Origin of the sequence: Massilia sp. CCM 8734 (assembly GCF_011682155.1) — a bacterium.
Classification (GTDB): Bacteria; Pseudomonadota; Gammaproteobacteria; order Burkholderiales; family Burkholderiaceae_D; genus Telluria_A; species Telluria_A rubra.
This window is the reverse complement of the sequence record NZ_WHJI01000049.1, coordinates 1-50,904: the sequence shown is the minus strand read 5'-3', so window position 1 is coordinate 50,904 and position 50,904 is coordinate 1. Positions and strand designations below refer to the sequence as shown.

Sequence of the window (50,904 nt, the reverse complement as noted above, 5' to 3'; positions counted from 1 at the left end):
TCGCAGTTTGGTCGCTACGAAGTAAAGGGGTAACACAGCCATGCATGCACCGTTTTTGGGATTGAAAGTTAACACCATCCTAATTCGTTTACAAGCAAAATTTGAGGGGAAGGGTCAGGGTCTGACCCCTCGGTTGCCGGGATCGCCCTGGGCGGCGTGATCGGCATCGGCGCGCTGATCCGGCGCCGCCGCAAGCCGCGCGCCAGCGCTGACTGCTAGCAGCCGGTCGTTCAGTCAAGGGTCTGGCGATAGCGCAGCATGGCGACGCTGCCGGCGACACCCATCGCCAGCGCGATCGGCCATGCGTGCGGCAGCACCTCGGCCAGCCCGTTCCCCTTCAACATGATCCCGCGGGTGATACGCAAGAAGTGCGTCAGCGGCAGCACTTCGCCGATCGCCTGCGCCCATCCCGGCATGCCCCGGAACGGGAACATGAACCCGGTCAGCAGCATCGACGGCAGGAAGAAAAAGAAGGTCAGCTGCATCGCCTGCATCTGGTTGCGCGCGATGGTCGAAAACGTGAAGCCGATCGCCAGGTTGGCGGCGATGAACAGCACCAGCGCGCCGGACAACAGCGCCAGGCTGCCCACCATCGGCACGTCGAACACCAGCATTGATGCCAACAAAATCACGCCCACCTGGATGTAACCGATCAGGATATACGGCACGATTTTGCCGATCATGACTTCGAGCGGCGACACCGGCGTGGCCAGCAGGTTTTCCATGGTGCCGCGTTCGCGCTCGCGCGTCATGGCCAGCGCCGTCATCATCACCATCGTCATGGTCAGGATCACGCCCATCAGCCCGGGCACGATGTTGTAGCGGGTCAGCCCTTCCGGATTGTAGCGGCGCTGGCTGCGGATGTCGTACGGCGCCTCGATCGGCCGCAAGCGCGCCAGCGGCCCGCGCAGCTCTGCGCCGATGGCGCGCGCGGCGATCGCGTTGACCGACGCCAGCGCGTTGCCGGTGGCGGCCGGATCGGTGGCGTCGGCCGCCAGCAGGATCGCCGGCCGTTCGCCGCGCACCAGCTTGCGCGAAAAGTCGCCCGGCACCACCAGCACGAACTGCACCTCGCCGCGCGCCAGCAAGGCGTCGCCCTCCACCGCGCCCGACACATGGCGCACCGTGCGGAAGTACTGCGACGTCTCCAGCGCCGCCACCAGGCGCCGCGAAAACACGCTGCGGTCAAGGTCGGCCACCGCCAGCGGCAGGTGGCGCACGTCGCCGTTGATGGCAAAGCCGAACAGGATCAGCTGCATGATCGGAATGCCGACCATCATGCCGAAAGTGAGCCGGTCGCGCCCCACCTGGCGCAGTTCCTTGAGCAGCACCGCCAGCATGCGCCGCCAGTTCATGGCGCCGCTCCGCCGAAGTTATCCTGCGCGTCCTGCATCAGCGCGATGAAGACGTCTTCCAGGCTGGTGTCGATCGGGGTGGCGGCAAGCCGCGCCAGGCCTGGCCGCGCCAACGCTTGCGCAAACGCGTCGGCCGAGTCGGCGCTGACATGCAAGGTCATGCCGAACGGTGCGACCGTGCGGATGCCGGGCGCGCCGCGCAGGCTGTGGGCGGCGCTGTTCAAGTCCGGGCCGGTGAGCGACCAGGTGCGCAGGCCGGCGCCGGCAATCACTTCGGCCACGCTGCCGCGCGCGAGCAGCTTGCCGTAGGCGATGTAGGCCAGCTGGTGGCAGCGCTCCGCTTCGTCCATGTAGTGGGTCGACACCAGCACCGTCATGCCGGCGGCGGCCAGGTCGTGGATCTGGTCCCAGAATTCGCGCCGCGCGGACGGGTCGACCCCGGCCGTCGGTTCGTCGAGCAGCAGCAGTTGCGGGTCGTGGATCAGGCAGGCCGCCAGCGCCAGCCGCTGCTTCCATCCGCCCGAGAGCGACCCGGCCAGTTGCGTGCGGCGGCTGGCCAGGCCAAGCCGTTCGAGCGTGCTGGCGATGCGGCCGCGCCGGTTGGCGACCTGGTAGACGCGAGCCACGAAGTCGAGGTTTTCTTCGATGCTCAAGTCCTCGTACAGGCCGAATTTTTGGGTCATGTAGCCGACCTGCTTCTTGATCTGGCGCGCCTCGGTGCGGATGTCGTAGCCAAGGCACTGGCCCTGCCCTTCGTCGGGCGTGAGCAGGCCGCACAGCATGCGGATGGTGGTCGTCTTGCCGCTGCCGTTCGGGCCCAGGAAGCCGTAGATGCGGCCACGCTCGACGCGGATGTCGACATGGTCGACCACCATGCGCCCGCCGTAGGACTTGGTCAGGCCCTGGACGTCGATGACGATGGCGGGCGCGCCCGCCGAAGTCGTCAAGGGGATGCTCACGGCGGCGGCTCCGTGCGCACCGTCAGCGGCTGGCCGGGATGGAGTTCGGCCTGTCCCGGTTCGGGCGACGCTTCCACCATGAACACCAGCGCGGCGCGGTTTTCCTTGCTGTAGATGAGGGGCGAGGTGTACTCGGCTTCGGGCGAAATGAAAGTAATGCGCCCTTTGAGCGGCCCGGCGCAGCCGTCGCAGGCGATCACGGCGCCCTGCCCCACGCGGATCTTGCCCAGTTCCGTTTCGGGAACGAAGAAGCGCGCCTTGATGTTCGCCGGTGGCAGCAAGGTGACGATGGCCGCGCCGGCCGGCACCCATTCGCCGGCGCGGTAGGCGACCTCGCTGACCATGCCGCCCACCGGCGCGGCCTGGGCTTTCTGGTCGACTTTCCACTGGGCCTGCGCCAGCTGCGCGCGCGCCGCCTCGACTTCCTTTTCGGCGGCCGCCACCTGGTCGCTGCGGGCGCTGGCGCCGGCCCCGCGCAGGCGCGCGCGCGCCTGTTCCACGCGGGCGCGGTCGGCCGCCAGCGCCGCCGCCGACTGATCGAGCCGGGCGCGCGCGATGAATTTGTCGGCCACCAGCTTGCGCTCGCGCTCCAGGTTCGCCTGCGACAGCGCCAGCGCCGCTTCGGCTTCGCGCAGCGCCCCCGCCAGCGCCGCCACTTCGTCGCTGCGCGCGCCCTTGCGCAAGTCGGCCAGCAGGGCCTCGGCGCGCCCGACCCGGCTTTGCGCTTCCTGGCGCGCCGCCGTTTCGCTGGCTTGTTCCAGCACGTAGGCCGGCGCGCCAGCCCGGACCCGGTCGCCGCGGCGCAGGTGCACCTGGGTCAATGTGCCGGCCAGGGGGGCCGACAGGCGCACGTACTCGCCTTCGGCGTAGCCGGGAAAGGCGTCGTCGGGCGCATGGCCGCAGGCCACGCACAGGATCAACGGCACGGCCGCGGCGAACAGGAATGGTTTCATGGCGGCGCAAACCCCTTCGGAGCGACGAGGATGGCGCGCATGGCCAGGTCGATGCGCAGGGCGATGGCTTGATCGGACAACAGCGCCTGCTGCGCCAGCGCCGCCAGCTCGGGCGCGGCGGCGGGCAGGCGTTCGAGCGCGCCGCCGGCGAACAGGGGACCGGCGATCGCGCCGAGCACGAACGGCAGCAGTTGCATGACCGGGGCGTCGATGATGTCGCCCTCGGCCTGGCCCTGGCGCAGCAGTTGCGCCAGCACGGCGATGTGGCGCGGCAGGTTCTCGCGCAGGAACGCGGCCGGCAGCGCTTCGCCGCGCATCGCTTCGGACAGCAGCGTCAGGAGCAGGTGGCGGTGGCGGCTGGCGAAGCCGGCCAGCACGCGCAGCGCGCCATCGAGGCTGCGCGCGCCGCCTTGGGACGCTTGCGCCCGCAGCGTGAGGGCGGCGAACATTTCCTCGTACATGTGCTGCAGCAGCACGCGCAGGAAATTATCCTTGTTCTTGAAGTGGTAATGAAACATGCCGAGGTTGACGCCGGCGTGTTCGACCAGTTTGCGCACCGACAGGCCGGCGCAGCCGGTCTGGGGCAGCAAGAGCATGCCGGAGGCGATCAGCTGGGCATCGATTTTTTGAGATGGGCGGTTCATGCGAATTATTATACACTTGTGTAGTAATGGGTGGGCACGATTGGACGGCGCAAGAACCTCGCCTCGATACCAGGTCAAAATGGGAGTTGAATTGGAAACGCCTGCGTGCTTGCAAGTACTGTCAGAGTCAAGCCGCGATCATCGCAGCGTGAACGCGATTACCGTGGGCAACGCTGAATGTCACCAGCCAGCAGCATGTTTGGGCCAATTAACCGGAAAGCCCAACTCCTGCATCATCCCCATGTCATACCGCGCTTGCAAGTCGATCAAGCGCTGCCGGAAGGTCGTGTTGAAGCCGATAGCATCAAGTAATACATGCGCTACAGTGAGTGCTGCATAGGCTGATTTATTGTCGTTAAATTTGATACCGCGCGCTTTATGGTTAGCGGGCGCAACACCGAGTTTGCGATGGAGAATTCGGTCATGATGTGCCGCCGTGTTGCGCAGCACCGTAAGCGTATGCATCCAGCTTTCAAACACCTCAACTTGGTTGATGCCAAATTTTGCCGCTATCGCCCTCTTGTCGCTCGGGTCACGTAAAATCTTGTACGTTCGCGACCGCATGCCAAGGCTGACGCACTCACTCATGGCCCAACTCGGCGGCAGGTAAGGGTCATCGTAGGATTCGTAGTACGCCTGTATGAATCGCCTGTCGCCAGCCCGCTCTACCTCGGTTTCGATCTTGGACAACATCCGGCCCATCCCGAATGTGCGTAAGGGCTTGAACAGCTTGCTATCCAGATACCAGTGAGGTGAATATTCCAGGCTAAGGAAATTGCACATGACGGTGCGAATTGCCACCTCAAGGCGTTCAACTGCCTCCAGGATCAACGCGCGAATTTCCCGGTCGAACTCATAACGATCCCTGATCATGTCGAACGTCGTGTCTGGCTTGAATTGCTTTGTGGCCGGATCGATCAGATGAAACCAATACCCTTTCAGCCTGTAATGGCCGATAAAAGTAAGGTATTGAAGTGCACGCTTTTCGTCGGTGACGTGCAAATTTTGCGCAAGCAGCTTGGCCACCAGTGCGGATGGGGGTTGCGAGGACTTAGAGAATATTGCCAAGGCGCTTCCCCAAATAGAAAAGCCGCCTTTTGCACGCCTTTTTTCAAAGGACTCTCCCCGTTGAGGAGGACGTGTGGCGACTGTGTTGGGACCATCTTATCCAACATTCAAGGCACAGTCAAAGTTGCGAAAGGAAACGAACAGACCCGCATTCTGTCGACGCCATCGACGCATGCCGGCTCAATGCCATCCGGCATTGTCCAAGCGCCTGCACCGCAGCAGCACAAGCAACAGAACAACGCTGACCGGCAGCGCCAGCACAACACTCAGCAGCAGCGTCTTTGCCTTGCTTGCATGGCCCTTTAGGTCCGCCATCATGGCCAAGGGCAGCGGCGCCAGGCTGGCCAGCGCCGGCAGGATCAGCAGGTGCAACGCCACCACGGCGATGCGCCGGATCACGGAGGACCGGTCATTGCGACGCTTCGCTGGCCAGGCGCCGGTTCAGGCGCTGACCGGCGTTGGCGGCGTAGGCGCGGCACGCCTCGGGGTCGATGAACGGATTGCTGCCGGCGGTGCGCGCCGCGTGCTTTTCCATCAGGTTGGAAAAGCCCGGATGCACCGCAATGAGCACGTCGCACTTGAGCGCCGCCACCTTGTCGATGCTGGCCCGGAACGAGCGCACGCGTTCCGGCATCGTGGCGCTGCCCGAAAAGCGGAACCCATCGTGCGAAATGGGATTGAGGCTGTCGGCATAGACCACGTCGAGGCAACGCTTTGGCTCGCACGATTGCCACGTCCACGTGGTGCCGCCGGTGGTGTGGCCGGGTGTCATGTGGGCCTTGATGGCCAGCGGGCCGACGCGCAGGATGACGCCGTCGGCCACCTCGCTCACCTGCGCCACCTTGGGAAAGCGGTCCGGGCCGTTGGCCTTGTACAGGGGATCGTCCGGCCCGACCAGGCCGGCGCGCAACGCCTGCGCCCCGGCTGCGCTGGCGGCCACGCTGGCGCCACTGGCGCGCTGCAACATGGCAATGCCGCCCGCATGGTCGTCGTGCGCATGGGAATTGACGATCAGTTTCACATCCTCGATGCGAAAACCAAGCGCCGCGATATTGCGGATGATCAGCGGGGCCGACTGCGGCAATGCGCCGTCGAGCAAGATATGGCCCTGCTCGCTGGTGAGCAACACCGCCGACAAGCCGCGCGGGCCGACATAGTAGGTATTGCCGACAATCTGGAACGGCTGCTGCGGCTGGTTCCATTCCTCGCACATGCCGCACTTGACGTCCTCCTCGGCCGTGGCCGAGGCCGTGCCCATTGCCGCCGCCACCATCGCCAGGACGAGTGCCGGCTTGCCTGATGTTGCCATGCTTACCTCCAATGAAGAATACGGCCGACGCCCCGCTGCCAATTTTGCAATGTTACACCTTAGACAGCACGGCCCGGCCGCCAAGGCGCATGACATTTGTACTAGCTGGCCCACGTAAATCAGGCGTTCCCTCCCATGCCGGACAGGACATCCGGCCGATTCGCAGCCGAGTCCGCCTAAATATACTCGTCTCACCGATCACGCAAACGCCACTTGGCCTCGCGGATTCCCGACAACATCACCGGCCCATCACCATGAACGACACAGCCCTCTTCTTCGAACTGCTCGGCATGCTGGTCACCGATCCGCGTACCGGGGTGCTGCTGGCCCTGCTGGCGGCGGCGGCCGTATGCGACTACCGCACTTTCCGCATTCCCAACCTGATCACGTTCGGCGGCATCGTCTTCGCGCTGGTCTACAACACCGTCGTGCCGCCGGTCTGGCACGCCGGCTGGGCTTGGGCTCCGGCCGGCATGCTGCTCGGCTTTTGCGCCATGCTGCCGATGTACGCGATGGGCGTGATGGGCGCCGGCGACGTCAAGCTGATGGCGATGGTCGGCGCTTTCCTCGGCTTTCACGCGACCTTGCAGGCGCTGCTGTTCTGCGTGCTCAGCGCCGGTATCGCCGCCCTCGCCTTCGGCCTGCGCAAACGAGTCATGGGACGGCTGCTGGCCAACGCCGGCGCCGCCATGCGCGCCATGTTCTGGTCCGCCATTGCCGCCGGCAAGCCGCAACTGGCGCCCGGCGCCATGCCCTCGGTCGGCAGGCTCGCCTACGGCATCAGCATCGCCATCGGCACCACCTGCTACCTGGTCGCCCAGCAGTTCAACCTGGTCTGACTCCCGGCCAACGACATCGCGAAAGACATCACCATGAAAAACCTCAAGGCACTTGGGCTGATCGCGTTCGCCCTCCTCATCGGCCTGGTGGCGGCCGTCTACGCCGCCGGCTGGGTATCGCGCCAGGGTGGCGTGACCGTCAACAAGGTAGTGGTGGCGGCGGTCGACATCGACCCGGGCAGCAAGATCAACGCCGAAATGCTGTCCCAGCTCGACTGGCCGGCCGGCGCCACGCCGCCCGCCGCGTTCAAGAGCGCCGCCGAGCTGCAGGACCGCATCGCCCGGGTCAGCATCCTGCGCGGCGAACCGCTGCTCGACGGCAAGCTGGCGCCGTTGGGCACCAAGGGTGGCTTGTCGGCTGTCATCGCCGAAGGCAAGCGCGCCATGACGGTGCGCGTCAACGATGTGGTGGGCGTGGCCGGCTTTGCCCTGCCCGGCAACTATGTCGACGTGATGGTCAATGCGCAGCAGGAAAAATCCGGCGCCGAAGAAGGCAAGCAGATCAGCAAGACGGTGCTGGAGCGGGTGCTGGTGCTGGCTGTCGCCCAGGAAGCCGGGCGCGACGACACCAAGCCGAAGGTGGTCAGCGCCGTCACCCTGGAGCTGACCCTGGACGACGCCGAGAAGCTGGACCTGGCGCGCAGCGTCGGCACCCTGTCGCTGGTGCTGCGCAACCAGGTCGACCAGAAGACGGTGGCCACCGCCGGCATCACCAAGGAAGAGCTGTTCGGCGCCCGGAAGGCTGCCGCGATCCTGCCGGCGCCGGCGGCGGCCCCGGTGCCGCGCCAGGCGCGCCCGGCGCAAGCGGTTGCCGCCCAGCCAGCCAGGCGCGCCCATTGCGTGGAAGTGATCCAGCACGGCGTGCTGGCAATGAACTGCTTTTGAACAGCCACGGAGACTTGACTCATGAACAAGCACATTCGCATGGCGGCCCTGTGCGTCGCGACGGCCGGCATGGTTGCCGCCCCCAACAGCGCCACGGCGGCAGCCGGCGCCAGCGGCACCAGGAATTGCAAGTCGGTGATCGTGGCGCCAGCGGCCCAGGTGATGCTCGGCAAATCGTCGGTGATTCCCCTGGCGGCGCCGGTGATCCGCATCGTCGCCAGCGGCCAGCGCGACAGCAAGCAGCCCGCGTCGGCAGCGGCGCCGGCCGGCGCCGACACGGCGGAGGCGGACGGCGTGGCCGAGATCGACGTTATTCTGCTCAGCCCGACAGACCTGTTCCTGCTCGGTAAAAAGGCCGGCGCCACCAGCCTGATCCTGCAGGATGCGGGCGGTATCTGCACCCTGCGCGACATCGTGGTGGCGATCGACCCGGCCACCTTGCAAGCCAAGCTCGCCGAGCTGATGCCCGAGGAAACCGGGATCGTCGTCAAGAGCGCCGAAAACGCCATCGTGCTGACCGGCAGCGTGCGCGACGCCGGCCAGCTCGACGAGGCGCTGCGCGTGGCCGGCGCCTACGGCGGCGGCAAGCGCGTGCTGAACCTGCTGCGCGTGAGCTCGCCCCAGCAAGTGATGCTGGAAGTGAAAATCGCCGAAGTGAGCAAGACCCTGCTCGACAAGTTCGGGATCGACTTCGCCCGCATGGTGGCCTCGGCCGACGGCCTGAGCTCGCGTGTGATCTCGGGCATCCTGGGCGGCGCGCCGGCGCTGGCCGGCCAGTTCAGTCACGGCGGCTCCGGCGCCGCGCTCGGGATCGTGGCCGATGCGACGCTCCGGGGCGCCAATGCGGGCGCCGGCGCCAGGCTGGCGGCGGGCGCGCGCGGCGCCACCTTGTTTGGCATCGATGCGCAGAAAAAGGATGGCCTGGTGCGGGTGCTGGCCGAGCCGAACATCATGGCCATCAGCGGGCAGTCGGCCAGCTTTCTGTCGGGCGGCAAGATCTTCATCCCGGTGGCCCAGGCGCGCGAGGCCGGCGGCGCCAACGTCACGCTGGAAGAGAAGGAATTCGGGGTCGGCCTGAAGTTCTCGCCGACGGTGCTGGGCGGCGCCCGCATCAACCTCAAGCTGGTGTCGGAAGTGTCGGAGCTGGCGCAGACCGGTTCGCCCTTCACCACCAGCGGCGGCGTGACCTCGGTGCTGCCGTCGATTACCACGCGCCGGGTCGACACCACCGTGCAACTGAACGATGGCCAGAGCTTCGCCATCGCTGGCTTGATCCGCAACAACGTGACCGAAACCCTGTCGCGCTTTCCGGGCCTGGGCGACATTCCGGTGCTCGGCGCACTGTTTCGCTCGACCGAATTCCAGAAGGACCAGACCGAGCTCATTTTCATCATCACGCCGCGCCTGGTCAAGCCGGCCGCCGCGCTGGCCACGCCGACCGACAACCATGTACCGGCCGACCGTGCCGACCTGATTTTCATGGGCAAGACCGAGGGCAAGTCCGCCCCCGCCAACCACAAATAAGGAGAGCGCCATGAATAAACCGATCTTCTGCGCCGTGCTGGCCGCGCTGGCCGCGCTGGCCGGCTGCGCCACCGCCCCCAGCTACGACGCCCGCTTCGGCGACGCCGTGCGCCAGGCGCGCAGCGCCATGACCATCGACCCGCAGGCCGGCGCGGCGCCAGGTGCGGCGGGGGGCATCGACGGCCAGGCCGCGCGCGAAGCCATGGCGCGCTACCAGGACAGCTTCAAGACGCCGCCGCCCGTGATCACCGTTATCAACGCCGGCGGCCCCGCCGCCCGGTGAAGCATCCGGCAGCGGCCACGGGGCCGCTGCCGGCGCAGTACCCCGCCCGCAGGGGCGGGCATGTTTGCCCATCCATCTCACTCGAAAGGTACGCGAAATGAACACTTTTTTGAAAACGACAAGCCAGTCGCTCCAATCCTTCGTCCGCGACGACGAAGGCGCCCAGGTCGTCGAGTACGCGCTGATCATCGCGGTCGTCTCGATCATCCTGGTGGTGGCGCTGCGTAACCTGACCGGCACCGACTTCAACGGCTTCATCACCCGCGTCGGCACCTGCCTGTCCGGTGGCACCTGCGCCTGATTGCCCCACTGCTCCCATCTCAACCCTGAAAGGTCCACATCATGAACGCCATGCTCAACACCGCCAGCCGCGCCGTCGGCTCCTTCCTGCGCGACGACGAAGGCGCCCAGGTGGTCGAATACGCGCTGATCATCGCCGTCGTGTCGATCATCCTGGTGGTCGCGCTACGCAACCTGACCGGCACCAACTTCGACGGCTTCATCACCCGCGTCGCCAACTGCCTGACCGGCACCTCCTGCGCCTAAGCCCAGCCGACGGGCCGCGGCCTGCCCGCGGCCCGTCATTTTTCGGATAAAAACCATGATCCCGCACACTCGATACGCCGTTCACCAGCGCCAGCTTGGCGCGGTGATCCTGACGGTCTGCTTCCTGCTGTTTTTCCTGCTGGGGTTTGTCGCCATCGCCTTCGACCTGGGGCGCCTGTTCATCGTCAAGACCGAGCTGCAGACCGCCATGGACAGCTGCGCACTGGCGGCCGCCCAGGAGCTCGACGGCCAGAGCGGATCGCTGGCGCGCGCGCGCCGCGCCGGGACCACTGCGGCCAACCTGAACCGGGTCAACCTGCAGTCGGCCAACTGGGATGGCCAGGGCCGGTTGCTTGACGCCGGCATCAGCTTCCGCGACGCGGCCTACCTGCCCACCACCACGCCCGCCGGCGCGCGCTACGCGCAGTGCGAGCACCGCCAGAATGGCGTCAGAATGTGGCTCCTGCACGCGCTGGGGGCCTTTAACGGCAACACTGCCGCCAATCCGGCCACGCGCGCGGTGCTGGCCAGCGCGGTCGCCACGCGCGCCAGCTCGCAGAGCACCTGCCCGATCCCGGTGGCGGTCAAGGCCAGGGTCGGCGGCACGGCCTCGAACAACTATGGTTTCCTGGTCGGCGAATGGGTCACCGTGTTCGACAAGGGCGGCGCGGCGGCGGCGGCCGGCGAAATGGGCTGGTATAACCTCGACGGCAGCAACAGCGCCAGCGAAACGGCCGCCGAACTGGCCGAAGGAGGCTACTGCGGCACGCGCCTGGGCGACACGCTCGGTACGCCGGGTGCGCAGACCAGCGTGGACCGGCCGTGGAACTACCGCTTCGGGGTCTACAAGAACAGCGACTCGCCCAGCTTGAACCACCCCGACCAGAGCGGCTATTCGTACACCAGCGCCAACTGGAAGAATGCGGTGCCGCAGAACGCGTTTTCCGGCGCCCCGGCTGCCGGCTCGCACGCCAGCGCGCAAAATTACGTCACCAAGCGCGCCGCCTGGGCCTCGCTGGCCGACACCGGCGCCAATATCAAGACCGGATCGCTGATCGCCTTTGGCGACAACAATCGCCTGAACAGCTTCCAGAAGCTGGCCACGCCGGGCGCCGCCGGCGAGCATCGCCAGTACGGCACCAACCGGCGCCTGGTGATCGTCCCGGTGATCAACGGCGCGTCCCAGGTGACCGATTTCGTCTGCATGTTCATGCTCCATCCGCTGAGTGGCCCCAACGACCCGGCCAGGCTGGAGTACCGCGGCTTGGCGGGAATAGCCACCTCGCCCTGCGCACCGGGCGGCACGCCAGGCGGCGCGGCCGGGCCGCTGGTGCCGGTACTGGTCAGGTGAACGCCATGAGACACCGTCAACAGGGCGTGGCCCTGGTCGAATTCGCGTTCGTGCTGCCGCTGCTTTTGATCATCTCGCTGCTGTGCGCCGAACTCGGACGCGCCGTGTACCGCTACAACACCACCGCCAAGACCGTGCGCGACGCGGTGCGCTACCTGTCCGTGCAAACGCCCGGCACCCATGTGACCGAGGCGCGCAACCTGATCTTGTACGGGAACGTGGCCGGCACCGGCGCCCTGCTCGACCCGGCGCTCACCGCCGCCAACGTGCCCACGCCAACCTGGCAAACGGCCGGCAGCGATCCTTTGATGAACACCGTCACGATTCGCGTGTCGGGCTACCAGTTCCGGCCGATGGTGGCGAACATGTTCGGCGCCAGGTTCTCGGTCATCGCCTTCAACGACATCAGCGCCACCATGCGCAGCCCATTATGAAACCGACCCGCACCAACGCCACCCGGCACGGCGCGACCGCCATCGAACTGGCCTTCGTGCTGGTGGTCTTCTTCATGTTCCTGCTCGGCGCGACCGACATGGCGCGCATGCTGTTTACCTGGAACGCGGCCACCGAAGCCACGCGCGCCGGCGCGCGCTACGCGGTGGTGTGCGCCGACCCGACCAATGACGGCCAGGTGCTGCAGAAGATGCGCATGATGGTGCCCGAGATCGGCGCGGTGGCGCTGGCGTGGGAGCCGGCCGGCTGCGACGCGGCCAGCTGCGCCGGGGTGACGGTCACCATCACCGCGCTGCACTACCACTGGCTCTCGCCCTTGCCCGGGGCGCTGGTGCCGGTGCGCGCGCTGCCCACGTTCAGCACCTACCTGCCGCGCGAAATGATGCGGCGCGACCCCAATAACGCGCTGATTTGCCAATAAACGCAACCTGAGGAACCCGCCATGAAAGTCGCCCTCGTATCACCCGACAAGACCCGCCTCACCGAAATCGGCCCACTGCTGCAGGCCGGCGCGCATGTGGTCAGCGCCACCGTCGGCGGCGCCGCCGACCTGGCGGCGCTGGCCGAACGCGAACAGCCGGACCTGATGCTGGTCGACGGCTGCGCGGACGGCGCCGGCCTGGCCGCCATCGCCGCCGTCACCGCCCGCCATCCGGGCCTCGCCGTGGTGCTGCTGTGCGCCGCCTGCGCGCCCGATTTTTTGATCAACGCCATGCGCGCCGGCGTGCGCGAGGTGCTGCCCGCCCCGCTCGCGCCGGCCGAACTGGAGGCGGCGCTCGGGCGCTCTAGCGCCAAGCTGCGCGGCGCTAGAGCCCACAGCGAAGGCAAGGTGCTCGCCTTCATCGCCTGCAAGGGCGGCAGCGGCGCGACTTTTCTTGCCACCAGCATGAGCTTGCAGCTGGCGCGCACCGGTTCCGTGCTGCTGGTCGACCTGAACCTGCAGTTCGGCGACGCCCTCGCTTTCGTGCACGACGGCCGCGCGCCCTCGACCCTGGCCGACGTGGCGCGCGCGATTGCGCGCCTGGACTCTTCCTTCCTGGCAGCCAGCACGGTCAAGGTGGCGCCCAACTTCAGCCTCCTGGCCGCGCCCGAGGACCATGCGCAGGCGGCCGAGATCAGCGCCGCCCATGTGGACGCGGTGCTGGCGCTGGCGGTACGCCATTACGACTACGTGGTGCTCGATATCGGGCGCCCGGTCACCACCCTGAGCATCAAGGCGTTCGACCGCGCGTACCGCATCTATCCGGTGCTGCAAGCCGGCTTGAGCTCGATCCGCAACGCCAAGAAGATGCTGGCTATTTTCAAGTCGCTCGATTACGGCCCCGACAAGATCGAACTGATCGTCAACCGCTTCGAGCGCAAGGGCGAGATCGGCGTGGCGGAAGTGGAGCGGGCGCTGGGCAAGTTCGCGATCCACACGGTGCCCAACTCGTACAAGCAGGTCACGGCCGCCATCGACCATGGCGAGCCTTTGATGCCCGGCGCGCGCGCCAATCCGGTGCTGCGCGATGTGGCCGGCCTGGCCGAGGCGCTCAGCGCGCCGGCCCAGGCCGCCCTCGGCCCGCGCGGGCGTTCGCCCTCGGGCCTGTGGGCGCGCCTGTTCGGGCGTTTGCCTGGCCGCTCGTCGCGCCATCATTCCGGAGAATCCCATGTCCTTCCGTGACCAACTCAACGCCATCGACAGCCAGGCCGACCTGCGCGTGGCCGCGCCCGGCGCGAGCGACGACTACCACGCGATCAAGGGGCGCATTCACCTGAAACTGCTCGACAAATTCGACCTGGCCGCGCTCGAAGCGCTGCCGGGGCCGATGCTGCGCGCCGAAATCGCGGTGATGGCCGAGCGCCTGCTCGACGAGGAGCAAGCCGCCATCAACGAGTCCGAACGGCGCTCGCTGATCCGCGACATCCAGCACGAGATGCTCGGCTTCGGCCCGCTCGAACTGCTGATGGCCGATCCGACCGTCTCCGACATCCTGGTCAACAGCTACAACCGCATCTTTGTCGAACGCCGTGGCCGGCTGGAACTGAGCACGGTGCGCTTCACCGACGAAAAGCACCTGCTGCGCATCATCGACAAGATCGTTTCGCTGGTGGGGCGCCGCATCGACGAGTCGAGCCCGATGGTCGACGCGCGCCTGCCGGACGGCTCGCGCGTGAACGCCGTGATCGCGCCGGTGGCGCTCGACGGCCCGATGATGTCGATCCGCCGCTTCGCCCACATCCCGCTCAGGATGGAAAACCTGATCCACGACCTGCACAGCCTCACGCCCGACATGGCGACCGTGCTCGAAGGCCTGTGCAAGTCCAAGGTCAACATGATCATCGCCGGCGGCACCGGGGCCGGCAAGACCACCCTGCTGAACATCTTGTCCGGCTTCATTCCGCCGGCCGAACGCATCGTCACCATCGAAGACGCGGCCGAACTGCAGCTGCAGCAGCCGCACGTGGTGCGCATGGAAACGCGCCCGGCCAACATCGAAGGCAAGGGCGAAATCACCCAGCGCGCGCTGGTGCGCAATGCGCTGCGCATGCGCCCGGACCGGATCATCATCGGCGAGGTGCGCGGGGCCGAGGCGGTCGACATGCTGCAAGCGATGAACACGGGCCACGACGGCTCGCTCACCACGATCCACGCCAACAACCCGCGCGACGCGCTCTCGCGCCTGGAAAACATGATCGGCATGGCCAACCTGAATCTGCCGCACAAGGCGGCGCGCCAGCAGATCGCCTCGGCCATCACGGTGGTGATCCAGGGCCTGCGCCTGATCGACGGACGGCGCAAGATCACCAGCATCCAGGAGATCACCGGGATGGAAGGCGACATCATCACCATGCAGGAGATCTTCGCCTTCCGCCAGACCGGGGTGGGCGCCGATGGCGCGGTCGAAGGCTACTTCCAGGCCAGCGGCGTGCGTCCCAAGTTCAGCGAGCGCCTGCGCGCCTTCGGCGTGACCCTGCCCGACGCCATGTTCGACAGCACCCACCGTTACCAATAGGAGGCCGGCATGCCAACTCACCTCAACGGCATCGATGCCAACGTTCCGATTTCGCCGCTGCTGTCGGTGATGGTTTTCATCGCGGTGGTGCTGCTGTTCGAAGGCCTGTACCTGATCTGGAAGACCTACAAGGGACCGCAGGCCAAAAAGATCGAACGGCGCCTCAACGCCCTGTCGGCGGCCGGCGACGGCTCGGCCCAGTCGCACCTGCTGCGCGAGCGCATGATGAGCGAGCTGGCGCCGTTCCAGCGCTTTTTGCTGCGCCTGCCGCGCGCGCACCAGCTCGATCGCTACCTGCTGCAGGCGAACCTGGACTGGACGGTCGCCAAGCTGCTGCTCGCTTGCGTGGCGCTGGGGGCGGCTGGCTTCCTGCTGGTAACGGCGCTGCTGCACCAGCCCTTCCTGGCCGGGGCCATCACGGCCGCCATGCTGGCCTGGCTGCCGCTGGCGTACGTGCAGCGGCGCCGCCGCCGGCGCCTGGCAAAACTCGAACAGCAGTTGCCCGACGCGCTGGACCTGCTGGCGCGGGCGCTGCGCGCCGGCCACGCCTTCGGGGCCGGCCTGCAGATGATCGGCGAGGAGATGGCCGACCCGATCGCCGGCGAATTCCGGCTGGTGCACGACGAGATCAACTTCGGCGTTTCGCTCGAACAGGCGCTGGGCAACCTGAGCGTGCGCGCGCCGGTCACCGACCTGCGCTACTTCGTGGTGGCGGTGCTGATCCAGCGCGATTCGGGCGGCAACCTGACCGAGGTGCTGGCCAACCTGAGTCGCCTGATCCGCCAGCGCCTCAAGCTGTTCTGGCATGTGCGCGTGCTCTCGGCCGAGGGGCGCATGTCGGCCTGGCTGCTGTCGCTGCTGCCGTTCGCCATTGGTGCTCTCATGAGCGTATTCAATCCGGCGTTCATGGCGCCCTTGTGGCACGACCCGCTCGGCCAGAGCCTGGTGCGCGGCATGCTGTTTTCGATGGCGCTCGGCATCCTGCTGCTGCGTCACATCATCCGTATCCGCATCTAATCCTTATCTGTAGAGGAGATCATCATGTTCATGCTCGCTGCCCTGGTCTGCCTGGCCGTTAGCGCCGCCATCGCCGGCCTGTTCCTGCTGCTGGCGCCGAGCCGCCTGCTGCGGCGCCTCGACGCCATCGGCAACCCGGCCGCCGCGACCGACTGGAGCGCCACGGTGGCGCAGGCGGTCGGCCCGTTCGCGCGCGTGCTGGCGCCCGCCGGCGACTGGGAAAGCTCGCCCCTGCGCCTGCGCTTCATCAACGCCGGCATCCGCCGTGCCGATGCGCGCCTGATCTACTTCGGCCTCAAGACCGTGCTGCCGCTGGTGTTCGCGGGCGCCACCTGGCTGCTGTTGCGCGCCTTGACCAGCATGGACGAGATGACGGTGCTGATGAACCTGGGGATCGCGGCGCTTGCCGGGTGCTATTCTCCGAACGTGGCGCTGTGGCTGCGCCTGCGCGAACGCAAGCGCGAAATTTTCGAGCGCTTTCCCGACGCGGCCGACCTGATGCTGGTGTGCGTGGAAGCGGGCCTGGGGCTGGACGCGGCCTTGATCCGGGTGGCCGACGAAATGGGCATGAGCAGCCGCGCGCTGGCCGAGGAACTGCACCTGACCAACCTGGAGATGCGGGCCGGCGCCAGCCGCGCCCAGTCGCTGCGCAACCTGGCGCTGCGCACCGGCATCGAGGAAGTCGGCACCTTCGCCACCATGCTGGCGCAGTCGGATAAATTCGGCACCAGCATCGGCGAATCGCTGCGGGTGTTTTCGGAAGACCTGCGCCACAAGCGCCAGGTACGCGCCGAGGAACACGCGGCCAAGGTACCGACCAAGATGCTCATTCCACTGGCGCTGTTCATTTTCCCGGCGATTATCATGGTGGTGCTGGGACCGGCGATGATCATCATCGTGCGCACCATCATGCCGGTGCTTAGTAGCCAGTGACGCGCTCCTGGCGCTGGCCGGTTTTCTTCGGTTCGACCAGGCCATGGCGGATCGCGTACACATACATGCCGAGCCGGTTGGGAACATCGAGCTTGCGGTAGATCGAGCTGAGATGGTTGCGCAAGGTGTGCTCGGAGATGAACAGGCGCTGCGCCACCTCGTGGTTGGCGCTGCCGCTGTGCTCGACGGCGGCGCTGACGATGGCGCGTTCGCGCGCGGTCAGGGCGGCGTGTTTTTCGGCCGGCGGATCGGGGCGCAAGGCGCGGCGCCAGCCCAGCATCTGGCCGAATACGCGGTCCATGGTGCCGGCGTCGAACCACAGTTCGCCGCGGTGGATCTTGGCGATGGCCTTGATGACTTGTTCGGCCGTGACTTCCTTGTGCAGGATGCCGCGCGCCCCGCGCCGCACCGCCAGGTCGAGCAGCTCGGGGTCGTGCGCGGCGGTCAGCACCAGCGCGCGCGAGACGCCGTTGGCCAGCAGTTCGGGCAGCAATTCGACGGTGGACACGCCGGCCAGGTCGAGGTCGAGCAGGATCACGTCGGGCGCCAGCCGGGCGGCGCCGGCCAGCGCCTCGTCGCAGGTGCGCGCCGTGCCCACCACCGCCATGCGCGGGCGCTCGGCCTCGACCAGGGTTTGCAGGCCCCACAACATGGTCTGGTGGTCTTCGACCAGCATGACGTTGATGGTGTCGTGCGCTTCGCTTTTCATAATGGGATCTCCACGGTGACAATGGTCTCGTTGGCGCCGCCCTCGCGTACCTCGGCGGCGCCGCCGAGGGCGGCGGCGCGCTCGCTGAGGGAACGCGGCTGGAACGCCGGCGGCGTCGTGCCGTCGTGCGGGTTGATGATGTCGATCCGCAGCGTGGCGCCGGCGCAGCGCAGCGCCACGGTGGCGCTGCCGGCGCTGGTATGGCGGCACACATTGCTGATGCCTTCGCGGACGATGTGCAGCACTTCCGCGCCGAGCCGGTCGCCCAGCGCCAGACCGGGCGCGGCGTCGATGCGGATCGCGACGCCGTAGGCGCTGCTCGCCTGCGCCGCCTGGCGCCGCAGCGCGGCCAGGAACATGAACTGATCGGCGCCTGGCGCGGCGCAGACGCGCCGGGCTTCGTCGCGCAGTTGGCCGATGACGTCGGCCGCCATCGTCACCAGCCGGTCCAGATCGGTCGCGAGCGGGTTGCCGGGGGCGGCCTTGCGGCACAGCGCGACCAGGCCAAGCTGCAAGCCGATGTAGGACTGGATCGCGCTGTCGTGCAGGTCGAGCGCGATCTTCTTGCGCTCAAGCGCGGCCGCGTCGGAGGCGATGCGGTCGAGCAGGTCGATGCGCTCGATGGCGCGCAATCCCTGCTCGGCGATGCGCGCCAGGAACAGGGCATCGCCGCGGCCCAGGTGGCGCGTGCCGGCGGCGACAATGATGCGGCCCTTGCCGCGTCCGAAGTTCACTGGGGCGCTGATGAAGGAGGCGGCGCCCAGCAGCTCGGCCAGTTCGCGCAGGCTGCCGGAAGCGTGCCCGGTCCACGTGGCGGGCTCGTCGGCGTAGCCGAGCGCGCAGCCACCAAATGCGCGCCAGCAGCGCCAGGCGCGCACATACAGCAAGACGTGGGTGCGCGGTTCGGGCAGCATGGCGCGCGCCAGGGCGGCGTCGATCGGGATGGCCGGGACCACTGTGGGGCCGTTTGCCCGCACCGTGCGCAGGAAGTGGGCGCCACGCAAGTGGGCGCCACGCGAGTGGGCGCCACGCGAGTGGGCGCCACGCAAGTGGGCGCCACGCTCTTGCTCCTGCTCCGGGTCGGCGAGCAGCATCAGGCAGCTGTCGGCCATGAAGAAGGCGCGTATCGTCTCCAGTGCGACCGTCATGCTGCGTTCGACGCCGAAGCGCGGGTTGGCCACCTGGTTCAATTCGCGCAGCAAGGCCTGGCGGCGCGCCGCCAGGATATGCAATTCGCCCAGTTGCGCGATCACGCGCCCGAACGCGAGCAGCACCGCCGCGCGCAGCAGCACGCGCGCCGGCGCCACCTCGGGCAAGGTCAGCATGGCCGCCAGGTAGTACAGCAGGACCGTGGCGATGGTCACGCGCACGCCTTCGGCCAGGCCGTAGCGCAGCGAGGCGACCACGATGGCGAAAAACAGGAAGACCAGCGGGAAGATGTCGGCCTGGCCGACTGCGGCCACCACCGCCGCCGACACGGCCACGTCGAGCCGGTGGCGCAGCTTGCCCCGGGTCCAGCGCGGCTGGCAGCGTGGGCACAGGTAGACCGCCGCGCACAAGAGCGCGTAGGCCGACAGGACCATCAGCGCGGTGAGGTTGGCCGGGCCGGGGCCGGCGTGGTCGAGGATCGCGACCAGGACGGCGGAGACAGTGAGCACCAGCCGGATGCGCGCCACCAGTTGGCTGTAGGCCACGTCGGACTGCGCCGCCGCGCAGGCCGCATCCTTGTTCAGGGGGGAGTCCGCAATCACCATCGTCGTTCCGTTCGCCGCTAAGCCAGATCGCCTGCCGCCGGCTGCCAGGGGCGCCGGGCCGATGTTGCTGCTGTTGCAAATAGATTATTGATTGTAGGTTGTTACTTTTGCGCGCCCATGATGCGCGTCACAGCATCGGGCTATGGGCGACAGGACGCGACGCCGTGGGCCGGGATGGGGGCGAAGGATGCGCGGCGATGCCGGCCAGAATGAACTTGCGGAGTTAGCCTGCCGGCTCGCGCCACAGTCCGGCGGAAATCAGGCGCCGCATCAACGCGACGTGTTTGCCATGGCGGTCCACGAAGGCACGCAGCAAGCGATGGTAGTCGTCCGTGTTGCCGCGTAAAGCATACGCATCGGCAAGATCGGCCATCGTCCGTTTGACAGCGTCGTACGAGGACGCTGTTGCCCGTAGCGCATTCTGTTCCATGTCGCTCCAGCATTGTTCAGCTTTTTCGGCCAGGCTGTGCAGATAGGCTTCGCGCTGCTTGCGGGCGGCCTCGTCGCGGCGCAATTACTCGTCCGCTTCCTGTTTCATGCGAACTACTTCGGCCTGCTTTGCCAGAACCCGCAGATCGGCGACGCTGCGTTGTCCGGCGTCGCCCGGCTCGCTGGAACCACTCTCCTTGTGCCATATACGAAAGGCCGACTTGACCCAGCGCTCCGCCTGCTGCGACTCGCCGTGCAACAGCATGTTGAAGACAAGGCCCATCTCCTTCTTCGGCAAGCCTGCGATCCATGTTTCAACGCTGTCGTCGTCGAGTCCCGCATCCTGTTCGGCGCTCCCCGCCGCCGCCGCGATCAGGTCCGGATCGATTTCCAGGAACGCGGCCAATGCTTGCTGCGCGGCAGTTAGTCGGGACAAGCCTGCGGGAACAGCCGGCTCCATGTCGTCGTTATCGACATCGTCCATGCCGACGCCGGCGAGCCAACCGAGGTACAGCGCGCGCAGGTCGCCACGCAATAATTCGTCGCGCACGGGCAGGAGGCGATCCATCCAGCCTGGGCCGTCCTCCATGCAGAAGCGCTCGTCGTCGCCGCCCGCCTCCAGCGACCAGTCAATGACCAGGCCGGACCCGCTCTCGTCGCAGCTCAGCAAGGTTTGCGTCTGGAACGGGGCCACGTCGGAGCGACGCAAGGTCCCGGGCGGGAGGCGCAGTACGAAACGGCAAGCATGCCAATTCGCGGAGTACACAAAGGCGTCGAAATAGCGCCGCACCCATGCTTGCGGATCGCCTTTCAGATCGCCCCAGTGGTATTCATTCACAAAACCGGTTGGCGAAATAGTCGCGCGCGAGGATGTCGCCCGCAGTTCGGCCATCTCGTCCTGGCTCAAAGGCCGCTCGACCGCACGGAATTCGTAATATTGGTACTCGCTCACTTGGCCACTTCCTCTCTGGTCGTCAGGATTGATCGGGGACGCACAGCCATCTCGACAGCAATAGCAAAAAACCCCGCCATCGCGATCGATGAACGGGGTTCTTGTGATCGGATGGCGCAGGTGTCTGCGCCTTGTCCGGTTAGACTTACACGTTGAACAGGAAGTTCAGCACATCGCCATCCTTGACCACATATTCCTTGCCCTCGGCGCGCATCTTGCCCGCTTCCTTGGAACCCGCTTCACCCTTGTACGCGACGAAATCATCGTAGGCAATGGTTTGCGCGCGAATAAAGCCGCGTTCGAAGTCGGTGTGGATCACGCCGGCCGCTTGCGGCGCGGTATCGCCCACGTGGATGGTCCAGGCGCGCACTTCCTTCACGCCGGCGGTGAAGTAGGTCTGCAGGCCGAGCAGCTTGTAGGCGGCGCGGATCAGGCGATCCAGGCCCGGCTCTTGCATGCCCATGTCGGCCAGGAAAGCACCCTTGTCGGCATCGTCGAGGTCGGCGATTTCGGATTCGATGGCGGCGCAGATGGCCACGATCGGCGCATTCTGACCCTTGGCGTAGGCGGTCAACTGGTCGAGCAGCGGGTTGTTGGTAAAGCCCGTGTCGGACACGTTGGCCACGTACATGGCCGGCTTGGCGGTGATCAGGCACAGCGGCTTGATCAGCAACATTTCTTCGGCATCCAGGCCCATGGCGCGCACCGGCTTGGCGTCGTTCAGGAACGGCATCATGCGTTCCATCAGCGCGACCAGCTTGGCGGCATCCTTGTCGCCGGAACGGGCTTTCTTGTTCTCGCGGTGGATGGCTTTTTCGACGGTGCCCATGTCGGCCAGCGCCAGCTCGGTCTGGATGACTTCGATGTCGTCCAGCGGGCTGATCTTGCCGGCCACGTGGATCACATTGTCATCTTCGAAGCAGCGCACCACGTTGACGATGGCGTCGGTTTCGCGGATGTGCGACAGGAACTGGTTGCCCAGGCCCTCGCCCTTCGACGCGCCGGCGACCAGGCCGGCGATGTCGACGAATTCGACGATGGCGTTGACCATGCGTTCCGGCTTGACGATGTCAGCCAGCGCAGCCATGCGCGGGTCCGGAACTTCGACCACGCCGACGTTCGGCTCGATGGTGCAGAACGGATAGTTTTCAGCCGGAATGCCGGCCTTGGTCAGGGCGTTGAAGAGGGTGGACTTGCCGACGTTGGGCAGGCCGACGATGCCGCATTGGAGACTCATGAAAAACCTTTAATGATCAATAAGTTAGGCGGGTGCAGATCGTGGCGTAACACGCCAGGCAAGACTTTACGTCAACCACCATCACTACGATAAATGACAACAAAACGCCCATCAATGCAGCTCTATCGCTGATTTATGTGAGTTTTGTCAAAGAATATCGCTATTGTAACCCTCAGCGCCACCCTTCTCCAAAAGCTGCGTTACCCTGCCTTGTGCGCGTACGCCGGTATTGGCCGACTTCGGGTTAGTGGCAGGATGGCTTTCATGTGATGAACGTGTGAAAGCGCGAAGTACCTGCCGGTGGAATAGTCGGCCGAATTTGTCCGGCGTTGCTTGGAGATCCGCACAAGCAAGGAATAAAATCACCTCTACGTGATATCATCCGGAGATGATAATTGACGCATCCTGCAAATTGGCAAGTCTCTTTCCACAGCGAATTCGATCCGGAGTTCGACGCTCTTTCAGAGGACGTTCAGGATGCATTGCTCGCTGTCGCCGTGGCAATAAGGGAGCTTGGACCACGCGCTGACCGTCCCCACGTCGGCACATTGAAGAATCCGAAGCACCCGGATATGAAGGAGCTACGTTTCGAGACGAACAGCGGCGCGGAAATTTGGCGAGCGGCGTTTGCTTTCGATCCTTGCCGGGAGGCGATTATCCTGGTTGCCGCCGACAAGCAAGGCATCGACGAGAAAAAATTCTATCGGGACTTGCTGAGGAAGGCCAACGCGCGTTTTGATGGGCACTTGAAGAACCTGAAGGCGACGACGGCGCCCCCGCCCGCCAAAGCCGACAGGGTCAAGGCGAAGAAATAGGAGTTTGACATGGGACGAAATCTCGACGACATCATCAACAGCCTGCCTGTTGAACGACAAACTGCAATCGCAGAGGCGTCCGGGAAAAAAATCGAGGACATGCTGGCGCATGCCGCAACCCTCACCGATTTCCGCAAGGCTGTCGGCAAGACGCAGGCCGAGGTGGCAAAGGACTTGGGCATCAATCAGAACGCCGTGTCGCAACTCGAAAAACGGTCCGATACCTATGTCTCGACCTTGCGCCGATTCCTGAAATCGTTGGGGTTGACACTTGAGCTATCGGTACTCGACAAGAACGGAATGCGAATTGAATTGCCCAACTTCTTCCAGTTGGATGCCGATGTGGGCGCGAACGAGGCGGCTGTGCGCTCGTCGGCTGCAAGAGTTACCTCCAGAAAGACTGCGGCGAAAAACGCCTCTGCCAGAACGGATGCTGCCAAGGAAAGCCCTGCCCGCACAGCCGCGGGCACTGTTCAAGCACCCGTCGCGGAAAAGAAACGCGCGCCGGGGCGCGCAAAAGTGCGGGCCCCTGTCTGAAGGGCCGATGCACGCAGGGACGTAGTTCGTCATAACGCGCGCCGGAGCGCATCAGGCATCCCATCTCGCGCTGTATTTTATCGTTGCTCACGCGGCGCGTCGAACCATGCCGCCTTTCAAAATGCCCGGATACGCGACAGGTCCGGCTGCTCGACAAACGCGGCAAACTCGTCGCGCAGGCGCTGGCCCTGTCCGATCGCCTGTTGCCAGTTGCGGATGCGGGCGTCGTGGTCGAGCCCGTAAAAAGTAAAATCCTTGCGATCCAGCAGCTTGCCACGCGGCAGGGTACTGAGGAAATGCGGGGTCGGCGCGACCAGCAGCACGTTGTCGAGCCAGTCGCGCCGGGGGCCGCGCGCCATGCGCCGCCAGGGCATCGCCTTGTCCAGCCAGCCCGGCACGATATGCTCGCTGAAGTGCGGGTACAGCACGATCTCGCCCGGCGCCTGCTTGGAATACGGCAGCGCCAGGTGATAGTCGACCAGGCCGCCATCCCAGTAGGCGCCCGGCGGCGCGCCGGCGATACCGCGCACCGGCTGCATCAGCATCGGCAGCGTGCCCGAGGCCAGCAGGGCGTCGGCCAGGTTGGCGCTGTCGAGGGTGGCGAAATGGGTGGTAAAGCTGTCGAAGCCGGGCGTGATCCAGGCCGGCGCGCCGCGCGCGTCGCTCACGAGCACCCGTTCGGCCATGCGTGACAGGCTGGCGCGCGACACCAGGTTGAGCAGCGCGGCGGCGGCGAAACCGCTCGCTTCGGCGCGCCGGTGCGCCGGCGCGGCCAGCGCACCGCGCCCTCGCGCGGCGATGATATGCAGGCGGTGGTGAGGGTGAGCGATCACTTGCGCTTCCTGGCCGCCCACCAGCTCGTGCAGCAGTGTGCGGCAGACCGTGTCGATTTCCTGCGGCGAGGGCTTGGCGGTGTAGCGCTGGCCGCAATACAGCTCACCCAGCCTGGCGAACGCGGCGACCGGGTCGGCCTGGCAAGCGGCCGCCATGCGCCAGGCGCCGATCGAGGCGCCGATCAGGGCGCGCTCGCGCGGCGCTTGCGCGAACCAGTGGCCGAACAGCCATTGGTCGAGCGACTGGAAAATCAAGCCTTTGGGGCCGCCGGCGGCGGCGGGAACGACGGCGATGTCGCGCGCGCGCAGGCCGTGCTGGCGGATGTGGGCCAGCGCGTGCGGACCGGCGTGGAAGGAAAGTGCGTGCATGGCGCGATTATGGCGACAAGTGCGCCGTCGAGGCAAGTCGCCATGCCGACAGTAGCGCAGCCGGCGTCAGGAAATACTCGCGGCCGTCGTCATGCGATCCGAACACAGCGCACTTCCAGCAGCGCCCATGCCGGTCGACGGCCACGTACAATGGACGGCTCCCGCCGCAAGCGGACCGACCAATCTCAATGGAAGCAATCACATGACCTGGTACGCAAGCGAAGTTTTTGCACGATGCAATGACGCCTTGTTATCCGCAGTACGCAACGATCCGCTGCTGGCCGCACATGCCTATTTGATCGATGCCCCGGTCGAATACACGCTTCATGACGAACCCGGCGTGTTCGCGCCGCCGGAGGGCGGGCTGTTAGTCATCCGGCCGGTGTGCGATCCCGACACGGATTGCGCCGAATGGCATTCATCCGAGGTGTTGTCCTGGCACGCGCTGGCGGGCCAGGCGCACACGCCCGTCCTCGCCCCCGAGTCGCTCGGAGGACATGTGGACAGCGACTTACGCGACGAACTGCCTCCGGACGATTTCTTCCGCTACCTGAAGGAACTGAGCATCGCGCACAAGGCCGACCTGGTCTATTTTTATTGCTACATGTGGGGCGGCGACACGGAAATCGAGTACGCATCGTTCTTCGGCCGGCGGGAGGAGGTGTCGTTCGTGGTCAAATCGGGGGTGCTCTCCCAAGTGGCGCGCAACGATCCGAACAACGCGCTCAGGGTGGTGGAACTCGATTTGCTGTCGGACGCACTGTCGTACCTGGGGGCGCCGCTCGCTTCGCCGTTCTGCATCTTGCACACGCGCAGCTTTCCCTGGGAATCGTTCAGGCTCCGGGTCCCGGCCCTGTAACGCCGGCGACCCGAGCACGATTGCGGCAAGTCAAATGCGGCCACATCGGCCTGCGTAACATGATCGGCTGATGTCTCATCCGGAGCCCTTCATGCCCACTTGCCTTGCCGCAGTATTGAGCACCCTCCTCCTTCTTGCCAATAACGGCGCAGCCGCCGCCACCGCCGATACCGGCACCGATCCGGCAATCGTCATCGATAAATACCTCCAGCATTACGTGGTCGAGACCGACGGCGGCTACCGCCTCACGGTCGACAATATCAAGACCATCGTCCTGCCGCGCGCGCTGCAGGCGCACAGCCAGTATGTGATCAGCTACAACACCAGCCTCGACGACATCAGCGAGCTCGAGGCTTTCACCATCAAGCCGGATGGCCGGCGCATTGCGGCGCCGCCGCCGCAGATCAAGGACCAGCAAGACCCGGCCGCGAGCGAGGCGCCCATGTTCCAAAACGCGCGCCTGAAAATCATCGCCTTTTCCGATGTCGCGGTGGGCGACCAGGTGGCCGTGCGTTACGTTCTAACGCGCAAGAACGCCTTGTTTCCCGGCCACTTCGAGGACTTGTCCTCATCGCAGTTTTACGCGAGCAAGCAGTTTCACCTGATCTACGACATGCCGGAATCGATGACTTTATACGCCGATGCGGTCGGCTTCGCGCCGGTGCCGGCCGCCAGCGCCGCCAGCGCCGCCGGGCGCAAGGTCTACCAGTGGAAATATATCAGCGGCCCGAACCGGCGTATCGAGTCGGACTCGGTCAGCTATCTCGATTACGGCAAGCGGCTGGCGGTGTCGACCTTTCCCGACTACGCCGCCTTTGCGCGCGCCTGGCGCGCGCGCGCAAGGACGCAGGCAGCGGTCACCCCGGCCATCGCCGCGCTGGCGCGGGAAGTGACGGCCGGCCTCGACACCCCGCGCGCGAAAGCGCTGGCCCTGTCGGAATGGGTGCGCCATCACATCGGCTACGTGCCGCTGCCCATCGGCGCGGGCGGCGTGGCGCCGCATCCGGCCGCCACCGTGCTGGGTAACCGCTACGGCGATTGCAAGGACCACGCGATCCTGCTCGAAGCCTTGCTCGGCGCGGCCGGTATCGACAGCAGCGCCGCGCTGGTCAACAGCAGCAATGCCTACCGCCTGCCGCACGCGCCCACCTTGGGCATCTTCAATCATGTGATCACGTATATTCCAGCGCTCGGGCTGTACCTCGATGCCTCCTCGGATTCGGTCGAGGCCGGCTATTTGCCGTCCGCCCTGCTCGGCAAACCGGTGCTGCTGGCCGCCAGCGCCACGCTGGCGCGCACGCCCTCAATGCAGCCGGAATTCAACCGCATGCTGGCGCGCGTCGAGGTCGGACGCAACGGGAGCGGCCGCCTTGACGTGGTGCGCACGGCCAGCGGCGCGCTGGCCGAAGCGTACCGCCAGGCCGTGCGCGACACGGCGCCCACCGAGCGTGCGCGCTTCGTCGAGCGCATGCTGCAAGCGCTGGGCCAGCATGGCGACGGCCGTTTCGACGCCGGCCTCGTCGATGGCGCGGGGGACGAGTACCGCATGGGTTTTGCGGGCGTGAGCGACAATCTGGCCGACCTGCCGGGCCCTGCCGGCGTGGCGACCAGCTTCAATTTCTGGGGCGGCACGGCCGAATCGGTGGCGGCCATGGCGGAGGAAAAGAGGCGCACGCAGGATTTCATCTGTCCCGCGCTGGACGCCGCCGACGAAACGGTGATCACCTTCGCGCCCGGCATCCGCATCCTGCCGCTGCCGCAAGCGCTGTCCGTGAACGCGGCCGGCCTGTCGTACCAAGCCGCCTACGCGCGCCAGGCGAACCGGGTGCTGGTCACGCGCAGCCTGCGCTTTCGCCATGCCGGCAGGACCTGCACCCCGGCCGATTACCTGCGCATGCGCGCGCCGCTGGAGCGCATGTTGCGCGACCTGCGCAGCCGGATCATCGTCAAAGCCGGCTAAAACCCGGCATCAGGCGGTATGCAACTGCATTGTCGCGATATCGAACTTGCCTTCGACCGCCAGCGGCAGGATGCGCAGGCTCTTGTCGATGCTGTCCTCGATCAATATTTGCTCTTCCTTGCGCGGCCGGTGCAGCACGAAGTCGGCCACCGGCTGCTGCGAACCCAGGGTGCGTGGATGGCCGATGCCGAGCCGCAAGCGCCAGTAATCCTGGGTTCCGAGCGAGGCGGTGATGCTCTTGAGGCCGTTATGCCCGCCGCTGGAGCCGCCCTTTTTCATCTTGACCACGCCGGGCGCCAGGTCGAGCTCATCATGCACGACCAGCACCTCGTCGGGAACGATTTTGTAAAAACGCGCCAGCGCGCCCACCGATTGCCCGGACAGGTTCATGAAGGTTTGCGGTTCGAGCAAAAACACTTCCTGGCCGGCGATCGTGATTTTCGCCACGAAGGCGTTAAAGCGCGACTCGCGTTGCAGGCGGCAGCCAGGCAGGCTGTTGGCGAGCTGGTCGACCAGCCAGAAACCGGCGTTGTGGCGGGTCTGTTGATACTCGGGGCCGGGATTGCCGAGGCCGACGATCAGGCGAATGGGCATGGTGTTCTACTCAAAATAGTGGAATGCAAGGATAACAGACGATAAAAAACCCGCTGGGCGCAAGGCCAAGCGGGTTTTTCTCCGACACGCCGCTTGCGCGGCGCGCGAATGATTACTTCTTGCCCTTGCCTTTGGCAGGAGCAGCGGCAGGCGCGGCTTCAGCAGCGGCGGCATCGGCTTCAGCCGACACTTGGCCAGCTGGAACAGCAGCGGTAGCAACGGTTGGGTTCTTGCCGTGGGTGATCGCGGACACGCCTTTTGGCAGGACCAGGTCAGCAACGTGGATCGAGTGACCGACGTCGATGTTGGTCAGGTCAACGGTGATGAACTCTGGCAGGTCGGTTGCCAGGCACGACACTTCCAACTCTTGCAGCACGTGCGAAACGATCGCGCCGTGCAGTTTGACCGCTGGCGAGACGTCGGCGTTGACGAAGTGCAGGGCGATTTTCTTGTGCAGCTTGCTGTTGGCATCGACGCGCTGGAAGTCAGCGTGCAGGACCAATTGCTTAAATGCGTGCATCTGGAAGTCGCGCAGCAGCACTGGCTGGGTTTTGCCGTCGATTTCCATTTCCAGGACCGAGCCGTGGAACGCTTCTTTTTTCAGTGCGTGGTACAGAGCGTTGCCGTCCAGTTGGATCATGACAGGGGCTTCAGCGCCACCGTAGATGATACCTGGGGTTTGACCAGCGATACGCAGGCGGCGGCTCGCTCCGGACCCCTGCAGATTGCGATTGAATGCGATAACTTTCATGTGTTGCTCCAAAAAGTGCGGGGCTTGATCGCCCTGCGGTGTGAGCGCCCCCGCGACCAGGGGTACTCGAAAACGGCCACCCTGGGGTCGCCGGAAAAATGGGTACTGAAATAGACTTCAGGGTGGCAGGACCGGGAGCTGACTGCTCCCGCCTTGCCACCCTGCGAATCGGGTACTTCTATCGACTCGATCAGTCGCGCAGTTTAGTCGATAAACAGGGACATCACCGAATCGCCCTTGCTGATACGCTTGAACGTTTCAGCGAGCAGCGGTGCGCAGGTCAGCTGGCGAATCTTGTCGCACGCCAGGCCGGCGGCCGACAGGGGAATCGTGTCGGTGACCACCAGTTCGTCCAGCGGCGAAGCCGAAATGCGGTCGATCGCGGGACCGGACAGCACCGGGTGCGTGCAATACGCCACCACTTTCTTGGCGCCGCGCTCCTTGAGCACTTCGGCGGCCTTGGTCAGGGTGCCGGCGGTGTCGACCATGTCATCCATGATCACGCAGTTACGGCCTTCGACTTCACCGATGATGTTCATCACTTCCGACACGTTCGCCTTCGGGCGACGCTTGTCGATGATGGCCAGGTCGCAGCCGAGGCGTTTTGCCAGGGCGCGTGCGCGCACCACGCCGCCGACGTCCGGGGACACCACCAGCAGGTCGTCGTAATTGCGTTTTTGCAGGTCGCCCAGCAGGATCGGGGAAGCGTAAATATTGTCAACCGGGATATCGAAGAAGCCCTGGATCTGGTCCGCGTGCAGATCCATGATCAGGACGCGCTCGACACCGGCTTTTTCCAGCATGTTGGCCACCACTTTGGCCGAAATGGCCACGCGCGCCGAACGTGGACGACGGTCCTGGCGGGCATAACCAAAATAGGGGATCGCCGCGGTGATGCGGCCGGCGGATGCGCGCTTGAGGGCGTCGACCATCAGGATGATTTCCATCAAGCTGTCGTTGGTCGGCGCGCAGGTCGATTGCAGGACAAAAACGTCTTTACCGCGGACATTCTCGTTGATCTCGACCATGACTTCGCCATCCGAGAACTTGGAGACGACTGCTTTTCCGAGAGGGATGCCGAGATTTTTTGCGACTCCTTCAGCCAGCGCAGGGTTTGCGTTGCCGGTAAAAACCATCAGGTTTTCGTAAGCCATGGGAGTCCCAAGAGGTAAGCGTTGATTTCTTTGAATGATGTCGCCGGACAGAACCGGCCGGCTGACGCTAAGCTAACAAGTGACTCGCGAGAGCGAGGCCACCGAGTCCGCCTGCTGGACGCACACTTCGCATCGACAGACCAGGCAAAACGAATGGCAGGGGAACAAGGATTCGAACCTTGGTATGCTGGAATCAAAATCCAGTGCCTTAACCAGCTTGGCGATTCCCCTACGCAACTGACTGCTTGTCGTCACACTTGACATTTTATCGTCAAACACAACGCCAGGCCAAATTCTATTCTATAACCGCACTAACTTGCAACACCGTGTTGAGAGGATGATGCATCAGCGCTTTCGCTTTCCATGCTTTCCAGATGGCGGGCACTTGTTGAAGTACCGCGTCCGCTTCCGTTTCGCTGGAAAACGCGCAAAATACACACGCTCCCGAGCCAGTCATCCTGGCGTCACCGTGAGCCGAGAGCCAGTCGATCGCCTGTGCTACCGGCGGGAACAAACTCACTGCCACTGCTTGCAAATCATTTCTTCCGAACCCCTTGAACACTGTGTGCTTCATGGTGTGTCTGGAAAAGTCCGTTATTATGATCGGCGAAGTGTCCCTTGTCAAATGTTCTGAGCAAAATATTGCTGCGGTCGGAACGGCGACCCCTGGTTCGATCACCACATACCAGCAATCGGGCGCCGCGACCGGCTGCAGCGCCTCGCCCACGCCTTCGGCAAAGGCGGTCTCGCCAAAGATGAAAAACGGAATGTCGGCGCCCAGCGGCAGGGCCAGCGCCATCAATTCTTCGCGCGTCAACCCGGCCTGCCACAGGACGTTGGCCACCATCAGGGCGGTGGCGGCGTCCGAGGAGCCGCCTCCGAGCCCGCCACCCATCGGCAGGCGCTTGTCGATAGCCACGTCGATCCCGGGCGGCAGGCGGCCATGGCGGCGCTCGCAGGCCGCTTGCAGCAGCAGCAGCGCGCGCACGATCAGGTCATGCTCTTGCGGCACGCCCGGCACGTCGGTGGTGCGGCAAATGCGATGGTCGGCGCGCAAGTCGAAGTGCAGCAGGTCGCCATGGTCGACCATCTGGAACACGGTCTGCAGCAGGTGGTAGCCGTCGGCGCGGCGCCCGTTCACGTGCAGGAACAGATTGAGCTTGGCTGGGGCCGGGCAGTCATGCAGGGAAGTACGCCGCATATCAGCCCTGCGGGTCGATCACGATGCGGATTTCCATCGCTTCCACGGTGGCGCTGGCCACGCGGGCGACGTCGATGCGCTTCGGCGCCCGCTTGGCCGCGCCGGCGTCTTGCCAGCTTACGTAGGTCAGGCGCCAGCCGTCGGCGGTGGTGACGGTGTTGGCGGCCGGGGACGCGGCAAAGCGCTGGCCGTCGGCGCCGGTGGCGTAGCCTTGCAGCCAGTCGCGCAGGCCCGACACCGGCAGCGACCAGCCCAGCGTTTGCGCGGTCAGGCTGTCGATGTCGCGCGCCACGCGCGGGGCGCGGTCGCCTTGCGTCAGGGTGGCCGACTCGGGCGTGACGGTGATCGTGGCGATGGTCTGGCCCAGCGGCGAGGCCAGGCTGACGTTGACGGCGGACGGCGTCTGGACCCAGTTGAACTTGCCGGTCAGGGTCTCGGTCTGGCCATCTTTTTGGTAGTTCACGGTCAGGCGGCCACCGAGTTCGATGGCGTCGCGGTAGGCCGCCACGCTATCTTTGGACAGCTTGGCGTCGGGCGTGGCGCAGGCGGAGAGGAGCGCGCTGGCAGCGAAGACCCAGGCGAGCACGAGGAAGCGGTTTTTAAGCATCATGGCAGTGGGGCGGCGTGAGGAAGATGCGCGGCATTATGACCCATCACAGCTTGAGCTGCAGCCGTGCGAGCGTGCTCTTGAGCGTATCGTTCTTGGGATCCTTGGCGCGCGCTTCGCGCCACAGCTGCTGGGCGTCGGATTTCTGGCCCTTGTGCCACAGCACTTCGCCCAGGTGCACGGCGATTTCGACATCGTTGCGCAGGGCGTAGGCGCGGCGCAGGTGGGCCTCGGCTTCGTTCAGGTTGCCCAGGCGGTACTGGACCCAGCCCATACTGTCCATGATGAAGGGATCGGCCGGGGCCATTTTCAGGGCCTTGTCGATCAGCGCCAGCGCTTCGTCCAAGCGCACATTGCGCTCGGCCAGCGAGTAACCGAGCGCGTTGTAGGCGTGGTGGTTGTCCGGGGCGAGCTGCATGACCTGGCGCAGGTTTTTTTCCATCACCTCGACCTTGCCCATTTTTTCGGCCAGCAGGGCAAAGTCGTACAACAGGTCGGGATTGTCAGGGAAGCGCGCAACGCCCTGCTCCATCGCGGTGTACGCCTCCTCCAGTTTGCCGGCGTCGCGCAGGATCTGGCTTTGCACCAGCACCACTTGCACCTGCTGGGCCGGCTCTTCGGTCTTGAGGTCGGACAGGAAGGCGCGCGCGCCCGCCAGGTCGCCCTGCTTGCCGATCAGCTGGGCCGTACGCAGCTGCGCCGCGAACCAGGTCGGCGCGTCTTCCTGGTCGACTTTTTCGAGCCAGGCGCGGGCGGCGGGAATATCGCCGCGCTCGTCGGCCAGTTGCGAGAGCATCATCAGCACCTTGGCCGGATCGCGCTCGTCGCTCGGGTTCTTGTCGAGCAAGGCGACGAAGCTGGCCAGGTAGGTTTCGGCCGAGGCCGGGTCGTTCAGCTGCATCGACAAGATGCCCAGCGCGTACAGCGTGGCCGGATTGTCGGGCTGCTCCTTGAGCAGGGCCACGAATTGCTTGCGCGCCGCCTCGTACTGCTTTTGCGTGACGAGGATGCGGGCGTGGGCGGCGCGCACTTCGCGCGCACCCGGATTGGCGGCAAGAAACTTGGCCAGCAAGGCGGCCACGTCGGCCTGCTCGCCGCTGACCTGGGCCAGGGTCAGCACGGCGATTTCGGAATCGGGCTTGATGCGCAGCGCCTCCTGGGCATGGCCCAGCGCCACGTCGTTGGCGCCGCGCGTGTAGGCCGACTGCGCCAGCACCACGCGCGCTTCGCTCATCGTGCTGTAGGGCGCGAGCAGGCGCTCGAGCAGCGCGCCGGCGGCGGCCTTGTCGCGCGCGCGGGTCAGCAATTGCTGGATCTGGTACATGACCAGGCCGCGGTTGGCCGGCGGCGCGTCGCGCAGGCGCGCGGCGAACAGCTGGCCGGCTTCGCCCAGGTCGTCGGCCATCACCGCGGCGGCGATGTAGTACTGGGTCGCTTCGTCGGAGTCGGGCGCCAGTTCGCGCCACAGGCGGATCGCGGCCAGCGATTCCTTGCCCTGCTGCGCGGCCTGGGCCATTTCGGCGGCGCGCTGCGCCAGGCGCGGGTCGCGCGTTTGCTGGGCCAGGCCCATCAGGGTCATGTAGGGCGCCTGCCAGACGCCGCCGCGAAATTCGAATTCGGCCTTCATCAGCTTGTAGAGCATGTCGCGGGTCAAAACGACCTTGGGCAGCTTGAGGTCAGGGGACGGCTCATCCGGCGCGGCGGCGCGTTCGCCTTCGGCAAGAACCTCGGCGGCCGATGGCATGGGGGCGTCGGCAATGGCCGGCGCGGGCGCGGGCGCGGGGGCCTCGGTGTGAGGCGTGGGCGCCACGGCGCACGCCGAGAGCAGGCCGGACAGGGTTACAATGACGAAAGCGTTTTTCAAGGTGGTTCCAGAATGACAGCGATTATTCCCGATTCTACGCCCAAGCCACGCTTCGCGTGCAGAACCACCGCGTCATCAACATGAATCTGCGTATCCGACATGCCTGAACTGCCCGAAGTAGAAGTCACCCGGCGCGGCGTCGCGCCCCATATCGATGGCCGCATCGTCGAGCACGTCCTGACGCGCCGGGAAGGCTTGCGCTGGCCGTTCCCGCCGGGCTTGTCCGAGCTGCTGGCGGGGCAGCGGATTTTGCACACCGGGCGGCGTGGTAAATACTTGCTGATCGCCTTCGATCATGGCACCCTGATCATTCATCTGGGCATGTCCGGCCACCTGCGCGTGCTGCCGCTGGACACGGCGGTGAAAAAACACGACCATTTCGACCTAGTCGTGGCCAGCGACGGCGGTGCGCAAGTGCTGCGCATGAACGATCCGCGCCGCTTCGGGGCGGTGCTGTGGCATCCCGCCGATGACGGCGAACTCGACCAGCACCTGCTGCTGCGCGGCCTCGGCGTCGAGCCTTTGGGCGACGGGTTTTCGGGCGAATTGCTGTACCGCGAGACGCGCAAGCGCTCGGCGCCGATCAAGCAGGTGCTGCTGGCGGGCGATATCGTGGTCGGCGTGGGCAATATCTACGCTTGCGAGAGCCTGTTTCGGGCAGGAATCAACCCGAAAACGCCGGCCGCGCGCATCGGCCGCGAACGCTACAACAGGCTGGCCGAGGCCATTCGCCTTATCCTGTCTGAGGCTATTGTGCAAGGGGGCAGCACTTTACGTGACTTTATTGCTGTAAATGGGCAATCGGGCTATTTCCAACAGACATATTTCGTCTATGATCGTGCTGGAGTGCCTTGCCGCAACTGTGGGGCAGAGATTCGTCAGATCAAGCAGGGGCAGCGGTCGACTTTTTATTGTGTAAATTGTCAAAAATGACAATCGAGCAGGATTCGCAAGAACCTGTACGCGAGGGCAATGTGAGCATAATGGTGCAAGATTTCGAGCAGTACAGCGCGTGGCGCCAGGACGTGGCGATGGCGCTGGAAAAGTATCAAGGGTGGGTCACTGCGGCTGAACTGACCGACGCGGCAACCGAGCAGCGCATCGCGCGCGCGCTGGCGCGCCTGGCCGACGACCGGCTGTCGGTGGCCTTCGTGGCGGAGTTCTCGCGCGGCAAATCCGAACTGATCAACGCGATTTTCTTTGCCGATTACGGCCAGCGCATCCTGCCCTCGGCGGCCGGGCGCACCACCATGTGCCCGACCGAGCTGATGTACGACCCGGCGTTCCCGCCCTGCATCCGCCTGTTGCCGATCGAAACGCGCGCCAGCAACCTGTCGACCAGCGATTACCGCGACGATCCGGCCGCCTGGACCGTGCTGCCGCTGGCGCTCGACGCCGGCGAGGAAATGCACGAGACCTTCAAGCAGGTCAGCATGACCAAGCATGTCAAGGTCGAGGAAGCGAAGCGCTACGGCCTGTTCGACGAGACCGATCCGGACGTCGCCGCCACGCTCGACGACAACGGCATGATCGAAATTTCGCTGTGGCGCCACGCGATCATCAACTTCCCTCACCCGCTTCTCAAGCAAGGCCTGGTCATCCTCGACACGCCTGGCCTGAACGCGATCGGCACCGAGCCGGAACTGACCCTGAACCTGATTCCGAACGCGCACGCGGTGCTGTTCATCCTGGCCGCCGAAACCGGCGTGACCAAGAGCGACATCGAAGTCTGGCGCACGCACATCGGCGCCGGCGCCGGGCGCATCGTGGTCATGAACAAGATCGACGCCATGTGGGATGAGCTCAAGACCGAGGATGAAAACGACGCCGAGATCGAGCGCCAGCAAACCACCGTGGCGCACATGCTGGCGTTGGAGCCGCGCCAGGTGTTCCCGGTGTCGGCCCAAAAAGCCCTGGTCGGCAAGATCAACGGCGACATGGCCTTGCTGGAAAAGAGCCGCCTCGGCGCGCTCGAAGCGGCCCTGTTCAACGAACTCATTCCGGCCAAGCAGGACATCATCCGCAAGCAGCTCTCGGACGACCTGAACGCGGTGGTCGGCACCCAGCAGGCGACCATCGGCGCGCGCATCCGCGACATCGTCGAGCAGCTGCAGGAACTCAAAAGCCTGCGCGGCAAGAACCAGGGCGTGATCGCCCACATGATGCGCAGGGTCGAGGTCGAGAAGAAGGAATTCGACGGCAGCCTGTTCAAGCTGCAGGGCACGCGCGCGGTGTTCGCGCGCCTGTCGACGGAGCTCTACACCACGCTCGGCATGGACATCGTGCATAAAGAAATCGCCGCCGTGCGCGAAGCGATGGCGGCATCGCGCTTCGTCACCACCGGCATCCGTGGCCCGGTCAAGCACTTTTTCGACCAGGCGCGCGCCAATCTCGACATCTCGAACCGCAAGATCGCCGAGATCAGTGAGATGATGGAAATGATGTACCGAAAATTCGCCGCCGAGCATGGCCTGAGCCTGGCGGTCCCGATGACGCTTTCGCTCGACAAGTACCGCAAGGAGATCGACGCCATCGAAGAGGTGTACGTCAAGCAGTTCGGGACTACCACCCTGTTAATTACCAGCCGCGACGCCGTCATCGAGCGCTTTTTCGATTCGATCGCCTCGCGCGTGCGGCGCAGCTACCGCGCCGCCAACGCCGACGTCGAAGCATGGCTGAAGGTGATCATGTCGCCGCTCGAAGCGCAGATCCGCCAGCACAAGGACCAGCTCAAGCACCGCCTGGCGTCGATCCAGCGCATCCACGACGCCACCGACAGCCTGGAAACGAAGATCGAATCGTTCGAAGCGAGCCAGTTCGCGCTGGAAAAGGTCAAGGGACGCCTGAACGACTTGGCGGGCAACGTGGACGCGGCCATGCAGCGCACCACCGCGCAATCATTCGAAGCGGCTGCGTGAAAAGACTGACCGAGTTCGGGCAGCTGGAAGACCCCTCGTTTTCCGCTGCCGTCATCAACTGGCAGAAGTTGCACGGACGCCACGCCCTGCCGTGGCAAAACACGCGCGACGCTTACCGCATCTGGCTTTCCGAGATCATGTTGCAGCAAACGCAGGTGGCTGCGGTGCTGGCCTACTATGCACGCTTCCTGGAACGCTTCCCCACCCTGCACGACCTGGCTGCGGCGCCGTCGGAAGACGTGATGGCGCAGTGGAGCGGCCTTGGCTACTACACGCGGGCGCGCAACCTGCACGCCTGCGCCAAGAGGGTGGTCGACGAATACGGCGGCGTGTTCCCGAGCGAGCCGGCGCTGCTGGCCGACCTGCCCGGCATCGGGCGGTCGACGGCGGCGGCCATTTCCGCGTTCTCCAGCGGCACGCGCGCCGCCATTTTGGACGGCAACGTCAAGCGCGTGTTCGCGCGCGTATTCGGCATCGATGAATTCCCGGGCGTGAAAACGGTCGAAGATGGCTTGTGGCGACGCGCGCAAGCGCTGCTGCCGCTTGACGGCATCGAAGCGTACACGCAAGGCTTGATGGACCTGGGCGCCACGCTGTGCACGCGCGGTAAACCCGATTGCGCGCGCTGCCCGCTGCAGGACCGCTGCGTGGCCTACGCCACCGGCCGCACGGCGGAACTGCCGGTGCGCAAACCGAAAAAGACCATCCCCGAAAAACAAGCCGCCCTGATGGTGGTGATCGAGGGCGGCCAGGTGCTGCTCGAACAACGCGCGCCGAGCGGCATCTGGGGCGGCCTGATGTCGCTGCCGGAAGTGGACGGCCATGCGGTACGCGGCACGCTCAGCGTCGACGCTGTGGCCCCGGCTGCCAGTGGGTTCGGCGACGTCGAAGAAATTCATACACTGCTGCCGCTGGTGCACGTGTTCACGCACTACCGCCTGCACATCGCGCCGTTCCAGGTGACCTTGGCGCAGCGTGCGCCGTTGGCGGCCCCCTATCTCTGGTGGGACCTGGCGCGCATCGACAGCGCGCCGCTGCCGGCGCCGGTCAAGAAACTGCTGCTCGACCTGAGCGCCCCCTCGCTGTTCTGACTATCGATCCGACTACAGATCGTCGAGCGAGAAGATGCGCCGGTGTTCGCGGATCGCATAGCGGTCGGTCATGCCGGCGATATAGTCGGCGATCTTGCGCGCCTGGCGCGTGACATCCCCGCCAGCCAATTGATAATCGGGCGGCAGCAGCACCGCTTCGGCCATGAAGGCGTCGAACAGTTCGCGCACGATGCGGCTCGCTTTCACGCGCATCCGGTTCACCTTGAAATGGCGGTACAGATTGGCGCGCAGGAAGCGCTTGAGTTCCGTCGCATCCTTGCGCATCGGGTCGGAAAAGCGGATCAGCGGGCCGCTGGCGCGCACCGCATCCAGGTCGGCCGGCGCGGCTTCGGCCAGCAGCACGCCGGACGTTTCGATCAGGTCGTCGGCCAGCACGGTGATCAGGCGGCGCAAGGTTTCGTAAATGGCGCGCCGGCCCGACAAGCCCGGATAGGCCTTCTGCACATCGTGCCAGCGGCGCGCGAAAAAATCGACTTCCTCGAGCTGCGCGATGGTGATCAGGCCCGAGCGCAAGCCATCGTCGATATCGTGGCTGTTGTAGGCGATTTCGTCGGCCAGGTTGGTCAACTGCGCTTCCAGCGAGGGCTCGGTGCGGTCGATGAAACGCTGCGCCACGGGGCCGAGCAGTTTGGCGTTGGCCAGCGAGCAGTGCTTGAGGATGCCCTCGCGCGTATCGAACATCAGGTTCAGGCCGTCGAAGGCGCCGTAGTGCTCTTCGAGTTCGTCGACCACGCGCAGGCTTTGCAGGTTGTGTTCGAACCCGCCATGGTCTTTCATGCATTCGTTGAGCACATCCTGGCCCACGTGGCCGAACGGCGTGTGGCCCAGGTCATGCGCCAGCGCGAGCGCTTCGACCAGGTCTTCGTTCAGGCGCAGGTTGCGCGCCATGGAACGGCCGACCTGCGCCACTTCCAGGCTGTGCGTCAGGCGCGTACGGAACATGTCGCCCTCGTGATTGAGGAAGACCTGGGTCTTGTATTCGAGCCGGCGGAAGGCCGAGCAGTGGATGATGCGGTCGCGGTCGCGCTGGAACTGGCTGCGCGACGCATGCGAGGTTTCGGGATGGCGCCGGCCGCGCGCCGTCTCCGAATGCACGGCGTACGGGGCGAGGTGGGCGTCCGGGCTCATGTCAGCCGACGCAGGCGGCCAGGGTGGCCAGCAGTTGCTCGCGCGGGGCGCTGGTGATGTTCGGGCTGCCCAAAGGCTTCATCAGGATGAACTTGATGGCGCCGCCTTCGTTTTTCTTGTCCACTTCCATCAGTTCGAGCCAGCGCTCGGTGCCGAGGTCGGGCGCCACCGTCGGCAGGCCGGCGGCGCCGACCAGCGCGCGCATGCGCGCCACGGTGGCCGCGTCGACCAGCCCCAGCCGGTGCGACAGGTCGGCCGCCATGACCATGCCGCAACCGACCGCTTCGCCGTGCAGCCAGGCGCCGTAGCCCATGCCCGCTTCGATCGCGTGGCCGAAGGTGTGGCCGAAATTGAGGATGGCGCGCAGGCCGCCCTCGCGTTCATCCTGGCGCACCACCTCGGCCTTGATTTCGCAGGAGCGCGAAATGGCGTGCGCCAGCGCGTGCTGGTCGCGCGCCATCAGCTTGCCGATGTTCGCTTCGATCCAGTCGAAAAACGCGGCGTCGATGATGGCGCCATGCTTGATCACTTCGGCCAGGCCCGCCGACAGTTCGCGCGGTGCCAGGGTGTCGAGCGAGGCGGTATCGGCCAGCACGGCGCGCGGCTGGTAGAAGGCGCCGATCATGTTCTTGCCCAGCGGGTGGTTGATGCCGGTCTTGCCGCCGACCGAGGAGTCGACCTGCGAAAGCAAGGTGGTCGGCATCTGCACGAACGGCACGCCGCGCATGTAACTGGCGGCGGCATACCCGGTCAGGTCGCCGATCACGCCGCCGCCCAGGGCCACCATGGTGGTCTTGCGGTCGCACTTGTGCTCGAGCAGGGCGTCGAAGATGGTCATCAGGCTGTCCCAGCTCTTGAACTGTTCGCCGTCGGGCAGGATGATTTCGAGCACATCGCGCCCGCAAGCGCGCAGCGGCGCGGTCACGCGCTCGAGGTACAGCGGGGCCACGGTGGTGTTGGTCACGATGGCGACCTTGCGCCCGGCGATATGACGCTCGAGCAGGGCCGGGTCGGACAGCACGCCGGCGCCGATGGTGATCGGGTAACTGCGTTCGCCCAGGTCGACGTTGAGAAAGATCCGGGATGGTTCGGTGTTCGCTTGTTGCGATGCTGCTGCTGCGTTCGATGGTGGCATATGAGACCCGCGCGCTGTTCTCGCGGCGGCTGGGCCGAGCGCGGACAGTTGCGTCAGAATTGTTTGGACCATCGATTGTACGTTAGGTCGGCCCGTGTCGATCACCAGGTCGGCAATCTCGCGGTACAGCGGCTCGCGCTGGGCCGTCAATTCTTCGAGTTTCTTGCGGGGGTCGGCCGTTTGCAGCAAGGGCCGGCTTTTGTCGTGGGTGGTGCGCAGCATGATGCTGTTGACGCTGGCGCGCAGGTAAACCACGCGGCCACGTTGTTTCAGATAGGCGCGGCTGGCGGAATCGAGCACGGCCCCGCCGCCGGTGGCGAGGACGAGCCCGTCCTGCGCCGTCAGGTCACGGATGACCTCGGCCTCACGGCGACGAAAACTCGCCTCGCCTTCGATTTCGAAAATCCACGGGATGGTCGCGCCCGTGCGGGCCTCGATCTCGTGGTCGGAATCGACAAAACGTTTACCGAGCTTCCTGGCAAGAATACGGCCGATGGTGGTTTTTCCCGCCCCCATCAGCCCTACCAGGAAGATGTTCTCCGATTTCAAGGATTTACCGGACCCGACCTAAAGCCTTTCGCGTACGACTTGCCGCGTGGCGTCGTGGTCTTGATGGAGAATTCGCCACCGGCACAGCTCGCTTCTGCCTTGATGTTGACCCAGTGCTCGGTGCCGCCCAGGCGGTTGGTCGAGCCAACCAGGTTCGGCGAGACGCTTTGCGGCACGACCTTGTCCGAATCGCCGGCGCTGACCGTGGTGCCGCTTGGCAGCGGGTTGTTATTGACGTCGACGATGCGGAAGAACAAGACCTGGTTCGAGCAACTGGCACCGCTCAGGCCAGCAACGATATCGACCGGGCCATCGGCCGTGGTCCAGTCGCGCAAGCTGCCGTCTTGGTTGAGGTACTGGCGGATGAAAGTCGGCTCATCGCCGCTGAAGACGATTTCGGCCTCGCGCCAGATGTAATTCAAGCCCCACTGCTGGTTACCCGTGGCGCTGTAGGCGTTGCGATTGTAAGGGAACGGCAGATCGCCCTTGGCGCTGTTGTACTCTCTGACGGTTTTACCAGTCCTGATGAGCGTGTTGCCCCCTGGATTGCCACGGATGACTGCATGCTCGCCGGTGTTGAGGAATGGATCGCCCTGGTCGCCGAAGGTTTCGCCCGTGGTAAGCGTGCAGCTGTCGACCAGCGGACGGTACGGAGTCGGGTCGGCCGGATTGGCAAGGATCGGCTTTGCGCAGCTATACAAGCCATCGCCATTGGTATCGATAAAGTCTTCAATGCCCTGGACGTAGGCCAGCACGGTCACGCGCCCGTTGACGGGACGGAAAGCCTGGCTCTTGAGGTCGACCGTGCAACCGCCGCCCTTGGTTTTGCAACCGCCTTCGTCAGGCGTGGCGATCGCGCCGCCTTCGGTGACGAAATTGATAGCGGTGTTGTCGGAGATCGGATTGCCGTATTGGTCGGCCATCAGCACGGTGACCTTGGAGATCGCGGAATCGTAGTTCAGGCCGTCGATATTGTAGCTGTCGGCGCTGAGCGACATCGATTTCTGGATCGGCAGGCCGGTCGAAATGATCAGGCTGTCGGACAGGCCGCTGATGGTGGTGCCGTTGCGCGTCGCTTGGGCAACCACGCGCACTGGCGTCGGGATCGTGCCCGAGGCGACGGTGGTGGTGACAGCGCCGGTGGCGTCGGAAGTGGCCTTGGCCGGTTGCACGACCAGGCCGCCGGTGGTGGTGGTCGCGGTGAAGGTCACGTCCACGCCAGGCAAGCCGATACTGTTCTGGTCGAGCACGCGGAAGGTCAGGATGGCCGATTCCTTGCGGCCCTGGCCGCCGGAGCCGCGCAGGACGATCGAGCTGCCCACCAAGTCCGAACCGACGAACTGGATGGTGCCGATGTTGGCCTTGCCCACATTGATGTTGATTGTCTGGTTGAAATTGCCGAGCGACACGGTGATGGTGTCGGTCACGCGCAGGCAACCCTTGTTGGTGTAGGTAACCGACTGCACGCCCTTGTCCAGCGCGCCCAGCACCAGGCTGGCGGTGCCGTCGTTACTGCACAGGGAATTGATGGTCAGGCCGGGTGCGGTGGTCGCCGCCACGTTGCCGGTGGTAATAGGAATCTGCAGCAGGGCGGTGCCGAAGGCCGGCAGGATCGCGCCGTCTTTGCGTTCCGGCACGAAGTCGATCTTGCCGAGCGTCAGTGGGGCCGCGCCGACGGCCAGGTTGATCCCGCCACTGACCGCTTTGCCGCCGGCAACGGCGGTAGCGGCGATATTGACAGCGCCGGCCGAGGTGACGCTGGCCGGCTTGACGGTAATGACCGCCACGCCCGAGGCGTCGGTCAGTGCCGAGCCCGACACTGGCGTGAATTGCAGCAAGGTCTCATCGGTGGCGAATTTCACGACCTCGTTCGCGGCGGCGTTGCCCTTGGCGTCGAGCACGGTGACTTTCACCTGGCCCGCCTGGCCACCCGACAGGGTGGTGATCGCGGTGCCGCCGGCGTCGACCAGTTGCACAGTCATTTTCGGCTCGGCCGGCACCACCGGGGTGGTCGGCGTCGGGGTGCCGGTACCCGGGGTCGGGGTGGTGGTGCCTGGCGTGGTCGAGCTCGTTCCGCCAGGATTGCCTCCGCCGCCGCCGCAGGCCGCCAGGGCCGTGGCCACGGAGACGCAGGTCAGCAAGCGGACCGGATTGGCAAAAGCGCGTTGTAAATAGGTGGGCAGCATGTTAATTCCTGATTAAATGTATTCGGGTGTTAGCGCGTCGACAGGCGATCTGCGACGATTTTCGGGGTGATGAAGACCAACAGTTCGGTCTTGGTGCTGGTGCGGGCGGTGGTCTTGAACAGATTGCCCAGGACCGGCAGGTCGCCCAGCAACGGCACCTTGGTCACGTTACTGGTTTCGGCTTGCTGGTAGATACCGCCCAGCACGACCGTACCGCCGTTTTCGACCATCACCTTGGTTTGCACGTGCTGGGTGTTGATCGCAAAGCCGGCGCGCGTTTCATCGCCCTTGGTATCCTTGTTGACGTTCACTTCCAGCACGACGTTGCCGTCAGGCGTGATCTGCGGGGTCACTTCGAGGCGCAGGTTGGCTTTCTTCCACTCGATCGAGGTGGCGCCGCTGCTGGTCGATTTTTCGTACGGCAGTTCGATACCCTGCTCGATCACGGCCACGTTCTTGTCTTCGGTGACCACGCGCGGGCTGGAAATGATCTTGCCCTTGCCGTCCGCTTCCAGCGCCGACAGTTCCAGGTTCAGGAAGCGGTTCGAGGCGGCCGAGAACAGGCTGGCGGCCAGCGAAGCGGCCGGGTTGCCGGCGATGCCGGCCGCAGGCAGGTTCAGCATGGTGGTATTGGTGTAGCCATCGCCCTTGTCCGGGGTCTGGCCGGTGACCTGGCCGATGCCGACCAGGTTGCCGCCGATAGCGACGCGCTCGTTGCCGCGGTAAGCGTAGCCGGAATTACCGCCGCGCAGGGTGCGCAAGTCGGCAAAGCCGATCTTGGCGCCCAGGTTGCGGGAAAAGCCGTCATTGGCTTCGACCAGGCGCGCTTCGATCAGCACTTGCTTGGAGGGGACGTCGGTTTTCTGGATCAGCTTGCGCAAGTCTTCCAGTTTCGAGGCAATATCGGTAATGAACAGCTGGTTGGTGCGCGGATCGATCACGGCGCTGCCGCGTTTCGACAGCACGCGCGAGCGGTTGTCGCTGCCCTCTTCCTTTTGCGAGCCGTCGGCACTGATGCCGAACACGGTGCGGAAGGCTTCGGCCTTCTGGTAGTTGAGCTGGAAGATTTCCGACTTGAGCGGCTCGAGATCGGCGATCTGGGCGCGCTGTTCGAGTTCCAGCTTTTCCTTGGTCAGCAGTTCATCCTTGGGCGCGATCCACAACACCGAACCGTTCTTGCGCATGTCCAGGCCCTTGGCTTGCAGCACCACGTCGAGCGCCTGGTCCCATGGCACTTCTTTCAGGCGCAAGGTCAGGTTGCCGCTGACCGAATCGCTGGTGATGATGTTCAGGCCCGAAATGTCGGCGATCGCTTGCAGCGCGGCGCGCACTTCCACGTTCTGGAAGTTGAACGAGATTTTCTCGCCGCGATAACCCTGGGTGCCCTGGGTCAGCTTGTTGGTGTCTTCCTTGATCGGCTTGACGTCGATCACCAGCTGGGTATCGCTCTGGTACACGGTCTGTTCCCACAGGCCGCGCGCTTCGACCGTCATGCGCACATTGTCGCCCTGGGTCACAGTGGTGATCTGCGAGACCGGGGTGCCGAAATCGGTCACGTCCAGGCGCCGGCGCAAGGTTTCCGGCAAGCCGGTTTTCATGAAATCGACCACCACGGTGTTGCCGACCTGGCGTACATCGACTGCGACCTGGCTGTTCGGCAGGTCGACCACGACCCGGCCTTCGCCGTTGGCGCCGCGGCGGAAATCGAGGTCGCGCAAGACCTGGCGCCTGGCGCCCTGCGGCGCCGGCAGCGGGGCCGAGGAGGACGAGACGCCGTTCAGGACCGGCTGGCCGGCGCTGTCGACGGCCTGGGCCACGCCGCCGGAACCGTCGATGGTGACGATGATCGACTTGCCATCGATGGCGGTGGCGTAGTTGAGCGGACGCTTGAGATTGAGCACGAGGCGCGTGCGGGCGCCGGCCTGGACCACGTTAATGCCACGCACGTCGGCCAGGTTCACGTCCTGGGCCGTCTTGCCGGTGGCATTGACCGTGGCGCCGAAATCGAGGGCGATGCGGGTCGGATTGGTGATCGAAAAACCGATCGGCAGCTTGGTCGGGGCGTTTTTCATCGCCACGTTCACCACCACGTTCGAGCCCTGCTGGTTGGCCGTGATCGATTCGATCGCGTTCTCTTGCGCCATGGCGCTGTTGGCGCCGAAGGCCAGAGCCAATAATGCGCCCATGCGGATCACCGTGCCCATCAGCGCGGTGCCATTCATTCTCAGTGCGATCATTTCTTCTCCTTACTTTCCTGCAACTCTAGCTTGGTGGGACGTTCGATCCATTCGCCGCCGGCATCCTGGACCGTTTCCTTGATACTGATTGCTTCATCGCTCACGCCGGTGATGATGCCGAAATTCTGGCCCACCCGGTCGCCTGGCTTGACGTGGTACATGGTCTTGTCGATCTGTACCAGCGCGTACATGACGCCTTTCGATTTCATGCTGCCCACCATTGACATGGTATCGAGCGGGAACGCCTCGAGCACTTCCTTGGGCCGGTTGTCATCCGGCTTGAGCGGGTTGTTCGCGTTCGAGGAGCGGGCCAGCTCGGCCAGCAGCTTGTTCGGGTCGTAAGGATCAATCTGGCCGACGGTGCTGTAGGCGAACGGCACGAAGGTGGTCGGCTCGGTCAGCGGTGGCACGTCGACCTTGGTTTCCTTCTTGGTCTGCTCCATCCACTGGTTCACTTCCTGGACGTCGCTGTCGCCGCAGCCGGCCAGCAGGCCGGCGCCGATCAACAGCGCGAGGCAATGGCGTTTGATGATCATTTGGCTGCCCCTTTGCCGGCCGCGGCCAGCTTGTCGCGGTCCGAGCGGATCTTGCGCTGCGCATTGGCTTCTTCGGGGTCGAGGTAGCGGAAGGTCTTGGCGACCGCTTCGAGCACCAGGCCGCCATCCTTGTTGGCCGACAGCGACATATTGTTGAGCGTGACGATGCGCGGCAGGTTGGCCATGTCGCTGGCGAAGGCGCCAATGTCGTGGTAAGACCCGGTCACGCGGATATCGATCGGCAGTTCGGCGTAGTAATCGCGCACCACCACCTGGCCCGGCTTGAACAGGTCGAACGACAGGCCGCGGCCGACGCCGGCCTGGTTGATGTCCGACAGCAGGGCCGCCATTTCCGCCTTGCTCGGCAATTGCTTCTGCAGGCGCTCGACGTACTGGTCGACCTGGGCTTTCTGGGCGATCAGGGCCTCGAGGTTGATGGCCTGGGCGACCTTGGTCTTGTACTCGGCCTGCAAGGTCAATTCTTTGGCGGCGAGCGCGTCATATTCTTCGAACTGGGTGCTCCAGTAGAGGAAATGGCCGCCCGTGATGACGGCCGCCATGACGGCGATACCGCACAGGATGCGCGGCGCGAGCGGCCACTGTCCCGGCGGGCGGTCGCCCAGGTTCTGGAACTGGGAGCTGAGCGAGCCCCCCATCGATTTCAAATCTTTAGTCATTCTTTCAATCCGATCTGGCTAAGGGGCCGCTGTCGCGGGAGCCGGCGAGCCGGAGGCGGCAGTGGCGCCGGCGAGCGGCTTCTGGCCCGGCTTGAGCGCTTCATTCTTCTCGCGCTGGCGCTTGATGAACAGGTTCAGCGTAAATTCGACGACTTTCTTGCCGGTTTTACTCTGCGCCAGTTGCGCCGCGCGCACCTCGGTCAGGTCGGGACGTTCGAGCCATGGGGAATTGCCGGCGATATTGCGCAGCAGTTCAGCCACCCGTTCCTGCGACTGGGCGAAACCACCGACGGTGACCCGCTGGCCCTCCTGCTTGAAGGTCTTGAGGTACACCCCCTGCGGCGTCTGCCTGACCAGTTCGTCGAGCAGGTAGACCGGCTGGTTGCGCTCGCCCTGCAAGTCTTCGACCGCCTGCTGGCGCGCCTTGAGCGCTTCGATTTCCTGTTTCAGGTTGGCGATTTCGGCGATCTTCTTGTCGAGTTCGAGGATGGCCGCGACAAACGCGCCATTGCGTTCTTCCTGGATCGAGATGCGGCGCGCGTTGTAACCGCCGACGGCGATCACGACCAGCACGCCGAGCACGGCCGACAAGGCCATCAGGGCGATAAAGGCGCTCTTCTTTTGCTTGCGCTTTTCTTCCCGGTGGGGAAGCAGGTTAATCTTAATCATCAGCCAAACCTCCGCAGTGCCAACCCGCAGGCGACAAGGTAGGCGGGAGCCTCGCTGCGCAGCTGCTGCTCACGCACGGACGGACCGAGCGACATGCCCTTGAAGGGCGATACCACCGCGCTGGAAATCTTGGTGCGGCTGGCCACGATGTCGAGCAGGCCGGGAATGAGCGCGCAGCCGCCGGCCAGGAACAGCTGGTCGATCCGCGTGTAGGGCGTCGAGGTATAGAAGAACTGGATCGCGCGGGTCACTTCGAGCGCCGCGTTTTCCAGGAAGGGCGCGAGCAGGTCGGACTGGAAGTTGTCGGGCAGGTCGCCCGCTTTCTTCTTGGCGTCGGCTTCGTCGAAGGACAAGCCGTACGAGCGCACGATATCCTGGGTCAGCTGGTTGCCGCCGAAGGGTTGCTCGCGCTCATAGATGGTCTCGCCGTTGAGCATGACCGAAATATGCGTGACCTGGGCGCCGATCTGGAACAGCGCCACGATCTGGCCGGTGGAACCCTTCATCTGCGAGGTCACGCGTTCGAGCGCGGCGCGGGCGGCGTACGATTCGATGTCCATCACCACTGCGGTCAGGCCGGCCGCTTCGGCGATCGCCACGCGGTCCTCGACCTTTTCCTTGCGCGAGGCGGCCAGCATGACGTCGATGTCGTCGGCCGAATTGGCGGCCGGTCCGATCACGTCGAAGTCGAGGCTGACCTCATCGAGCGCGAAGGGAATATACTGGCTTGCCTCGGACTCGACCTGGATCTCGAGCTGGTCTTCGGACATGCCGGCCGGCAGGATGATCTTTTTGGTGATCACCGACGCCGGAGGCATGCCGAGCGCGACCAGCTTGACGCGGGTGCCGCTTTTCTTCCAGACGCGGCGCACCGCCTCCGAGACCTGCTCGATATTTTCGATATTGCCGTCGACAACCGCGCCACGCGGGAACGGTTCGGACGCATAGCGTTCGAGGCGCAGCTCGTTTTTGCCGACCACGACCAGCTCCACCAGGCGCACGCCCGACGTGCTGATGTCCAGGCCGAGCAACGGCGGGCTGGATTGACCGAACAAGGAACCTAAATTGACCATCAAGACCGTACTCCCTTACCTACCTATAATCAATGCTTACGCTGCAAAACGGGCCTTGCAGAACCAAAAATGAAGTGCCCGACGCGGGGGAATTTGCTACAAAACCGCCATTTAGCATCTATACATAAGGCAGTACATTAAATCGTAGCAATAAGCGTGATCCCATGTAAAGGTATTTCTGTTTTGAAATTTTATGCCTGTGGGCTGGAATACGACACTCTGTGAACTGCTCGTCATCACAGTTGTCGGAGGGGTACAAATGTTCCTAAAGGCAAGTACTCGGCAGGCTGCCGCAGGCAGTGGCGGTGCATTATAATGAGGGGCACCCATAAAAGCGAAAGATTCGACCCGCATGAGCCCTTCCAAAACGGACGCCAGCAACACCTCCCCCGCGCGGAAGCGCTCGCCCAAGCGACTGTTGTTAATTGTCCTCGGGAGTCTGGTCGGCACGGCCCTGGTGGGCTTGTTGATCGTGGTCTTCGCGCTGGCCATGGCGTACCCGAATCTGCCGCAACTCGACACCCTGACCGACTACCGTCCGAAGATGCCTTTGCGCATTTTTTCGGCCGATAATGTGCTCATCGGCGAGTTTGGCGAAGAGCGCCGCAACCTGGTGCACATCAAGGATATTCCCGAGATCATGAAGAAGGCGGTGCTGGCGATCGAAGACGACCGCTTCTACCAGCACGGCGGGGTCGACTACACCGGCATCCTGCGCGCGGCCGTGCACAACGCCACCGGCGGCGCCAAGCAGGGCGCCTCGACCATCACCCAGCAGGTGGCGCGCAATTTCTTCCTCTCGAGCGAGCAAACGCTCAAGCGCAAGGCCTATGAAGTGCTGCTGGCCTGGAAGATCGAGCAAAGCCTGACCAAAGACCAGATCCTCGAGGTCTACATGAACCAGATCTACCTGGGCCAGCGCGCCTACGGTTTCGCCTCGGCGGCGCAGATCTACTTCGGCAAGAACCTGAAAGACATCACCGTGGCCGAGGCGGCCATGCTGGCCGGCCTGCCCAAGGCGCCGTCGGCCTACAACCCGGTGGTCAACCCGAAACGCGCGCGCACGCGCCAGCAATACATCCTGCAGCGCATGCACATGCTGGGCTACATCACCCCGGCCCAGTTCGAAACGGCCAAGGCCGAGAACTTGCGCATCAAGTCCGACAGCAGCGAATTCGGGGTGCACGCCGAGTACGTGGCCGAAATGGCGCGCCAGCTGGTGTACGAGCAATTCAAGGAAGAAACCTATACGCGCGGCCTGAACGTCTTCACCACCGTCACCAAGGCCGACCAGGATGCGGCCTACCTGGCCCTGCGGCGCGGCGTGATGGACTACGAGAAGCGCCATCCGTACCGCGGTCCGGAAGCGTATATCGACATTCCCAAGTCCAAGGAAGAAGCCGACGAAGCGATCGAAAACGAACTGGCCGAGCATCCCGACAGCGACGACATCATCGCCGCCATGGTGCTGGAAGCGACGCCCACCGGCATCACGGCGGTGACCGCCTCGGGCGAGGAAGTCAAGATCAGCGGTCCGGGCCTGGCATTCGCCCAGGGCTGGTTATCGAGCAAGGCCGCGGCCAACCGGCGGGTCAAGCGCGGCGCCGTGATCCGCATCAGCCAGGATGGCGGAACGGCCTGGTCGGTCACCCAGATGCCGCAGATCGAATCGGCGTTCGTCGCGGCCGACACCACCGATGGCGCGATCCGCGCGCTGGTGGGCGGTTTCGACTACAACCGCAACAAGTTCAACCACGTCACCCAAGCCTGGCGCCAGCCCGGTTCCTCGTTCAAGCCCTTCATCTACTCGGCCTCGCTCGAGCGCGGGCTGTCGCCGGCGACCATCATCAACGACGCCCCGATCTCGTTCGACGCCGGCCAGACCGGCGGCCAGGCCTGGGAGCCGAAGAATTACGACAGCAAGTACGAAGGACCGATGACCATGCGGCGCGGGCTGACCAAGTCGAAGAACATGATTTCGATCCGCATCCTCAACAAGATCGGCGCCAAGTACGGCCAGGAATACGCCACCCGCTTCGGCTTCGAGGCCGAGAAGAACCCGCCCTACCTGACCCTGGCGCTCGGTTCCGGCTCGACCACGCCGCTGCAACTGGCCGGCGCCTACGCAGTGTTCGCCAACGGCGGTTTCCGGGTCAGTCCCTACCTGATCTCGAAGGTTACCGACAGCAACGGCAAAGTGTTGTCGCAGGCAACGCCGGACAAAGCGGGCAATGAGGAGAACCGGGTGATCGATGCGCGCAATGCCTTCCTGGTCGACAGCATGCTCAAGGACGTGGTGCGCTACGGCACCGCCACCAAGGCACTGGCGCTCAAACGCACCGACGTGTCGGGTAAAACCGGCACCACCAACGATTCGATCGATGCCTGGTTCGCCGGTTACACGCCGAAACTGGTGGGGATCGCCTGGATCGGCTACGACCAGCCCAAGAACCTGGGTAACAAGGAAACCGGCGGTGGACTGGCCCTGCCGATCTGGATCGGCTTCATGCAAAAGGCGCTCAAGGGCGTGCCGAACGAGGAACGGGTGGTGCCCGAAGGGCTGGTGATGGCCGGCGACGACTATTACTATGCCGAGAATCCACCCGGCACGGGAGTGCAGAGCCTCGACATCGGCGCGCGCGGCACGCCGGCCGAGGAAAAGGTCAAGGACGCGGTCAAGAACGAGCTGTTCTGACGCAGGCAAGGCGGAAGCGGTGTAAAACCGGACAACCGGGGTCAGACCCCAACCGGCAACACGGTGTAAAACCGGACAACCGGGGTCAGACCCCAACCGGCAACACGGTGTAAAACCGGACAACCGGGGTCAGACCCTGACCCTTCCCCTCAAACGTCATATGTCTTGATCATATTTCGTAGCTGGGTGAGGGCCTGAGCAAGCTCATGAAGAGTCATTCGCTTTTGATGCTCCTCGATCCAACGACGA

The 50,904-nt window shown here is 64.8% G+C and carries 48 protein-coding genes and 1 tRNA gene; 21 read left to right on the top strand and 28 right to left on the bottom strand.

The genetic code is table 11. From position 1 onward, the window contains the following. Positions 1–230: 230 nt before the first annotated feature. From F2P46_RS30790 to bla, 7 genes are all read right to left on the bottom strand, one after another. A complete protein-coding gene (locus F2P46_RS30790; RefSeq protein ID WP_166897580.1) occupies positions 231–1,355 on the bottom strand; it encodes an ABC transporter permease in 1,125 nt (374 codons plus the stop codon). Continuing rightward, on the bottom strand, positions 1,352–2,308 hold the full coding sequence (locus F2P46_RS30785) for an ABC transporter ATP-binding protein (RefSeq protein WP_368737976.1): 957 nt from the start codon (positions 2,306–2,308) through the stop codon (positions 1,352–1,354). Before F2P46_RS30785 ends, F2P46_RS30790 begins: the two co-directional genes overlap by 4 nt. Positions 2,309–2,310: 2 nt before the next feature. Next, positions 2,311–3,267: an HlyD family secretion protein gene (locus tag F2P46_RS30780; protein ID WP_166897577.1), complete on the bottom strand. Its 957-nt coding sequence runs from the start codon at positions 3,265–3,267 to the stop codon at positions 2,311–2,313. Further along, entirely contained in the window at positions 3,264–3,911 is a 648-nt protein-coding gene (locus tag F2P46_RS30775) for a TetR/AcrR family transcriptional regulator (RefSeq protein WP_166897574.1), read from the bottom strand. The genes F2P46_RS30780 and F2P46_RS30775 overlap by 4 nt, the downstream gene beginning before the upstream one ends. A gap of 180 nt (positions 3,912–4,091) precedes the next feature. Continuing rightward, the gene (locus tag F2P46_RS30770; RefSeq protein WP_166897572.1) at positions 4,092–4,979 is read right to left on the bottom strand and encodes an Abi family protein; all 888 of its coding nucleotides are present in this window, start codon (positions 4,977–4,979) and stop codon (positions 4,092–4,094) included. A gap of 180 nt (positions 4,980–5,159) precedes the next feature. Continuing rightward, positions 5,160–5,378, bottom strand: coding sequence for a hypothetical protein (locus F2P46_RS30765; RefSeq protein WP_166897569.1), 219 nt, complete (start codon positions 5,376–5,378; stop codon positions 5,160–5,162). A 10-nt stretch (positions 5,379–5,388) separates the two neighbouring features. Beyond that, positions 5,389–6,288 (bottom strand): subclass B3 metallo-beta-lactamase, encoded by a 900-nt coding sequence (bla, locus tag F2P46_RS30760; RefSeq protein ID WP_166897567.1) that lies wholly within the window; start codon positions 6,286–6,288, stop codon positions 5,389–5,391. 254 nt (positions 6,289–6,542) lie between these two features. On the opposite strand from bla, the gene F2P46_RS30755 reads away from it, so the two are divergent. From F2P46_RS30755 to F2P46_RS30695, 13 genes are all read left to right on the top strand, one after another. Beyond that, positions 6,543–7,127: a prepilin peptidase gene (locus F2P46_RS30755; protein WP_166897564.1), complete on the top strand. Its 585-nt coding sequence runs from the start codon at positions 6,543–6,545 to the stop codon at positions 7,125–7,127. Between the two features lie 33 nt (positions 7,128–7,160). Beyond that, positions 7,161–8,012 (top strand): Flp pilus assembly protein CpaB, encoded by an 852-nt coding sequence (gene cpaB / locus F2P46_RS30750; RefSeq protein ID WP_166897562.1) that lies wholly within the window; start codon positions 7,161–7,163, stop codon positions 8,010–8,012. 21 nt (positions 8,013–8,033) lie between these two features. Then, a complete protein-coding gene (locus F2P46_RS30745; RefSeq protein ID WP_166897559.1) occupies positions 8,034–9,536 on the top strand; it encodes a type II and III secretion system protein family protein in 1,503 nt (500 codons plus the stop codon). 10 nt (positions 9,537–9,546) lie between these two features. Further along, positions 9,547–9,819 (top strand): hypothetical protein, encoded by a 273-nt coding sequence (locus F2P46_RS30740; RefSeq protein ID WP_166897556.1) that lies wholly within the window; start codon positions 9,547–9,549, stop codon positions 9,817–9,819. 97 nt (positions 9,820–9,916) lie between these two features. Continuing rightward, a complete protein-coding gene (locus tag F2P46_RS30735; protein WP_166897553.1) occupies positions 9,917–10,120 on the top strand; it encodes a Flp family type IVb pilin in 204 nt (67 codons plus the stop codon). Positions 10,121–10,161: 41 nt separating this feature from the next. Beyond that, a complete protein-coding gene (locus tag F2P46_RS30730) occupies positions 10,162–10,365 on the top strand; it encodes a Flp family type IVb pilin (protein ID WP_229509522.1) in 204 nt (67 codons plus the stop codon). A gap of 55 nt (positions 10,366–10,420) precedes the next feature. Then, entirely contained in the window at positions 10,421–11,716 is a 1,296-nt protein-coding gene (locus F2P46_RS30725; RefSeq protein ID WP_166897549.1) for a Tad domain-containing protein, read from the top strand. A gap of 5 nt (positions 11,717–11,721) precedes the next feature. Then, entirely contained in the window at positions 11,722–12,150 is a 429-nt protein-coding gene (locus tag F2P46_RS30720) for a TadE/TadG family type IV pilus assembly protein (protein ID WP_166897546.1), read from the top strand. Continuing rightward, positions 12,147–12,590, top strand: coding sequence for a TadE family protein (locus F2P46_RS30715; RefSeq protein WP_166897543.1), 444 nt, complete (start codon positions 12,147–12,149; stop codon positions 12,588–12,590). The genes F2P46_RS30720 and F2P46_RS30715 overlap by 4 nt, the downstream gene beginning before the upstream one ends. Before the next feature lie 21 nt (positions 12,591–12,611). Beyond that, positions 12,612–13,832: an AAA family ATPase gene (locus F2P46_RS30710; RefSeq protein WP_166897540.1), complete on the top strand. Its 1,221-nt coding sequence runs from the start codon at positions 12,612–12,614 to the stop codon at positions 13,830–13,832. Next, complete coding sequence (locus F2P46_RS30705; RefSeq protein ID WP_166897538.1) at positions 13,819–15,165, top strand: CpaF family protein; 1,347 nt, start codon at positions 13,819–13,821, stop codon at positions 15,163–15,165. Before F2P46_RS30710 ends, F2P46_RS30705 begins: the two co-directional genes overlap by 14 nt. Positions 15,166–15,174: 9 nt before the next feature. Then, positions 15,175–16,182 (top strand): type II secretion system F family protein, encoded by a 1,008-nt coding sequence (locus tag F2P46_RS30700; RefSeq protein ID WP_166897536.1) that lies wholly within the window; start codon positions 15,175–15,177, stop codon positions 16,180–16,182. 24 nt (positions 16,183–16,206) lie between these two features. Continuing rightward, positions 16,207–17,115, top strand: a complete 909-nt coding sequence (locus F2P46_RS30695; protein ID WP_166897534.1) for a type II secretion system F family protein — start codon at positions 16,207–16,209, stop codon at positions 17,113–17,115. On the opposite strand, the gene F2P46_RS30690 is transcribed toward F2P46_RS30695, so the two are convergent. The 5 genes from F2P46_RS30690 to ychF all read right to left on the bottom strand — a co-directional run bounded on the left by F2P46_RS30690 (position 17,102) and on the right by ychF (position 22,196). Then, positions 17,102–17,824, bottom strand: coding sequence for a response regulator transcription factor (locus F2P46_RS30690; RefSeq protein WP_166897533.1), 723 nt, complete (start codon positions 17,822–17,824; stop codon positions 17,102–17,104). The two genes, F2P46_RS30695 and F2P46_RS30690, sit on opposite strands and share 14 nt — an antisense overlap. Beyond that, the gene (locus F2P46_RS30685) at positions 17,821–19,578 is read right to left on the bottom strand and encodes a sensor histidine kinase (protein WP_166897531.1); all 1,758 of its coding nucleotides are present in this window, start codon (positions 19,576–19,578) and stop codon (positions 17,821–17,823) included. Before F2P46_RS30685 ends, F2P46_RS30690 begins: the two co-directional genes overlap by 4 nt. Positions 19,579–19,801: 223 nt before the next feature. Then, positions 19,802–20,092, bottom strand: a complete 291-nt coding sequence (locus tag F2P46_RS30680; protein ID WP_166897530.1) for a hypothetical protein — start codon at positions 20,090–20,092, stop codon at positions 19,802–19,804. After that, positions 20,093–20,959 (bottom strand): hypothetical protein, encoded by an 867-nt coding sequence (locus F2P46_RS30675; RefSeq protein WP_166897528.1) that lies wholly within the window; start codon positions 20,957–20,959, stop codon positions 20,093–20,095. Between the two features lie 145 nt (positions 20,960–21,104). Further along, complete coding sequence (gene ychF / locus F2P46_RS30670) at positions 21,105–22,196, bottom strand: redox-regulated ATPase YchF (RefSeq protein WP_166897526.1); 1,092 nt, start codon at positions 22,194–22,196, stop codon at positions 21,105–21,107. 395 nt (positions 22,197–22,591) lie between these two features. Here ychF and F2P46_RS30665 point away from each other — a divergent pair, with 395 nt between their 5' ends. Together F2P46_RS30665 and F2P46_RS30660 are read left to right on the top strand one after the other, a co-directional pair. Continuing rightward, positions 22,592–23,011, top strand: a complete 420-nt coding sequence (locus tag F2P46_RS30665; protein WP_166897525.1) for a type II toxin-antitoxin system RelE/ParE family toxin — start codon at positions 22,592–22,594, stop codon at positions 23,009–23,011. Positions 23,012–23,020: 9 nt separating this feature from the next. Continuing rightward, complete coding sequence (locus tag F2P46_RS30660) at positions 23,021–23,548, top strand: XRE family transcriptional regulator (protein ID WP_166897522.1); 528 nt, start codon at positions 23,021–23,023, stop codon at positions 23,546–23,548. Positions 23,549–23,664: 116 nt separating this feature from the next. Here the strand turns inward: F2P46_RS30660 and F2P46_RS30655 are convergent, their stop codons facing one another. Next, positions 23,665–24,750, bottom strand: coding sequence for a patatin-like phospholipase family protein (locus F2P46_RS30655; protein WP_166897519.1), 1,086 nt, complete (start codon positions 24,748–24,750; stop codon positions 23,665–23,667). 127 nt (positions 24,751–24,877) lie between these two features. Between F2P46_RS30655 and F2P46_RS30650 the strand changes: the two genes are divergently transcribed. Together F2P46_RS30650 and F2P46_RS30645 are read left to right on the top strand one after the other, a co-directional pair. Further along, the gene (locus F2P46_RS30650; protein ID WP_166897517.1) at positions 24,878–25,609 is read left to right on the top strand and encodes a hypothetical protein; all 732 of its coding nucleotides are present in this window, start codon (positions 24,878–24,880) and stop codon (positions 25,607–25,609) included. A gap of 91 nt (positions 25,610–25,700) precedes the next feature. Then, on the top strand, positions 25,701–27,569 hold the full coding sequence (locus F2P46_RS30645; RefSeq protein ID WP_166897514.1) for a DUF3857 and transglutaminase domain-containing protein: 1,869 nt from the start codon (positions 25,701–25,703) through the stop codon (positions 27,567–27,569). Positions 27,570–27,578: 9 nt separating this feature from the next. On the opposite strand, the gene pth is transcribed toward F2P46_RS30645, so the two are convergent. The 7 genes from pth to F2P46_RS30610 all read right to left on the bottom strand — a co-directional run bounded on the left by pth (position 27,579) and on the right by F2P46_RS30610 (position 33,740). Next, positions 27,579–28,163 (bottom strand): aminoacyl-tRNA hydrolase, encoded by a 585-nt coding sequence (pth, locus tag F2P46_RS30640; protein ID WP_166897511.1) that lies wholly within the window; start codon positions 28,161–28,163, stop codon positions 27,579–27,581. 112 nt (positions 28,164–28,275) lie between these two features. Further along, complete coding sequence (locus F2P46_RS30635; RefSeq protein WP_166897509.1) at positions 28,276–28,914, bottom strand: 50S ribosomal protein L25/general stress protein Ctc; 639 nt, start codon at positions 28,912–28,914, stop codon at positions 28,276–28,278. A gap of 203 nt (positions 28,915–29,117) precedes the next feature. Beyond that, positions 29,118–30,068: a ribose-phosphate pyrophosphokinase gene (locus F2P46_RS30630; RefSeq protein ID WP_054265879.1), complete on the bottom strand. Its 951-nt coding sequence runs from the start codon at positions 30,066–30,068 to the stop codon at positions 29,118–29,120. Between the two features lie 154 nt (positions 30,069–30,222). Continuing rightward, positions 30,223–30,299 (bottom strand) — tRNA-Gln (locus F2P46_RS30625). A 64-nt stretch (positions 30,300–30,363) separates the two neighbouring features. Then, a complete protein-coding gene (gene ispE, locus F2P46_RS30620) occupies positions 30,364–31,269 on the bottom strand; it encodes a 4-(cytidine 5'-diphospho)-2-C-methyl-D-erythritol kinase (protein ID WP_166897506.1) in 906 nt (301 codons plus the stop codon). 1 nt (position 31,270) lies between these two features. Then, positions 31,271–31,879 carry an outer membrane lipoprotein LolB gene (locus tag F2P46_RS30615; protein WP_166897504.1) on the bottom strand — a complete coding sequence of 203 codons (609 nt, stop codon included), beginning with the start codon at positions 31,877–31,879 and terminating at the stop codon, positions 31,271–31,273. A 43-nt stretch (positions 31,880–31,922) separates the two neighbouring features. Further along, positions 31,923–33,740: a tetratricopeptide repeat protein gene (locus tag F2P46_RS30610; RefSeq protein WP_166897501.1), complete on the bottom strand. Its 1,818-nt coding sequence runs from the start codon at positions 33,738–33,740 to the stop codon at positions 31,923–31,925. 99 nt (positions 33,741–33,839) lie between these two features. On the opposite strand from F2P46_RS30610, the gene mutM reads away from it, so the two are divergent. The 3 genes from mutM to mutY are packed head-to-tail and all read left to right on the top strand — an operon-like array spanning position 33,840 to position 37,749. After that, on the top strand, positions 33,840–34,673 hold the full coding sequence (mutM, locus tag F2P46_RS30605; RefSeq protein ID WP_166897499.1) for a bifunctional DNA-formamidopyrimidine glycosylase/DNA-(apurinic or apyrimidinic site) lyase: 834 nt from the start codon (positions 33,840–33,842) through the stop codon (positions 34,671–34,673). 50 nt (positions 34,674–34,723) lie between these two features. Continuing rightward, on the top strand, positions 34,724–36,658 hold the full coding sequence (locus F2P46_RS30600) for a dynamin family protein (protein ID WP_166897496.1): 1,935 nt from the start codon (positions 34,724–34,726) through the stop codon (positions 36,656–36,658). Then, a complete protein-coding gene (gene mutY / locus F2P46_RS30595; RefSeq protein ID WP_166897493.1) occupies positions 36,655–37,749 on the top strand; it encodes an A/G-specific adenine glycosylase in 1,095 nt (364 codons plus the stop codon). Before F2P46_RS30600 ends, mutY begins: the two co-directional genes overlap by 4 nt. Before the next feature lie 12 nt (positions 37,750–37,761). Here mutY and F2P46_RS30590 read toward each other — a convergent pair whose 3' ends face one another. The 8 genes from F2P46_RS30590 to F2P46_RS30555 are packed head-to-tail and all read right to left on the bottom strand — an operon-like array spanning position 37,762 to position 47,960. Continuing rightward, entirely contained in the window at positions 37,762–38,898 is a 1,137-nt protein-coding gene (locus F2P46_RS30590; protein ID WP_166897490.1) for a deoxyguanosinetriphosphate triphosphohydrolase, read from the bottom strand. 1 nt (position 38,899) lies between these two features. Then, positions 38,900–40,582: a bifunctional shikimate kinase/3-dehydroquinate synthase AroKB gene (gene aroKB, locus F2P46_RS30585; RefSeq protein WP_267875899.1), complete on the bottom strand. Its 1,683-nt coding sequence runs from the start codon at positions 40,580–40,582 to the stop codon at positions 38,900–38,902. After that, positions 40,579–42,768 carry a hypothetical protein gene (locus tag F2P46_RS30580; RefSeq protein WP_166897487.1) on the bottom strand — a complete coding sequence of 730 codons (2,190 nt, stop codon included), beginning with the start codon at positions 42,766–42,768 and terminating at the stop codon, positions 40,579–40,581. Before F2P46_RS30580 ends, aroKB begins: the two co-directional genes overlap by 4 nt. 29 nt (positions 42,769–42,797) lie before the next feature. Continuing rightward, complete coding sequence (gene pilQ / locus F2P46_RS30575; RefSeq protein ID WP_229509523.1) at positions 42,798–44,954, bottom strand: type IV pilus secretin PilQ; 2,157 nt, start codon at positions 44,952–44,954, stop codon at positions 42,798–42,800. A gap of 47 nt (positions 44,955–45,001) precedes the next feature. Then, positions 45,002–45,541, bottom strand: a complete 540-nt coding sequence (locus F2P46_RS30570; protein ID WP_166897485.1) for a pilus assembly protein PilP — start codon at positions 45,539–45,541, stop codon at positions 45,002–45,004. Then, positions 45,538–46,218, bottom strand: a complete 681-nt coding sequence (locus F2P46_RS30565; protein ID WP_166897482.1) for a type 4a pilus biogenesis protein PilO — start codon at positions 46,216–46,218, stop codon at positions 45,538–45,540. The genes F2P46_RS30570 and F2P46_RS30565 overlap by 4 nt, the downstream gene beginning before the upstream one ends. Positions 46,219–46,236: 18 nt before the next feature. After that, positions 46,237–46,887 carry a PilN domain-containing protein gene (locus tag F2P46_RS30560; RefSeq protein ID WP_166897479.1) on the bottom strand — a complete coding sequence of 217 codons (651 nt, stop codon included), beginning with the start codon at positions 46,885–46,887 and terminating at the stop codon, positions 46,237–46,239. After that, positions 46,887–47,960 (bottom strand): pilus assembly protein PilM, encoded by a 1,074-nt coding sequence (locus F2P46_RS30555; protein WP_166897583.1) that lies wholly within the window; start codon positions 47,958–47,960, stop codon positions 46,887–46,889. The genes F2P46_RS30560 and F2P46_RS30555 overlap by 1 nt, the downstream gene beginning before the upstream one ends. 352 nt (positions 47,961–48,312) lie before the next feature. On the opposite strand from F2P46_RS30555, the gene F2P46_RS30550 reads away from it, so the two are divergent. Further along, positions 48,313–50,655 (top strand): penicillin-binding protein 1A, encoded by a 2,343-nt coding sequence (locus F2P46_RS30550; protein ID WP_166897476.1) that lies wholly within the window; start codon positions 48,313–48,315, stop codon positions 50,653–50,655. Positions 50,656–50,904: the final 249 nt, after the last annotated feature.

Coding starts and splice junctions, on each gene's coding strand:
- F2P46_RS30790 (WP_166897580.1), bottom strand. CDS start 1,355: ATGAACTGGCGGCGCATGCTGGCGGTGCTGCTCAAGGAACTGCGCCAG.
- F2P46_RS30780 (WP_166897577.1), bottom strand. CDS start 3,267: ATGAAACCATTCCTGTTCGCCGCGGCCGTGCCGTTGATCCTGTGCGTG.
- F2P46_RS30775 (WP_166897574.1), bottom strand. CDS start 3,911: ATGAACCGCCCATCTCAAAAAATCGATGCCCAGCTGATCGCCTCCGGC.
- bla (WP_166897567.1), bottom strand. CDS start 6,288: ATGGCAACATCAGGCAAGCCGGCACTCGTCCTGGCGATGGTGGCGGCG.
- F2P46_RS30755 (WP_166897564.1), top strand. CDS start 6,543: ATGAACGACACAGCCCTCTTCTTCGAACTGCTCGGCATGCTGGTCACC.
- cpaB (WP_166897562.1), top strand. CDS start 7,161: ATGAAAAACCTCAAGGCACTTGGGCTGATCGCGTTCGCCCTCCTCATC.
- F2P46_RS30745 (WP_166897559.1), top strand. CDS start 8,034: ATGAACAAGCACATTCGCATGGCGGCCCTGTGCGTCGCGACGGCCGGC.
- F2P46_RS30740 (WP_166897556.1), top strand. CDS start 9,547: ATGAATAAACCGATCTTCTGCGCCGTGCTGGCCGCGCTGGCCGCGCTG.
- F2P46_RS30735 (WP_166897553.1), top strand. CDS start 9,917: ATGAACACTTTTTTGAAAACGACAAGCCAGTCGCTCCAATCCTTCGTC.
- F2P46_RS30730 (WP_229509522.1), top strand. CDS start 10,162: ATGAACGCCATGCTCAACACCGCCAGCCGCGCCGTCGGCTCCTTCCTG.
- F2P46_RS30725 (WP_166897549.1), top strand. CDS start 10,421: ATGATCCCGCACACTCGATACGCCGTTCACCAGCGCCAGCTTGGCGCG.
- F2P46_RS30720 (WP_166897546.1), top strand. CDS start 11,722: ATGAGACACCGTCAACAGGGCGTGGCCCTGGTCGAATTCGCGTTCGTG.
- F2P46_RS30715 (WP_166897543.1), top strand. CDS start 12,147: ATGAAACCGACCCGCACCAACGCCACCCGGCACGGCGCGACCGCCATC.
- F2P46_RS30710 (WP_166897540.1), top strand. CDS start 12,612: ATGAAAGTCGCCCTCGTATCACCCGACAAGACCCGCCTCACCGAAATC.
- F2P46_RS30705 (WP_166897538.1), top strand. CDS start 13,819: ATGTCCTTCCGTGACCAACTCAACGCCATCGACAGCCAGGCCGACCTG.
- F2P46_RS30700 (WP_166897536.1), top strand. CDS start 15,175: ATGCCAACTCACCTCAACGGCATCGATGCCAACGTTCCGATTTCGCCG.
- F2P46_RS30695 (WP_166897534.1), top strand. CDS start 16,207: ATGTTCATGCTCGCTGCCCTGGTCTGCCTGGCCGTTAGCGCCGCCATC.
- F2P46_RS30690 (WP_166897533.1), bottom strand. CDS start 17,824: ATGAAAAGCGAAGCGCACGACACCATCAACGTCATGCTGGTCGAAGAC.
- F2P46_RS30685 (WP_166897531.1), bottom strand. CDS start 19,578: ATGGTGATTGCGGACTCCCCCCTGAACAAGGATGCGGCCTGCGCGGCG.
- ychF (WP_166897526.1), bottom strand. CDS start 22,196: ATGAGTCTCCAATGCGGCATCGTCGGCCTGCCCAACGTCGGCAAGTCC.
- F2P46_RS30660 (WP_166897522.1), top strand. CDS start 23,021: ATGGGACGAAATCTCGACGACATCATCAACAGCCTGCCTGTTGAACGA.
- F2P46_RS30655 (WP_166897519.1), bottom strand. CDS start 24,750: ATGCACGCACTTTCCTTCCACGCCGGTCCGCACGCGCTGGCCCACATC.
- F2P46_RS30650 (WP_166897517.1), top strand. CDS start 24,878: ATGCCGGTCGACGGCCACGTACAATGGACGGCTCCCGCCGCAAGCGGA.
- F2P46_RS30645 (WP_166897514.1), top strand. CDS start 25,701: ATGCCCACTTGCCTTGCCGCAGTATTGAGCACCCTCCTCCTTCTTGCC.
- pth (WP_166897511.1), bottom strand. CDS start 28,163: ATGCCCATTCGCCTGATCGTCGGCCTCGGCAATCCCGGCCCCGAGTAT.
- F2P46_RS30635 (WP_166897509.1), bottom strand. CDS start 28,914: ATGAAAGTTATCGCATTCAATCGCAATCTGCAGGGGTCCGGAGCGAGC.
- F2P46_RS30630 (WP_054265879.1), bottom strand. CDS start 30,068: ATGGCTTACGAAAACCTGATGGTTTTTACCGGCAACGCAAACCCTGCG.
- ispE (WP_166897506.1), bottom strand. CDS start 31,269: ATGCGGCGTACTTCCCTGCATGACTGCCCGGCCCCAGCCAAGCTCAAT.
- F2P46_RS30615 (WP_166897504.1), bottom strand. CDS start 31,879: ATGATGCTTAAAAACCGCTTCCTCGTGCTCGCCTGGGTCTTCGCTGCC.
- mutM (WP_166897499.1), top strand. CDS start 33,840: ATGCCTGAACTGCCCGAAGTAGAAGTCACCCGGCGCGGCGTCGCGCCC.
- F2P46_RS30600 (WP_166897496.1), top strand. CDS start 34,724: ATGGTGCAAGATTTCGAGCAGTACAGCGCGTGGCGCCAGGACGTGGCG.
- F2P46_RS30590 (WP_166897490.1), bottom strand. CDS start 38,898: ATGAGCCCGGACGCCCACCTCGCCCCGTACGCCGTGCATTCGGAGACG.
- F2P46_RS30580 (WP_166897487.1), bottom strand. CDS start 42,768: ATGCTGCCCACCTATTTACAACGCGCTTTTGCCAATCCGGTCCGCTTG.
- pilQ (WP_229509523.1), bottom strand. CDS start 44,954: ATGGGCGCATTATTGGCTCTGGCCTTCGGCGCCAACAGCGCCATGGCG.
- F2P46_RS30570 (WP_166897485.1), bottom strand. CDS start 45,541: ATGATCATCAAACGCCATTGCCTCGCGCTGTTGATCGGCGCCGGCCTG.
- F2P46_RS30565 (WP_166897482.1), bottom strand. CDS start 46,218: ATGACTAAAGATTTGAAATCGATGGGGGGCTCGCTCAGCTCCCAGTTC.
- F2P46_RS30560 (WP_166897479.1), bottom strand. CDS start 46,887: ATGATTAAGATTAACCTGCTTCCCCACCGGGAAGAAAAGCGCAAGCAA.
- F2P46_RS30555 (WP_166897583.1), bottom strand. CDS start 47,960: ATGGTCAATTTAGGTTCCTTGTTCGGTCAATCCAGCCCGCCGTTGCTC.
- F2P46_RS30550 (WP_166897476.1), top strand. CDS start 48,313: ATGAGCCCTTCCAAAACGGACGCCAGCAACACCTCCCCCGCGCGGAAG.